General features: G+C 63.8%; 54 protein-coding genes (2 of these 54 cut by a window edge). 34 read left to right on the top strand and 20 right to left on the bottom strand.

Annotation, left to right across the window (positions count from 1 at the left end; genetic code table 11):
• The 11 genes from ACZ92H_RS27475 to ACZ92H_RS27425 all read left to right on the top strand — a co-directional run.
• A protein-coding gene (locus ACZ92H_RS27475; RefSeq protein ID WP_131376747.1) for an ammonium transporter crosses the window boundary here: on the top strand, positions 1 to 774 show its final stretch. The gene continues 780 nt to the left of window position 1, outside the view; the window shows 774 of its 1,554 coding nt (coding positions 781-1,554); its start codon lies off the left edge, out of view; the stop codon is at positions 772 to 774.
• Between the two features lie 214 nt (positions 775 to 988).
• The gene (gene gshA, locus ACZ92H_RS27470) at positions 989 to 2,287 is read left to right on the top strand and encodes a glutamate--cysteine ligase (protein ID WP_092803594.1); all 1,299 of its coding nucleotides are present in this window, start codon (positions 989 to 991) and stop codon (positions 2,285 to 2,287) included.
• Between the two features lie 94 nt (positions 2,288 to 2,381).
• The gene (gene gshB / locus ACZ92H_RS27465) at positions 2,382 to 3,338 is read left to right on the top strand and encodes a glutathione synthase (RefSeq protein ID WP_131376744.1); all 957 of its coding nucleotides are present in this window, start codon (positions 2,382 to 2,384) and stop codon (positions 3,336 to 3,338) included.
• 35 nt (positions 3,339 to 3,373) lie between these two features.
• Positions 3,374 to 3,778: a PTS sugar transporter subunit IIA gene (locus tag ACZ92H_RS27460; RefSeq protein WP_131376741.1), complete on the top strand. Its 405-nt coding sequence runs from the start codon at positions 3,374 to 3,376 to the stop codon at positions 3,776 to 3,778.
• A 93-nt stretch (positions 3,779 to 3,871) separates the two neighbouring features.
• Positions 3,872 to 4,141, top strand: a complete 270-nt coding sequence (locus ACZ92H_RS27455) for an HPr family phosphocarrier protein (protein WP_092803603.1) — start codon at positions 3,872 to 3,874, stop codon at positions 4,139 to 4,141.
• A gap of 44 nt (positions 4,142 to 4,185) precedes the next feature.
• Positions 4,186 to 5,928 (top strand): phosphoenolpyruvate--protein phosphotransferase, encoded by a 1,743-nt coding sequence (gene ptsP, locus ACZ92H_RS27450; protein ID WP_131376738.1) that lies wholly within the window; start codon positions 4,186 to 4,188, stop codon positions 5,926 to 5,928.
• Positions 5,929 to 6,063: 135 nt separating this feature from the next.
• Positions 6,064 to 7,263 carry a homoserine O-succinyltransferase MetX gene (gene metX / locus ACZ92H_RS27445; protein WP_131376735.1) on the top strand — a complete coding sequence of 400 codons (1,200 nt, stop codon included), beginning with the start codon at positions 6,064 to 6,066 and terminating at the stop codon, positions 7,261 to 7,263.
• Positions 7,260 to 7,871, top strand: a complete 612-nt coding sequence (gene metW / locus ACZ92H_RS27440) for a methionine biosynthesis protein MetW (protein ID WP_131376732.1) — start codon at positions 7,260 to 7,262, stop codon at positions 7,869 to 7,871. Before metX ends, metW begins: the two co-directional genes overlap by 4 nt.
• Positions 7,871 to 9,130 carry an AmpG family muropeptide MFS transporter gene (locus ACZ92H_RS27435; protein ID WP_465051740.1) on the top strand — a complete coding sequence of 420 codons (1,260 nt, stop codon included), beginning with the start codon at positions 7,871 to 7,873 and terminating at the stop codon, positions 9,128 to 9,130. Before metW ends, ACZ92H_RS27435 begins: the two co-directional genes overlap by 1 nt.
• A complete protein-coding gene (locus ACZ92H_RS27430) occupies positions 9,111 to 10,013 on the top strand; it encodes a M48 family metallopeptidase (protein WP_465051739.1) in 903 nt (300 codons plus the stop codon). Before ACZ92H_RS27435 ends, ACZ92H_RS27430 begins: the two co-directional genes overlap by 20 nt.
• Position 10,014: 1 nt before the next feature.
• Complete coding sequence (locus ACZ92H_RS27425) at positions 10,015 to 10,920, top strand: pseudouridine synthase (protein WP_465051738.1); 906 nt, start codon at positions 10,015 to 10,017, stop codon at positions 10,918 to 10,920.
• Here the strand turns inward: ACZ92H_RS27425 and ACZ92H_RS27420 are convergent.
• Positions 10,917 to 11,693: an exodeoxyribonuclease III gene (locus tag ACZ92H_RS27420; protein ID WP_131376719.1), complete on the bottom strand. Its 777-nt coding sequence runs from the start codon at positions 11,691 to 11,693 to the stop codon at positions 10,917 to 10,919. The two genes, ACZ92H_RS27425 and ACZ92H_RS27420, sit on opposite strands and share 4 nt — an antisense overlap.
• Positions 11,694 to 11,813: 120 nt before the next feature.
• On the opposite strand from ACZ92H_RS27420, the gene pyrE reads away from it, so the two are divergent.
• Together pyrE and ACZ92H_RS27410 are read left to right on the top strand one after the other, a co-directional pair.
• Positions 11,814 to 12,476, top strand: a complete 663-nt coding sequence (pyrE, locus tag ACZ92H_RS27415; protein ID WP_131376716.1) for an orotate phosphoribosyltransferase — start codon at positions 11,814 to 11,816, stop codon at positions 12,474 to 12,476.
• Positions 12,439 to 12,816: a low molecular weight protein tyrosine phosphatase family protein gene (locus tag ACZ92H_RS27410; protein WP_465051737.1), complete on the top strand. Its 378-nt coding sequence runs from the start codon at positions 12,439 to 12,441 to the stop codon at positions 12,814 to 12,816. The genes pyrE and ACZ92H_RS27410 overlap by 38 nt, the downstream gene beginning before the upstream one ends.
• On the opposite strand, the gene ACZ92H_RS27405 is transcribed toward ACZ92H_RS27410, so the two are convergent.
• Positions 12,752 to 13,012: a GNAT family N-acetyltransferase gene (locus ACZ92H_RS27405; RefSeq protein WP_465051745.1), complete on the bottom strand. Its 261-nt coding sequence runs from the start codon at positions 13,010 to 13,012 to the stop codon at positions 12,752 to 12,754. The genes ACZ92H_RS27410 and ACZ92H_RS27405 overlap by 65 nt on opposite strands.
• Positions 13,012 to 13,755 (bottom strand): sulfite exporter TauE/SafE family protein, encoded by a 744-nt coding sequence (locus ACZ92H_RS27400; RefSeq protein WP_465051736.1) that lies wholly within the window; start codon positions 13,753 to 13,755, stop codon positions 13,012 to 13,014. Before ACZ92H_RS27400 ends, ACZ92H_RS27405 begins: the two co-directional genes overlap by 1 nt.
• 124 nt (positions 13,756 to 13,879) lie before the next feature.
• Here ACZ92H_RS27400 and ACZ92H_RS27395 point away from each other — a divergent pair, with 124 nt between their 5' ends.
• From ACZ92H_RS27395 to ACZ92H_RS27375, 5 genes are all read left to right on the top strand, one after another.
• On the top strand, positions 13,880 to 14,773 hold the full coding sequence (locus ACZ92H_RS27395) for a LysR family transcriptional regulator (RefSeq protein ID WP_131376704.1): 894 nt from the start codon (positions 13,880 to 13,882) through the stop codon (positions 14,771 to 14,773).
• A 21-nt stretch (positions 14,774 to 14,794) separates the two neighbouring features.
• Positions 14,795 to 15,670 (top strand): alpha/beta fold hydrolase, encoded by an 876-nt coding sequence (locus ACZ92H_RS27390; RefSeq protein ID WP_465051735.1) that lies wholly within the window; start codon positions 14,795 to 14,797, stop codon positions 15,668 to 15,670.
• Between the two features lie 94 nt (positions 15,671 to 15,764).
• Entirely contained in the window at positions 15,765 to 15,956 is a 192-nt protein-coding gene (locus ACZ92H_RS27385) for a YqaE/Pmp3 family membrane protein (protein ID WP_086139848.1), read from the top strand.
• Between the two features lie 79 nt (positions 15,957 to 16,035).
• Positions 16,036 to 16,500, top strand: coding sequence for a carboxypeptidase regulatory-like domain-containing protein (locus tag ACZ92H_RS27380; protein WP_465051734.1), 465 nt, complete (start codon positions 16,036 to 16,038; stop codon positions 16,498 to 16,500).
• Positions 16,500 to 16,829: a hypothetical protein gene (locus tag ACZ92H_RS27375; protein ID WP_465051733.1), complete on the top strand. Its 330-nt coding sequence runs from the start codon at positions 16,500 to 16,502 to the stop codon at positions 16,827 to 16,829. The genes ACZ92H_RS27380 and ACZ92H_RS27375 overlap by 1 nt, the downstream gene beginning before the upstream one ends.
• A 6-nt stretch (positions 16,830 to 16,835) precedes the next feature.
• On the opposite strand, the gene ACZ92H_RS27370 is transcribed toward ACZ92H_RS27375, so the two are convergent.
• From ACZ92H_RS27370 to gatC, 6 genes are all read right to left on the bottom strand, one after another.
• Complete coding sequence (locus ACZ92H_RS27370; RefSeq protein ID WP_465051732.1) at positions 16,836 to 17,873, bottom strand: oxidoreductase; 1,038 nt, start codon at positions 17,871 to 17,873, stop codon at positions 16,836 to 16,838.
• A gap of 89 nt (positions 17,874 to 17,962) precedes the next feature.
• Positions 17,963 to 19,210, bottom strand: coding sequence for a M56 family metallopeptidase (locus ACZ92H_RS27365; protein ID WP_465051731.1), 1,248 nt, complete (start codon positions 19,208 to 19,210; stop codon positions 17,963 to 17,965).
• Positions 19,207 to 19,590 (bottom strand): BlaI/MecI/CopY family transcriptional regulator, encoded by a 384-nt coding sequence (locus tag ACZ92H_RS27360; RefSeq protein ID WP_465051730.1) that lies wholly within the window; start codon positions 19,588 to 19,590, stop codon positions 19,207 to 19,209. The genes ACZ92H_RS27365 and ACZ92H_RS27360 overlap by 4 nt, the downstream gene beginning before the upstream one ends.
• Before the next feature lie 192 nt (positions 19,591 to 19,782).
• Entirely contained in the window at positions 19,783 to 21,258 is a 1,476-nt protein-coding gene (gene gatB / locus ACZ92H_RS27355; protein WP_465051744.1) for an Asp-tRNA(Asn)/Glu-tRNA(Gln) amidotransferase subunit GatB, read from the bottom strand.
• A 40-nt stretch (positions 21,259 to 21,298) separates the two neighbouring features.
• Positions 21,299 to 22,783, bottom strand: coding sequence for an Asp-tRNA(Asn)/Glu-tRNA(Gln) amidotransferase subunit GatA (gene gatA, locus ACZ92H_RS27350; RefSeq protein ID WP_131376683.1), 1,485 nt, complete (start codon positions 22,781 to 22,783; stop codon positions 21,299 to 21,301).
• Positions 22,784 to 22,912: 129 nt separating this feature from the next.
• Positions 22,913 to 23,215 (bottom strand): Asp-tRNA(Asn)/Glu-tRNA(Gln) amidotransferase subunit GatC, encoded by a 303-nt coding sequence (gene gatC / locus ACZ92H_RS27345; RefSeq protein WP_131376680.1) that lies wholly within the window; start codon positions 23,213 to 23,215, stop codon positions 22,913 to 22,915.
• A 351-nt stretch (positions 23,216 to 23,566) separates the two neighbouring features.
• Between gatC and ACZ92H_RS27340 the strand changes: the two genes are divergently transcribed.
• From ACZ92H_RS27340 to ACZ92H_RS27315, 6 genes are all read left to right on the top strand, one after another.
• Positions 23,567 to 24,610 carry a rod shape-determining protein gene (locus ACZ92H_RS27340; RefSeq protein WP_010393186.1) on the top strand — a complete coding sequence of 348 codons (1,044 nt, stop codon included), beginning with the start codon at positions 23,567 to 23,569 and terminating at the stop codon, positions 24,608 to 24,610.
• Positions 24,611 to 24,713: 103 nt separating this feature from the next.
• Complete coding sequence (gene mreC / locus ACZ92H_RS27335; protein WP_131376676.1) at positions 24,714 to 25,775, top strand: rod shape-determining protein MreC; 1,062 nt, start codon at positions 24,714 to 24,716, stop codon at positions 25,773 to 25,775.
• Positions 25,772 to 26,284 carry a rod shape-determining protein MreD gene (gene mreD, locus ACZ92H_RS27330; RefSeq protein WP_092803667.1) on the top strand — a complete coding sequence of 171 codons (513 nt, stop codon included), beginning with the start codon at positions 25,772 to 25,774 and terminating at the stop codon, positions 26,282 to 26,284. The genes mreC and mreD overlap by 4 nt, the downstream gene beginning before the upstream one ends.
• 12 nt (positions 26,285 to 26,296) lie before the next feature.
• Positions 26,297 to 28,264 carry a penicillin-binding protein 2 gene (gene mrdA, locus ACZ92H_RS27325; RefSeq protein WP_131376673.1) on the top strand — a complete coding sequence of 656 codons (1,968 nt, stop codon included), beginning with the start codon at positions 26,297 to 26,299 and terminating at the stop codon, positions 28,262 to 28,264.
• A gap of 69 nt (positions 28,265 to 28,333) precedes the next feature.
• Positions 28,334 to 29,449, top strand: a complete 1,116-nt coding sequence (rodA, locus tag ACZ92H_RS27320; protein ID WP_131376671.1) for a rod shape-determining protein RodA — start codon at positions 28,334 to 28,336, stop codon at positions 29,447 to 29,449.
• Positions 29,449 to 30,489 carry a septal ring lytic transglycosylase RlpA family protein gene (locus ACZ92H_RS27315; RefSeq protein WP_465051729.1) on the top strand — a complete coding sequence of 347 codons (1,041 nt, stop codon included), beginning with the start codon at positions 29,449 to 29,451 and terminating at the stop codon, positions 30,487 to 30,489. The genes rodA and ACZ92H_RS27315 overlap by 1 nt, the downstream gene beginning before the upstream one ends.
• A 64-nt stretch (positions 30,490 to 30,553) precedes the next feature.
• Here the strand turns inward: ACZ92H_RS27315 and ACZ92H_RS27310 are convergent, their stop codons facing one another.
• Genes ACZ92H_RS27310 through argS form a run of 7 tightly spaced genes read right to left on the bottom strand, consistent with a single transcriptional unit; the run spans position 30,554 to position 36,766 of the window.
• Positions 30,554 to 31,261 carry an SPOR domain-containing protein gene (locus tag ACZ92H_RS27310; protein ID WP_465051728.1) on the bottom strand — a complete coding sequence of 236 codons (708 nt, stop codon included), beginning with the start codon at positions 31,259 to 31,261 and terminating at the stop codon, positions 30,554 to 30,556.
• The gene (locus ACZ92H_RS27305) at positions 31,255 to 32,031 is read right to left on the bottom strand and encodes a type III pantothenate kinase (RefSeq protein ID WP_465051727.1); all 777 of its coding nucleotides are present in this window, start codon (positions 32,029 to 32,031) and stop codon (positions 31,255 to 31,257) included. Before ACZ92H_RS27305 ends, ACZ92H_RS27310 begins: the two co-directional genes overlap by 7 nt.
• Positions 32,032 to 32,035: 4 nt before the next feature.
• Positions 32,036 to 32,830 carry a biotin--[acetyl-CoA-carboxylase] ligase gene (locus ACZ92H_RS27300; protein ID WP_465051726.1) on the bottom strand — a complete coding sequence of 265 codons (795 nt, stop codon included), beginning with the start codon at positions 32,828 to 32,830 and terminating at the stop codon, positions 32,036 to 32,038.
• A 9-nt stretch (positions 32,831 to 32,839) separates the two neighbouring features.
• Positions 32,840 to 33,601, bottom strand: a complete 762-nt coding sequence (locus tag ACZ92H_RS27295) for an SDR family oxidoreductase (RefSeq protein ID WP_465051725.1) — start codon at positions 33,599 to 33,601, stop codon at positions 32,840 to 32,842.
• A 37-nt stretch (positions 33,602 to 33,638) separates the two neighbouring features.
• Entirely contained in the window at positions 33,639 to 34,310 is a 672-nt protein-coding gene (locus ACZ92H_RS27290; protein ID WP_131376653.1) for a thiol:disulfide interchange protein DsbA/DsbL, read from the bottom strand.
• A gap of 9 nt (positions 34,311 to 34,319) precedes the next feature.
• Positions 34,320 to 35,036, bottom strand: a complete 717-nt coding sequence (locus ACZ92H_RS27285) for an SPOR domain-containing protein (RefSeq protein ID WP_465051724.1) — start codon at positions 35,034 to 35,036, stop codon at positions 34,320 to 34,322.
• A 20-nt stretch (positions 35,037 to 35,056) separates the two neighbouring features.
• Positions 35,057 to 36,766, bottom strand: a complete 1,710-nt coding sequence (gene argS, locus ACZ92H_RS27280; RefSeq protein WP_465051723.1) for an arginine--tRNA ligase — start codon at positions 36,764 to 36,766, stop codon at positions 35,057 to 35,059.
• 389 nt (positions 36,767 to 37,155) lie between these two features.
• Here argS and rsmB point away from each other — a divergent pair, with 389 nt between their 5' ends.
• The 8 genes from rsmB (at position 37,156) to ACZ92H_RS27240 (ending at position 45,389) form a co-directional block, all read left to right on the top strand.
• Positions 37,156 to 38,574 (top strand): 16S rRNA (cytosine(967)-C(5))-methyltransferase RsmB, encoded by a 1,419-nt coding sequence (rsmB, locus tag ACZ92H_RS27275; protein WP_465051722.1) that lies wholly within the window; start codon positions 37,156 to 37,158, stop codon positions 38,572 to 38,574.
• Between the two features lie 97 nt (positions 38,575 to 38,671).
• Entirely contained in the window at positions 38,672 to 39,178 is a 507-nt protein-coding gene (locus ACZ92H_RS27270) for a DUF4390 domain-containing protein (RefSeq protein WP_465051721.1), read from the top strand.
• Complete coding sequence (locus tag ACZ92H_RS27265; protein ID WP_131376638.1) at positions 39,178 to 41,475, top strand: sensor histidine kinase; 2,298 nt, start codon at positions 39,178 to 39,180, stop codon at positions 41,473 to 41,475. The genes ACZ92H_RS27270 and ACZ92H_RS27265 overlap by 1 nt, the downstream gene beginning before the upstream one ends.
• A 97-nt stretch (positions 41,476 to 41,572) precedes the next feature.
• Positions 41,573 to 42,292: a response regulator gene (locus tag ACZ92H_RS27260; protein ID WP_131376635.1), complete on the top strand. Its 720-nt coding sequence runs from the start codon at positions 41,573 to 41,575 to the stop codon at positions 42,290 to 42,292.
• The gene (locus tag ACZ92H_RS27255; protein ID WP_465051720.1) at positions 42,289 to 42,678 is read left to right on the top strand and encodes a P-loop NTPase family protein; all 390 of its coding nucleotides are present in this window, start codon (positions 42,289 to 42,291) and stop codon (positions 42,676 to 42,678) included. Before ACZ92H_RS27260 ends, ACZ92H_RS27255 begins: the two co-directional genes overlap by 4 nt.
• Positions 42,679 to 42,847: 169 nt before the next feature.
• The gene (locus ACZ92H_RS27250) at positions 42,848 to 43,105 is read left to right on the top strand and encodes a BTH_I0359 family protein (RefSeq protein WP_010393222.1); all 258 of its coding nucleotides are present in this window, start codon (positions 42,848 to 42,850) and stop codon (positions 43,103 to 43,105) included.
• A gap of 86 nt (positions 43,106 to 43,191) precedes the next feature.
• Positions 43,192 to 43,971 (top strand): class II glutamine amidotransferase, encoded by a 780-nt coding sequence (locus tag ACZ92H_RS27245; protein WP_131376628.1) that lies wholly within the window; start codon positions 43,192 to 43,194, stop codon positions 43,969 to 43,971.
• A 137-nt stretch (positions 43,972 to 44,108) separates the two neighbouring features.
• On the top strand, positions 44,109 to 45,389 hold the full coding sequence (locus ACZ92H_RS27240; protein WP_131376625.1) for an EAL and HDOD domain-containing protein: 1,281 nt from the start codon (positions 44,109 to 44,111) through the stop codon (positions 45,387 to 45,389).
• 225 nt (positions 45,390 to 45,614) lie between these two features.
• On the opposite strand, the gene ACZ92H_RS27235 is transcribed toward ACZ92H_RS27240, so the two are convergent.
• Positions 45,615 to 45,986 (bottom strand): SPW repeat protein, encoded by a 372-nt coding sequence (locus tag ACZ92H_RS27235; protein WP_131376622.1) that lies wholly within the window; start codon positions 45,984 to 45,986, stop codon positions 45,615 to 45,617.
• Positions 45,987 to 46,102: 116 nt separating this feature from the next.
• Positions 46,103 to 49,897 (bottom strand): methionine synthase, encoded by a 3,795-nt coding sequence (metH, locus tag ACZ92H_RS27230; RefSeq protein WP_465051719.1) that lies wholly within the window; start codon positions 49,895 to 49,897, stop codon positions 46,103 to 46,105.
• A 675-nt stretch (positions 49,898 to 50,572) separates the two neighbouring features.
• Between metH and ACZ92H_RS27225 the strand changes: the two genes are divergently transcribed.
• Positions 50,573 to 53,044, top strand: a complete 2,472-nt coding sequence (locus tag ACZ92H_RS27225; protein WP_465051718.1) for an IPT/TIG domain-containing protein — start codon at positions 50,573 to 50,575, stop codon at positions 53,042 to 53,044.
• Between the two features lie 82 nt (positions 53,045 to 53,126).
• Here ACZ92H_RS27225 and fmt read toward each other — a convergent pair whose 3' ends face one another.
• Together fmt and def are read right to left on the bottom strand one after the other, a co-directional pair.
• A complete protein-coding gene (fmt, locus tag ACZ92H_RS27220; RefSeq protein ID WP_131376616.1) occupies positions 53,127 to 54,083 on the bottom strand; it encodes a methionyl-tRNA formyltransferase in 957 nt (318 codons plus the stop codon).
• A 228-nt stretch (positions 54,084 to 54,311) separates the two neighbouring features.
• A complete protein-coding gene (def, locus tag ACZ92H_RS27215; protein WP_131376614.1) occupies positions 54,312 to 54,854 on the bottom strand; it encodes a peptide deformylase in 543 nt (180 codons plus the stop codon).
• 315 nt (positions 54,855 to 55,169) lie between these two features.
• Between def and dprA the strand changes: the two genes are divergently transcribed.
• On the top strand, positions 55,170 to 55,976 hold the 5' portion of the coding sequence (gene dprA / locus ACZ92H_RS27210; RefSeq protein WP_465051717.1) for a DNA-processing protein DprA. It continues 297 nt past the right edge of the window; 807 of the gene's 1,104 nt are visible here — the first part of the coding sequence; the start codon lies at positions 55,170 to 55,172; its stop codon lies beyond the right edge, outside the window.

Raw genomic sequence — 55,976 nt, 5'->3', positions numbered from 1 at the left:
CTGGACTTCGCCGGCGGCACCGTGGTGCACATCAATGCCGCTATCGCCGGCCTGGTCGGCGCCATCATGATTGGCAAGCGCGTCGGCTACGGCCGTGAATCGATGGCACCGCATTCGCTGACGATGACCATGATCGGCGCTTCCCTGCTGTGGGTGGGCTGGTTCGGTTTCAATGCCGGTTCCTCGATGGAAGCGGGCGACGTTGCCGCCCTGGCGTTCGTCAACACCATGCTGGCCACGGCCGCCGCCACCCTGTCGTGGGTGTTTGGCGAATGGATTACCAAGGGCAAGCCTTCCATGCTGGGCGGTGCCTCCGGTGCCGTGGCCGGCCTGGTGGCGATCACCCCGGCAGCCGGTTTCGTCGGTCCGATGGGTGGCCTGGTCATCGGCTTGCTGGCCGGTATCGTCTGCCTGTGGGGCGTGAATGGCCTGAAACGCCTGATCGGCGCCGACGATTCGCTCGATGTGTTCGGCGTGCACGGCGTGGGCGGCATCCTGGGTGCCTTGCTGACGGGCGTGTTTGCCGCGCCACAACTGGGCGGCCAGGGCATCTTCGACTATGTCACCAACAAGATGTCGGCGGACCCGTACTCCATCGGCCATCAAGTGTGGGTCCAGGCGCAAGCGGTCGGCACCACCATCATCTGGTCGGCCGTGGTGTCCGTCATCGCCTATAAGCTGGTCGACATCGTCATCGGCCTGCGCGTACCGGAAGAAGAAGAGCGCGAAGGCCTGGATATCACCAGCCACGGCGAGCAGGCCTACCACGGCTAAGTGTTAATTTTATGGCATGGCGACGCCTCCGGCGCCCCATGCCAGCGTTGTTTTGCTTGAAAAGGCGCCTCATCGAGGTGCCTTTTTTTCGTTATGGGAATGGAAAAGGTCTTTAAAACAAGGCTTTTGCCCCGATTTGGGGTACTTACACGGTAATATAGTCAGCAGTTCTGTGTGCTTTTTTGAATACTGCACATAATTTAAGGATGTAACTATGGTTCCCCATCTCGTCACGGCCCTGACCGGACCGCTGCTCGACCTCGAAAAAAAGATTCTGGCCGCGACGCCGGCCATTGAGCGCTGGTTTCGCATGGAGTGGCAAGAGCACACGCCGCCCTTCTATTGCTCGGTAGACTTGCGCAATGCGGGCTACAAGCTGGCGCCCGTCGATACCAATCTGTTCCCTGGCGGCTTTCATAACCTGGCCACGGAAATGCTGCCCCTGTCCGTGCAGGCGGCCATGGCCGCCATCGACAAGTATTGTCCGGATGCCCGCAACCTGCTGATCGTGCCGGAACTGCACAACACCACGCCGCAGTATCTGCAGAACGTGGCGCGCCTGATGCAGATCTTCCGCCAGACGGGGCTGCACGTGCGCTTCGGCTCGTGGTCGCCCGAGATCACCCAGCCGACACCGTTGGCTTTGCCGGATGGCAACATGCTCGTCATCGAGCCCCTCGTGCGCCTGAACAATGGCCGCCGCCTGGGCTTGAAGGATTTCGATCCGTGCACGATCCTGCTGAATAACGACTTGTCGGACGGTATCCCCGACATCTTGCAAAACATCCACGAGCAAAGCCTGCTGCCGCCCTTGCACGCGGGCTGGGCCTTGCGCCGCAAGAGCAACCACTACACGGCCTACGATGAAGTGGTGAAGAAATTCGGCAAGATGATCGATGTCGATCCGTGGATGCTCAACCCCTTCCACGCCAAGTGCAGCGATGTCAATTTCCAGGAAGGTGAGGGCGAGGATGCGCTGGCCGCCAGCGTCGACGTGTTGCTGGCCAAGATACGCAAGAAATACAAGGAATACGGCATCAAGGAAAAGCCCTTCGTCATCGTCAAGCCCGATGCGGGCACGTATGGCACGGGCATCATGACGGTGCGCGACGCCAGCGAAGTGCGCGACCTGTCGCGCAAGCAGCGCGACAAGATGTCCATCGTCAAGGACGGCAAAGTGGTCACGGACGTGATCATCCAGGAAGGCGTGCCGACCTTTGAAAGCATCAAGGATGCCGTGGCCGAGCCCGTCGTCTACATGATCGACCGCTATGTAGTGGGCGGCTTCTACCGCGTGCACGCGGAACGGGGCGTGGACCAGAACCTGAACGCGCCCGGCTCGCAGTACGTGCCGCTGGCATTTGCCCAGCAGCATGCCGTGCCTGACTTGAAGGCCAAGCCGGGCACTGCCGCGCCGAACCGCTTCTATGTGTACGGCGTGGTGGCGCGCCTGGCCTTGCTGGCCGCGTCGCTGGAAATGGAGCGCACGGACCCGAATCCCGAGGTGTATTGAGCCATCAACGAGGCTGGCCGGGCGTGGTGGAAACCCCGCCTGGCGATCTCGGCTAGAATCAGGCATTCCCCAGGCACCCCGATTGGACCGACTCATGAAAATTGCATTCCTCGCCGACCCGCTGGCAGGCTTCAAGACTTACAAAGATTCCACCTTCGCCATGATGCGCGAGGCGGCCAAACGCGGCCATGCCGTGTACGCCTTCGAGCAGAAGGACATGGCATTGGAAGAAGGCATCGTCACGGCGCAGGTCAAGCACATCGAGCTGACGGGCGACGAACACGACTGGTACAAGGTCGTCTCCACGGAAGAAGTGCGCCTGTCGACCCTGGACGCCATCATCGAGCGCAAGGACCCGCCATTCGACATGGAGTACGTGTACGGCACGTATCTGCTGGAGCTGGCGGAAAAGCAGGGCGCCTGCGTCTTCAACAAGCCGTCCGCCATCCGCGACAATAATGAAAAGCTGGCCATCGCGCAGTTTTCCGAATTCACGTCGCCGACCCTGGTGACGTCGAACGAAGCGCGCCTGCGCGCCTTCCACGCCAAGCACCAGGACGTCATCTTCAAGCCGCTCGACGGCATGGGCGGCACGGGCATCTTCCGCGTCAAGGCCGATGGCCTGAACCTGGGCGCCATCATCGAGACACTGACGGAGAACGGCGCGCAAACCATCATGGCGCAGCGGTTTATCGCCGACATCGTCAAGGGCGACAAGCGCATCCTCGTCATCGGCGGCAAGCCGGTGCCGTTTTCGCTGGCGCGCATCCCGCAGGCGGGCGAAGTACGGGGCAACCTGGCCGCCGGCGGCACGGGCGTGGCGCAACCCTTGACGGCGCGCGACCTGGAAATCGCTGAAAAGCTGGGTCCGATCCTCGCCGCGCGCGGCCTGATGCTGGTAGGATTGGACGTGATCGGCGACTACCTGACGGAAGTCAACGTCACCAGCCCGACTTGCTTCCAAGAAATCATGCAGCAGACCGGTTTTGACGTGGCCGCCATGTTTATCGACGCCGTCGAGCATGGCGTTGCGCAGACGCAGCAGCGTTAAGCGGCGATCAGCAACCATCACAAGGTGAAATGCATATGGTAGGGATTTTGCTCATGACACACGCACCGCTGGGGCAGGCCTTCATCGCCGCCTGCGCGCATGTGTTTCGCGGGCCAACGGAACGGTTTGAAGCCATTGATGTCGTCGCCGACCAGGACCTGGCCGAAGTGCAAAAGCTCGCATCGGAAGCCATCTGCCGCCTCGACGACGGTTCCGGCGTGCTGGTCATCACGGACGTGAAGGGCGGGACGCCGTCGAACTGCTGCAACAAGCTGGCCGATGCGGGACGCGTGGAAGTCATCGCCGGCATCAGCCTGCCGATGCTGCTGCGCGCCATCACGTACCGCCGCGATTCGCTCGACGTGGTGGTGGAGATGGCGCTGGCCGGCGCGCAGAGCGGCGCCGTGCGCGTGGATAACCGCATTCGCGTGGGAGAGTAGGATAGTGCAGGGCCGCCGCCCGGGAGGCGGCGGGTGTTAATAGGCCAAGATTGTCATCAGCGCAGTGCATTCAGGGATAAAGACTATATAAAAATGATTCAAAAAGAACTCGAAATCATCAACAAGCTGGGACTGCACGCACGCGCTTCCGCCAAATTTACCCAGTTGGCCGCCAAGTTCAAGAGCGACGTCTGGCTGACCCGCAACGCGCGCCGCATCAATGCCAAGTCCATCATGGGCGTCATGATGCTGGCCGCCGGCAAGGGCGCGAAAGTGACCCTGGAAGCAGACGGCGATGATGAGCAGGCATGCGTCGATGCGCTCACCGCCCTGATTAATGACAGGTTTGGCGAAGGCGAGTAATGCCCGCCGAACGCAGCCGCAGCCGCATTCCGACAGGTCAACCCATGGCATCCTTCACGCTCCACGGCATCCCGGTTTCCCGCGGCATCGCCATTGGCCGCGCGCATCTGCTGGCGCCGGCCGCCCTTGACGTCAAACATTACCTGGTCGCCCAGGAACAGATCGAAGCGGAAGTCCAGCGCCTGCAAAGCGCCATCGCCACCGTTCACAAGGAACTGCAAACCCTGTGGAACGAGCTGCCCAAGGATGCGCCCACGGAGCTGGGCGCCTTCATCGACGTGCACGCGCTGATCCTGTCCGACCCGATGATTTCCGAAGCGCCGCTCGACATCATCCGCAAGCGCCACTACAACGCCGAATGGGCGCTGCTCACGCAGATCGATGAATTGTCGGCCCAGTTCGACGAAATCGAAGACCCGTATTTACGCGAGCGCAAGGCCGACATCCAGCAGGTGGCCGAACGCGTGCTGAAAGTCCTGCTGGGCACGGAGCAGCTGCTGCCCAAGGCCGCCGCCGAAGACGAACTGATGGCGCAGATGATTGTCGTCGCGCACGACATCTCGCCGGCCGACATGCTGCAGTTCCGCGACCGCTCCTTCATCGGCTTCATCACCGACGTCGGCGGGCAGAACTCGCACACGGCCATCGTCGCGCGCAGCCTGGACATCCCCGCCGCCGTCGGCATGTCGCAGGCCTCGATGCTGATCGACCAGGATGACTGGCTGATCATCGATGGCGACGCGGGCGTGGTCATCGCCAACCCCAGCGCCCTGGTGCTGGAACAGTACCGCGAGCGCCAGACGGCCATGCAGCGCGCCCGCAAAAAGCTGGGCAAGCTGAAAAAGACGCCGGCCGTCACCAAGTGCGGCACGCCCATCACCTTGCTGGCGAATATCGAACTGCCCGAGGATTGCCCGTTCGCCCTGGAATCGGGCGCCAGCGGCGTGGGCCTTTTCCGCTCCGAATTCCTGTTCATGGGCCGTGCGCACAAGATTCCCACTGAGGACGAGCAGTTCGAGGCCTACCGCAACACGGTGCAATCGATGAAGGGCAGGGTGGTGACGATCCGCACCTTGGACATCGGCGCCGACAAGCCGCTCGACCAGTCCGACCATACGGCTCTCAATCCCGCCCTGGGCTTGCGCGCCATCCGCTACTGCCTGGCCGAACCGCAATTGTTCCTGACGCAGTTGCGCGCCATCCTGCGCGCTTCCGCCTTTGGCAAGGTGCGCATCCTGATTCCCATGCTGGCGCATGCGTTCGAGATCGACCAGTCGCTGGCCATGATCGCGCAAGCCAAGGCCAGCCTGCGCGAGGAGGGCGTCAAGTTCGACGACGAGGTCGAAGTGGGCGCCATGATCGAAATCCCGGCCGCGGCGCTGGCGCTGCCCATGTTCGTCAAGCGCATGGATTTCCTCTCCATCGGCACGAACGACTTGATCCAGTACACCCTGGCCATCGACCGCGTCGATTATGAAGTGGCGCATTTGTACAATCCGCTGCATCCGGCCGTGCTGCAATTGATTTCCATGACGATCGCGGCCGGCCACAAGGCGGGCATCGACGTGGCCGTCTGCGGCGAGATGGCGGGCGACGTGAAGCTCACGCGCCTGCTGCTGGGCATGGGCTTGCGCGAGTTTTCCATGCATCCGGCGCAACTGTTGGCGGTCAAGCAAGAGATCCTCAACAGCGACCTGGGGCTGATCGCGCCACAAATGCGCAAAATTATGCGCTCCATGGAGCCAAATGTGATCGCGGAAGCTGTCCAGCAACTGCAGCTCATGTAAACTGTCACCTTATCGGCATCAGGACACCCCGCGCGCGGCAAGAGGTGTCCTGATGCTAAAGTTGCAGCACCTATCATCGCGGTGCTGCATCGACCATGGCCCGTGGGGCCGCCCCCCTTTTATAAACCGACACACATGTCATCCATTGGAATCGTTTCGCCGCAAACCATGTATTTTGCGGAACCCCTGCAGCTGCAAAGCGGCGCCTCGCTGCAGGACTATATGTTGATGTATGAAACCTACGGCACCCTGAACGCCGACAAATCGAACGCGGTGCTGGTCTGCCACGCCCTGAACGCCTCGCACCACGTGGCCGGCGTCTACGCGGACGAACCGAAGAGCACGGGCTGGTGGGACAATATGGTCGGTCCCGGCAAGCCGCTCGACACCAACAAATTCTTCGTCATCGGCGTCAACAACCTGGGCTCCTGCTTCGGCTCGACAGGCCCGATGCACACCAATCCCGCCACCGGCAAGCCGTACGGCGCCAGCTTCCCCGTCGTCACGGTGGAAGACTGGGTCAGCGCGCAGGCGCGCCTGGCCAACGAGCTGGGCATCGCCCAGTTCGCCGCCGTGATGGGCGGGTCTTTGGGCGGCATGCAGGCGCTGGCGTGGAGCATCATGTTCCCCGAGCGGTTGCGCCACTGCGTGGTGATCGCCTCGACGGCCAAGCTGTCGGCGCAGAACATCGCCTTCAACGACGTGGCGCGCCAGGCCATCCTGTCGGACCCCGACTACCGTGGCGGCGACTTCTATGCCCACGGCGTGGTGCCGAAGAACGGCCTGCGCGTGGCGCGCATGGTGGGCCACATCACGTATCTGTCGAACGACGACATGGCCGAGAAATTCGGCCGCAAGCTGCGCGACGCGGCGCAGACGGGCGACTACAAATTCGGCTTCGGCATCGACTTCGAAATCGAATCGTACCTGCGCTACCAGGGCGACAAGTTTTCCGAATACTTCGACGCCAACACGTATCTGTTGATCACCAAGGCGCTCGATTATTTCGACCCGGCGCGCGCGCATGGCGGCGACCTGGCGAAGGCCTTGTCGGGCACGAAAGCCAAGTTTTTCCTCGCCTCGTTTTCCACCGACTGGCGCTTTTCGCCCGAGCGCAGCCGCGAAATCGTCGAAGCGCTGGTGTGCAACCGCCGCCAGGTCACGTACGCGGAAATCGACGCGCCGCACGGCCACGACGCCTTTTTGCTGGAAGATCCGCGCTACATGAACATGGTGCGCGCCTACTACGGCCAGGTATGGAACGACATCGCCGCGGGTGCGCCCGCCGCAGTACAGCACACCGCAGCCCGCCAGGGCGCCAAGGAGATCGCATGACGTTTGAAGAATTGAGCGCGCTGCGCCCCGACCTGGCTTTCATTGCCCACTGGGTAGCGGACAACGCGCATGTGCTGGACGTGGGCTGCGGCGATGGCGTGATGTTGCAGTACCTGCAAAGCGACAAGGAATGCAGCGGCTATGGCATCGAGATCGCCGACGACAAAGTGCTGGCGAGTACCCAGCGCGGCGTCAACGTGATCCAGCAGGACATGGAAAAAGGCCTGGCGATTTTTGGCGACAACAGCTTCGACACGGTGCTGTGCCTGTCGTCGCTGCAGATGATGAAGCAGGTCGAGCCGCTGTTGCGCGACATCGTGCGCGTGGGTGCCGAAGCCATCGTCTCGTTTCCCAACTTCGCCTACTGGCCGCACCGCGTGGCGCTGCTGAAAGGCCGCATGCCCGTGTCGAAATCGCTGCCCTACCAGTGGTATGACACGCCCAACGTGCGCTGCGCTACCATCAACGACTTCCGCGAACTGGCCGAGGAATGCGGCCTGGAAGTGATCGAATGCGTGGCCCTGGCCGAAGGCAGGATGGTTTCCGTGCTGCCGAACCTGCGCGGCGACCTGGCCGTCTTCCGCCTGCGTAAAAAAGCGGTGCATTGATGAAGACAAGCCCGGCGCCAGGCTGGCGTGCCTATGCCAACGGCCGCATGCTGGCCGTGCTGGTGCTGGGTTTCAGCTCCGGCCTGCCCCTGTTCATCCTGCTGTACCTGCTGCAGGCATGGCTGGCCAAGTCGGGCCTGAACGTCAAGGCGCTGGGGCTGTTCGCGCTGGTGCAGTTCCCGTACATCTGGAAATTCCTGTGGGCGCCGCTGATGGACCGCTACAGCATCCTGGGACTGGGACGGCGGCGCGGCTGGATGGCGCTCACGCAGGCGGCGCTGTTCTTTTCCATCGGCGCCATGGGCATGCTCGATCCGCTCACGCAGATCGGCCTCATCGCGGCGGCGGCCGGCGGCGTGGCTTTTCTGTCCGCCAGCCAGGACATCGTCATCGACGCCTACCGGCGTGAAATCCTCAGCGATAACGAACAGGGACTGGGCGCGGCCGTCATCGTCAACGCCTATAAAGTGGCGGGCATGGTGCCGGGCGCGCTGTCGCTGATCCTGGCCGACCGCATGCCGTGGCAGCCCGTGTTCTGGATCACGGCCGCCTTCATGCTGCCGGGCCTCGTCTGCACCCTGCTGATCCGGGAACCCGCCGTGTATGGTTCGCCGCCGAAGACCATGCGCGAAGCCATCATCTTGCCTTTCCAGGAATTCATCGCGCGCGATGGTTGGCGCAACGCAATGTGGATACTCGCCTTCGTATTACTCTACAAAATCGGCGACAGCATGGCCACGGCGCTGGCGACGAAGTTCTATCTGGACCTGGGTTTTTCCATGACGCAGATCGGCCTGGCCGCCAACACCACGGGGTTCTGGGCCAGCCTGGCCGGCGGCGTGGTGGGCGGCGTGTGGATGCTCAAGCTGGGCATCAACCGGGGTCTGTGGGTTTTTGGCGCGCTGCAGGCCATCGCCATTCTCGGCTTTGCCTGGCTGGCGCAGGTGGGACCGAATACCATGCTGCTCAGCGCCGTGATCGGCTTTGAAGCGTTCGCCAGCCTGGGCCTGGGCGCGGCCGCCTTTGTCGCCTTCCTGTCGCGCAGCACGGACCCGCGCTACACGGCCACGCAATATGCCCTGTTTTCCAGCCTGAGTGCCGTGCCGCGCACCCTGATCAATGCCTCGGTGGGCTTCCTGGTCGCGGAGCTGGGCTGGTTTTCCTTTTTCATCGTGTGCTTCTTCCTGGCCTTCCCGGCCATGATGATGCTGCCTAAAATCGCTCCATGGAGGTCTGCCAATGGCACCAGTATCCCTTAAACATTACGCCGTCCTGGCCAGCCTGTGCGCGGCCACGGCGCTGGCGCCGCTGCCGGCTTTCTCCCAGCAGGCGACGGTCCAGGATGGCATCAAGGTGCGTCCGCTGTCGACCTCGCGCATCTTCGCCGGCGGCGTCGATTTCAATGAACAATCGAAGCAGCAATACACGCAGCTGGTGAACGAAGCGAAGGAAAAAAATGCGCTGGTGCCGGACAGCGACCCGCAGGTGAAGCGCCTGCGCGCCATCGCCCAGCGCATCATCCCGTTTGCCACGCGCTGGAACGAGGCGGCGGCCAGCTGGAACTGGCAGATCAACCTGCTCAATTCCGACCAGGTCAACGCCTTTTGCATGCCGGGCGGGCAGATCGCTTTTTACAGCGGCATCATCACCAAGCTGAACCTGACCGACGATGAAGTGGCCGTCGTCATGGGCCATGAAATCTCGCACGCGCTGCGCGAACACTCGCAGGCGCAGGCGGGCAAGGGCAACCTGGCGGCCGTCGGCTCGAAGCTGGTGGGCGCCGGCCTGTCGGCCTGGCTGGGCGTCGACCCGAACATCACCAGCACCGCCACCAACATGGCGGCGCAGGGCGTGATGCTGAAGTTTTCGCGCGACGACGAGCGCGAGGCGGACCTGATCGGCATGGACCTGGCCGCCCGCGCCGGCTTCGATCCGCGCGCCGGCGTGGTGCTGTGGCAGAAGATGGCCGCCGTGAGCAAGGGCGCGCCGCCGGAATTCCTTTCGACGCACCCGTCGGGCAAGGACCGCATCTCGCAGATGAACAGCCACATGGCGCAAGTGCTGCCGCTGTACGCGCGCAGCAAGGGCGTCAGCGTCGATGCCTTGCCGCCATACCGCAGCAACGCCGTCGCGTCGCGCTAGGATGGCCAAGCGTCACGGCGCAGCCCCATTGCCCATGCGCGACGGCGTGGCGCCCAGCTACCTGTGGCTGCCGGAGGGGCAGTGGCCCGGCATGCTCGCCTTCCTCGTTGCGCGCTATCCGCAGATCAGCGCCGCGCAATGGCGGGACCGCATGGCGCGCGGCGAGGTAGTCAGTGGCGAGGGTGCCGTGCTGGGGCCGGACAGCGCGTACCGGCGCGGCATGCGCATCTTTTACTACCGCGAGCTGGAGCGCGAGACGCCGATCCCCTTCCAGGAAGCCATCCTGTTCCAGGACGAGCACCTGGTGGTGGTCGACAAGCCGCATTTTTTGCCCATGACGCCGGGCGGGCGCTTCGTGCAGGAGACCCTGCTGACGCGCCTGAAGAAAAACCTGGACTGCGCCGAGCTCACGCCGATCCACCGTCTCGACCGCGAGACGGCCGGCGTGGTGATTTTTTCGCGCCAGGTGGCCAGCCGCGGCGCCTACCAGTCGCTGTTCCAGCGCCGCGAAGTGCGCAAGACCTACGAGGCGCTGGCGCCGGCATTGGCGGAGCGCGATTTTCCGTTCACCTATCGCAGCCGCATGGTCGAGGGCGGGCAGTTCTTCCTCATGCGCGAAGAAGCGGGCGAGGCGAATTCGGAAACCGTCATCGACGTGATCGAGCGGCGCGGCGAGTTCAATCTGTACCGCCTGCATCCGCACACCGGCCGCAAGCACCAGCTGCGCGTGCACCTGGCCGCCCTGGGCATCCCCATCGTCAACGATGCGTTTTATCCCGTGGCGCTGCCGTGCAAGGAAGACGACATGTCGCAGCCCTTGCAGCTGCTGGCGCGCGCCATCGATTTCACGGACCCGTTGAGCGGCGCGGCGCGCCGGTTTGAAAGCCGGCGCAGCCTGGGGGCTTAAGCCTTGAGCGTGTAATCGATGATCAAGGGCGCGTGGTCGGAAAAGCGCTCGTCCTTGTAGACGCTGACGGTATGCGCCTGGGCCGCGATGCCTGGCGTGGCGACGTGGTAGTCGATGCGCCAGCCCACGTTCTTGGCGTAGGCTTGCCCGCGGTTGCTCCACCAGGTGTACTGGTCTTCGCGCTTGTCCAGGCCACGGTGCACGTCGACGAAGCCCACTTCGTCGAAGACGCGCGTCAGCCATGCGCGTTCCTCGGGCAGGAAGCCGGAATTCTTCTTGTTGCCCTTCCAGTTCTTCAGGTCGATTTCGTGGTGGGCGATGTTCCAGTCGCCGCAGATGACCACTTCGCGGCCCAGCGCCTTCAGCTCCAGCAGGTGCGGCAGGAACAGTTCCATGAAGCGGAACTTGGCTTCCTGGCGTTCCGGGCCGGACGAACCGGACGGGCAGTACACGGAAATGACGGACAGCTTGCCAAAATCACAGCGCACGTAGCGGCCTTCGGCGTCGAATTCCGGGCTGCCGAAGCCGATATGCACGGCGTCCGGTTCCACCTTGCTGTACACGCCCGTGCCCGAATAGCCCTTTTTCTCGGCGTAGTGGAAATGGCCATGGTAGCCGTGCGGATTGAGGAATTCGGGCGTCATGTCGGGCAGTTGCGCCTTCAATTCCTGCACGCAGATGAAATCGGCCGTTTGCGTGCCCATCCAGTTGAAAAAGCCTTTTTTGGCGGCGGAACGGATGCCGTTCAGGTTGGCGGAGATAATTTTTGGCATAGGTCGAGAGTCAATGGTGAGCGCCAGCGGCGCTGGACGGGGCCGGCGGGCGCGGCATGGCGATTGTCTCGCCGCTGCGCGCGGATTAAAATACAGGCACTTTTAAAAAATGAGGCTAATGTGAATAATTTACGCCAGCAGTTTATCGCGTTTTCAGTATCCAAGGGAGTCTTGCGGTTCGGCGAGTTCACCACCAAGGCCGGGCGCCAGTCGCCGTACTTCTTCAATGCGGGCCTGTTCCATGACGGCGCCACCCTGGCCGAGCTGGCGCAGTTCTATGCGCAGACCCTGCTCGACTCGGGCGTGGAATTCGACATGCTGTTCGGCCCCGCCTACAAGGGCATCACCCTGGCGTCGGCCACCGCTGTGGCGCTGGCCGGCAAGGGCCGCAACACTTCGTTCGCCTTCAACCGCAAGGAAGCCAAGGACCACGGCGAAGGCGGCACCATCGTCGGCGCCAAGCTGCATGGCAAGGTTGTCATCATTGACGATGTGATCTCGGCCGGCACGTCGGTGCGCGAATCGGTGGACATGATCCGCGCCGCCGGCGCCGAGCCATGCGCCGTGCTGATCGCCCTGGACCGCATGGAGCGCTCCGGCCCGGACGGCCAGCTGTCGCCCAGTTCGGCGGTGCAGGAAGTGTCGAAACAGTATGGCATTCCCGTCATCTCGATCGGCAACCTGGACGACCTGTTCGGCTACCTGAACGGCGCCGGCGCCGATCCGGAACTGCAGCAGCACAAGGATGCCGTTTCCGCGTATCGCACGCGCTACGGCATCTGATGTTCACGCGCGCTTGAACGTCCTCTTCGTTTGCAGCCGCAACCAGTGGCGCAGTCCCACGGCGGAGCGGGTATGGCGCCGCCATCCCGCCCTGTCCGTGCGTTCGGGCGGTACCAGTCCGAACGCGCGCCATCCCGTCAATGCGAATGACCTAGCCTGGTGCGCGGTGATTTTCGTGATGGAAGAGAAGCACAAGTCGCGCCTGCGCGCGCAGTTTGGCCGCCTGCTTGAGCACAAGACCATCCACGTGCTCGACATCCCCGACGCGTATCAATTCATGCAGCCGGAGCTGGTCGAGCAGCTCGAACTGTCGGTCGCGTCCATTCTCGGCCTCGATTAACCCAGCGCACCTGCGCATAGCGCCGCAGGATTTCGCGCATCAATGCCCTGGCCACGCCGCGATGGCGAAATGGCGGTTTCACGAACAGCATGTTGAGCGTGGCTTCGCCGCCGCAGGGGCTGAAATCGAGCATGGCCACCTGCTGCCCGTCGATGCAGGCGCACAGGGCGTGCTCGCCGCACCAGTCTATCTGCATCATCCCAGCCATGGCTTGACCGCCGCATGCAGGCCCAGGGCGAACAGCCCGACAAAAAAACACCGCTTGAAGACCTGCTGCGAGATGCGCCCGCGCAGCCATTGGCCGGCCAGCATGCCGGCCAGGGCCGGCAGCAGCGCGTATGCAGACGCGCCGGCCGCGCCGAGGCTGAAGTCGCCGTGCACGGCCAGGCTGGCCGCCAGCGCCACCGTCGAGACGGTAAACGCCAGGCCCAGCGCCTGAATCAGGGCGTCGCGCGCCAGGCCCAGGCCCTGCAGGTACGGCACGGCGGGGATCACGAACACGCCCGTGGCGGCCGTCACCAGGCCCGTCGCCGCGCCCACCACGGGACCGAGCCAGGATTCGTGGCGGGCGGGCACGCGCAGCTGCAGCGAAAACAGGCCGGCCAGCGCATACAGCATCAGCGCCACGCCCAGCGCGACGACGGCCCAGGCGCCGCTGTCCTGCGGCAGCAATGCGCCGCCCGCCAGGGTGCCGGCCAGGACGGCGGCCAGCATGGGCCACAGGCGCCGCAGCAGGGCGCGCAGGCCGGGGCCGGCAGCCAGCTGCCACACATTCGTCACCATCGACGGCACGATCAGCAGGGCCGCCGCCTGCACGGGCGCCATGACGAGGCTGAGCGTGCCCATGGCCACGGTCGGCAGTCCCAGGCCCACTACGCCCTTGACGAAGCCAGCGGCGATGAAGCTGGCGCCGACGGCCAATAAAAACGAGGTTTCCATTTTTTAATCCCACAGTGATTTTGCTGCGATTTTGCGCGCCGCGCACGCTTTCGCCAAGGTGGATTATCCAGAGTCAGCCTCTGTAAAATACGAAGGCTGGTAAGATGGAGCAAAGGAGGGCGCCATGCGCTTTGATCTGGTCGACTTGCAGCTGTTTGTGAATGTGGTGGAGGCGGGCAGCCTGACGGCCGGTGCCGCGCGCAGCCATCTGGCGCTGGCCTCAAGCAGTGCGCGCGTGCGCGGCATGGAGGACATGCTGGGCATGCCGTTGCTGTTGCGTGGAAGGCGCGGCGTGGAGCCCACGCCGGTGGGCCAGACGCTGCTGCATCACGCGCGCCTCGTTTCCCTGCAAATGGAGAAAATGCGCGGGGAGCTGGGCGAATTTGCCCGCGGCTTGAAAGGGCAGCTGCGACTGCTGTGCAATACGGCGGCGCTCAGCGAATTCCTGCCCGAGGCGCTGGGCGCTTTCCTCGACCGCCATCCGAACCTGACCATCGACCTGGAAGAGCGCCTCAGTTACGATATCGTCAAGGCAGTGTCGGAAGGGCTGGCCGACATGGGCATCGTCTCCGATTCGGTGGACATGCGCGGCTTGCAGACGTTCTTGTTCCGTCCCGACCGGCTGGTGGTGATCGCGGCGGCGGATGGCGTGCACCACCGCGCGCTGGGGCAGGATGGCGTCGTCGATTTTGCCAGCGTGCTCGATCACGATTTTATCGGCCTGGCAGACGACAGCGCGATGCAGCAGTACCTGGGCATGCACGCGGCGCGCCTGGGCCGTCCCCTGAAAGTGCGCGTGCGCCTGCGCAGCTTCGATGCCGTGTGCCGCATGGTGGCCAGCGGCGTGGGTGTCAGCGTGGTGCCGCTGGCGGCGGCGAGCCGCTGCCAGCAGACGATGGCGCTGCGCTGCATGGAATTATCCGATCCCTGGTCGGTACGCAATCTCACCATCTGCGTGCGCCAGTTCAGTGAATTACCCCTGTATGCGCGCCAGTTGATCGATCATCTGAAGGCGTGACAGGGCATGACAGGAGCAGCGATGCGTTTTTCAGAAGACAAGATGGCCAGCCTGCGGTGCAGCGACGGGGTCGAACGGCCCATCCATATCTGGCAGCCGGCAGTGCCACAGCCGCCGCGCGCCGTGATTCTGGCGATCCACGGCGGCATGGCGCATGCGGGCGACTACGTCACGCCGGCGCTGTACTTCCGCCAGCACGGCATCGCCACCGTCAGCTTCGACATGGTGGGCCACGATGGCAAGCGCAGGGTCGATATTCCTTCATTCGACGCCTTTCTCGACGACGAGGAGCTGTTCCTGGCCTGGGTCAAGGCCGCGTATCCGGGCGTGCCGATTTTCGTCATGGGGCACTCGATGGGCGGCTTGATCGCCACGCACCTGGGACTGCGGCGTTTCGCGGGCGACCCGGCCATCAAGGGCTTTGTCATCTCGTCGCCGTACTACGTGAATGCGATTCCCGTGCCCAAGCTGATGCAGATGCTGTCCGGCTGGCTGGCGCGGCGATTCCCCACGATGAAAGTCCCGCTGGGGAATCTGACCATGCTGCTCACGCACGACGCGGCCATCACGGCGCGCCATTTCCAGGACGAGCGCGATGGCATCCGCGCCAGCGAGGCGACAGTGCGCTTTGCGCATGCCTTGCTGTCGGCGCAAAAGGAACTGGCGGGCGGCTTGGCCGGCTGGCGCTTCCCCCTGTTCGCCGTGGTGGCGGGCGACGACAAGCTGGCCAATAGCCGCGCCACGGAAAGCATGCTGCGCAGAGTGCCCGAAGGCCTGCTGGAATACCATTTTTATCCGGCCAACTACCACGAGAACTTCAATGAAGTGAACCGCGATGCCATCTTCGCCGCCATCCTGGCGTGGATGGAAAAACTGCTGGCGTCAACTGCGGCTTGAAGCGCCAGATATCGTTATAATCTGTTTAACTATTCACTGCCGCCGCATGCCGGCCCGGTCCCCGCGGCACAGGGGAATACTGAAGGAAATAAAGATGCGCCTGCTGATTGCCCTGATACTCCCATGGCTGACCTTTTTCACGATCGGCCGTCCGATTGCCGGCATCATTTGCCTGATCCTGCAAATCACCGTGATCGGCTGGCTGCCGGCCACGATCTGGGCCGTCTATGCCCTGAGCCAGTACAAGACGGACCAGAAGATCGCCGACGCCATGCGCCGGCGCTGATGGCGCGCCAGGTACTGAATCTAAGCCCGGCCTAAGCTGCACTTCCTATCTTGAGACAACTGAGTTGATGGAGAATGACATGGCACCAAACAGACGCGGTATTGCTGGCGTGATGGCGGCAATGGTCACGGCGGGGCTCCTGCTTGCCGGCGCCGCCCACGCGCAAAGCGACAGCGCACTGCCGCCCGTGCAGAAGAGCGGGATGGTGGAGTACCTGAGCGGCGGCATCGGCCTCGATGAATCGACGGCCATCAAGAGCGCCAGCCGGCATTGGCCATTGAGCCTGGTGTTTTCCGTGCAGGCGCCGGGCAAGGCGGAATTTGCCTCCGACGTGAAGCTGGAGATCCGCGACGCCAAGGGGGAGCTGGTGCTGGAAACGACGGCCAGCGGACCGTTCCTGCTGGCGAAATTGCCGCCGGGTAGCTACAGCCTGCGCGCCACCCTGGCCGGCAAGCCTCTGGCTCGCAAGGTGCAGATCAAGGCGGGCAGTTCGGCGCGCGTGGAACTGGTCTGGCCGGCGGGGACGAATCAGGGCCAGGCCTGATGCCTGGCGACGACAAGGCGCCCGCACTGGGCTTGTCGGCGCGCGGTTTGTCTGCCCATATCCTGCCCACCTCGGCAACGATGATCGGCGTGTGCATGACGGTGCTGTCGATCGGGCACCTGGCGCCGCGCGGCGACGTGCGCGTGGTGATCGACAAGCTGCTGGCCGTCGATGCCCTCATCTTTCTCGTCAGCGCCGTGCTGTCTTTCCTGTCGCTGCGCCCCGGCCAGTCGCGCTTGCGCTACGAATGGTGGGGCGAGCTGGTGTTCATCTGCGGCCTGGCCATGCTGGCGCTGGGCGCCGTGGCGCTGGCCTTCGTCATCAACTGAGCTGAATCAGCTGACCGTCAGCACGCGGCCTTCGGCGGCGCTTTGCAGGGCCAGTTCGATCAGGCGTATCGTCGCCGCCGCGTCCTCTGCCGCCACCGGCGCTGGCGCACCGTGGCCGATGGCGTCGGCCATGCCCTGGTAAAAATCCTGGTAGCGGCCAGGCTGCATCGCCAGGTGCTCGAAGTGGCCATCGGGCTGGGTGCCCAGGTGCAGCGCGCCGCGCACGGGGTCCACGCCCCAGCCGGGCTGGCCCGGCCTGCCGCCCGCCTTCAAGGCGTCTTCCTGCGGATCGAGGCCGAACTTCACGAAGCTGCCCTTGTCACCGTGCACGGCGAAGCGCGCCGTCGGCGCCTTCACCAGGCAGCCCGCCTGCAGCACCACGCGCAGCCTGTCGTAGTACAGCACCAGGTGGACATAATCCGCAGCCTGCGCGCCATCGCGCTGCAGGGCAATGTCGGCAAAGAGTTTTTCCGGCATGCCGAACAGCTGCATGGCCTGATCCAGCATGTGCGGGCCCAGGTCGTACAGCAGGCCGCCACCGGGTGCGGCGGATTCGCGCCAGCGCTGGCGGATCTCGGGGCGGAAGCGGTCGAAGTGCGATTCGAAGCTGGCGATGCGGCCCAGGCTGCCTTGTGCCAGCAATGCCTTGAGCGTCAGGAAATCGCCATCCCAGCGCCGGTTGTGGTACACGCTGAGCACCAGCCGGTTCTTTTTTGCCAGGTCGATCAGGGTCTGCGCTTCGGCGCTGGAAATGGTGAAGGGCTTGTCCACCACCACGTGCTTGCCTGCCTGCAGGGCCGCCAGGGCCAGGCTGTAATGCGCTTCGTTGGGCGCGGCGATGACCACCAGCTCGATCGCCGCGTCGGCGAACAGCTGCGCCGGTTCCGCATATACGGTCGCTTGCGGCCAATCCTTGTGCACGAGTTCAGGCTTGCTGGAGGCCACGGCGGCCAGTTCCAGGGCCGCGATGGTGGAGAGGACGGGAGCGTGGAAGGTGGAGCCGGCGAAGCCGTAGCCGACCAGGCCGGTTTTGATCTTGTTCATGGCGTGTTCACTGAGGCGTGGAGGAATCCATGATCATACCCGCAAGCGGACGGCGGCAGCGCTGCAGCAACGCCGCCGCCGTCCATGCTTTAATTCAGACGCCAGACGTATTGCACCTTGACGCTGGCGCTGACAGGCTTGCCGCCAGCCAGGGCCGGCTTGAACGTGCACTTCGCAATGCCGCTGCGCGCCGCCTCGTCGAGGGCCGCATGGCCGCTGCTTTTGACCACGCTCGACCCCTGGACCTTGCCAGCCGCATCGACATCGAAGGACATGTTGACCGTGCCTTCTTCCTTTGCCTGCAGCGATGCGGCAGGGTAGACGGGTTTGCCGCACACGCCAAAGTCGACGATGGGACGGCGCTCCAGTACCGGTGCGCTGGCCGCGGCGACGGCCTGGCCGTAGATGCCGAAGCAGGCGCCGGCCAGGGCCAGCAGCGGCACGGCAGCCTTCCAGTTCAGGGTTTGTGGTGCGGGGCGCAGCAATCGTTTGATACGTGACATAAGATCTCCTCCGTTGGCCGCCTGGGCCAGGTGGTGGGTTGAGAACTGGAGACGTTCCAGTTCCGAGAGTGCAAGAGCCAGACGCCGCGGTTCGCCCAGTTGTCTTGCTGCGAAATCATCTGCAATGTGTTCTCGTTCGAGGCGCACGCCGCGCGAAATCCACCAGACGGCAGGGTGGAAGAACAGCAGCGCCTCGATGGCGTTTTGCAGCAGGTTGAACAGGTAATCGTGGCGCCGGATGTGCGCCAGTTCATGCGCCAGCAGCGCTGCCAGCAGGTCGGCCGGCATGCCCGTGATCAGCGAGGCAGGCACCAGCACCACGGGGCGCCAGATGCCGGCCGTGACAGGGCTGGCGATACCGTCGAGCACGCGCAGCCGCACGGCCCGCGTCACGCCCGCCGCTTGTGCCATCTGCGCCAAGCGCGTTTGCCATGCCGGATGCGTGGCGCCGGTACGGCGGGCGCTGCGTTCTATCCACAGCATGCCCAGCGCCATGCGCAAGGCCAGTACGGCGGCGCACAGCGCCCAGACGCTGACGACGACGCTCAGCGCAGTGTGCAGGTCGGGCAAGCCTCCGGGGGCCAGCAGCGTCGTGGAGAGCAAGGGGCCGGCAAACGCCGGGCTGGCCGCATCGCCGCTGGCCAGGCGCAGAAGCAGTCCCGCCAGCGGCCAGCACAGGCAGGCCAGCAGGGCGCCGCAGCCGACCGCATAACGTGCTTCCGGACGGGCATTGCGCAAGGCGGCCCGCGCCAGCGCCGTGGCGCAGCCGATCAGGATGCCCTGCCACAGGAAGTGCAGCAGGGTCCAGCCCAGTGCTTGCACGAAGTCGTTCATGGCTGTTCGTCCCTGAGCATTTTTTCAATTTCTTCGCGCTCGGCGCGCGACACGCCCGTGCGCAGGGCCGCCAGCACCAGCGCCTTGGCCGAGCCGGCAAAGGCTTTCTGCATCAGTTCCCTGAGCAGATTGGTCTGCAGGCTGTCCTGCGCCTGGGCCGGCGCATACACGTGCGAGCGCTGGCTTGCATCGCGGATCAGCAAACCCTTGCCGTGCATGATCTGCATCAGGCGCAGCACGGTGCCGTAGGTGATGGCCGGCTTGGTCAGCGCCATCGCCTCGTGCACCTGCTTGGCCGTGGCGGCGCCCAGCGGCCACAGTGTTTGCAGCAGATCGAGTTCGGCTGCCGTCGGTTTCGGGATGTCGGGATTCTTCGCCATGTCGCTTTTCCTCTTGCTGGAATTTCAATATGGCTAGATTAATCGTTATAGACAGAAATGTATACTTTAATTTTCAGGATGGCAGAAAGGTGCCTGTCAGAGTCGACAGGAAGCCTAGACAAGGCTGTTTACATGTATCCGTCAAGACGAAAAAAAAGACGCCGTGGCGTCTTTTTTTTGGGACGAGGGGAGTTATCCCGCCAGTTTTGCCTTCAGCAATTCCGTCAGCTGGGCCGGGTTGGCCTTGCCCTTGGAGGCTTTCATGGCCTGGCCGATCAGCGCGTTGATGGCCGCTTCCTTGCCGGCGCGGTACTGTTCCACCGACTTGGCGTTGGCCGCCAACACTTCATCGACGATGGCTTCCAGTGCGCCCGTGTCCGAGATCTGCTTCAGACCCTTGGCGTCGATGACGGCGTCGACCAGGTGCTCGTCGCTGGACTTGGCTTCCCACATGCCGGCGAAGACTTCTTTCGCCGCCTTGTTCGAGATCGTGCCATCGGCGATGCGCTTGAGCATGGCGGCCAGCTGCGCGGCGGAGACGGGGGCGTCGTCCAGGTCCACGCCTTCGCGGTTCAGGGTCGACGAGACGTCGCCCATCAGCCAGTTGGCGGCGGCCTTGGCGTTTTCCTTGCCGGCCTTCTCCACCACGGCGACGAAATAGGTCGCCATGGCTTTCGACTGCGTCAGCACCAGCGCATCGTATTCCGGCAGCGCGTATTCGCTGATGAAGCGCGCGCGCATGGCGGCCGGCAGTTCCGGCATCGAGGCCTTGACCGTATCGATCCACGCTTGCGAGATGACCAGCGGCGGCAGGTCCGGGTCCGGGAAGTAGCGGTAGTCCTGCGCGTCTTCCTTGCTGCGCATTTCGCGCGTTTCCTTGCGGTCCGGGTCGTACAGGCGCGTGGCTTGCACGACCTTGCCGCCGTCTTCGATCAGTTCGATCTGGCGGCGCACTTCCACGTGCACGGCTTCCTCGATGAAGCGGAAGGAGTTCAGGTTCTTGATCTCGCAGCGGGTGCCGAATTCCTTCTGGCCGACGGGGCGCACGGAGACGTTGACGTCGCAGCGGAAGGAGCCTTCCTGCATGTTGCCGTCGCACACGCCCAGCCACATGACCAGCGAGTGCAGGGCCTTGGCGTAGGCCACGGCTTCGGCGGCGCTGCGGATTTCCGGCTCCGAGACGATTTCCAGCAGCGGCGTGCCGGCGCGGTTCAAGTCGATGCCGCTCATGCCCGCATAGTCTTCGTGCAGCGATTTGCCCGCGTCCTCTTCCAGGTGCGCGCGTGTCAGGTTGACCGTCTTGGTGACGAATTCGCCATCCTTTTCGTAGCCGAAGGTCAGGGCGCCGCCGATGACGACGGGGTCCTCGAACTGGCTGATCTGGTAGCCCTTGGGCGAATCCGGATAAAAGTAGTTCTTGCGCGCGAAGACCGAGTGCGGCGCCACGGTGGCGCCGACGGCCAGGCCGAAGCGGATCGCGCGGTCGACGGCCTGCTTGTTCATCACGGGCAGCACGCCCGGCAGGGCCAGGTCGACGGGGCTGGCCTGGGTGTTGGCTTCGGCGCCGTACTTGATCGGCGAACCGCTGAAGATTTTGGATTCGGTCGTGAGCTGCACGTGGTTCTCAAGACCGATGACGACTTCCCATTGCATAGTGTTCTCGCTTATTTTTTGGTGGCACCGCTCGCTGCGGCGCGGGTGTTCTTATTTAGATACCGGCCGGGCTGCGCGTATGCCAGTCCGTCACTTGCTGGAATTGGTGGGCCACGTTCAGCAGCCTGGCTTCGCCAAAGTAATTGCCGATGATTTGCAGGCCGACGGGGCGCTTGCCGTTTTTCTCGCCTTCGCCGAAACCGCACGGGATCGACATGCCGGGCAGGCCGGCCAGGCTGGTCGACAAGGTATAGATGTCGGCCAGGTAGTTCGCCACCGGGTCGTCCGTCTTGTCGCCCAGGTCCCAGGCGACGGTCGGCGCGACAGGGCCCATGATGACGTCGCAGACGGCGTTCGGGCCATTCAGCACGGCGTCGAAGTCCTGCGCGATCAGGCGGCGGATCTTTTGCGCCTTCAGGTAGTAGGCGTCGTAATAGCCGTGGCACAGCACGTAGGTGCCGACCATGATGCGGCGCTGCACTTCCGGGCCGAAGCCTTCGGCGCGCGACTTCTTGTACATGTCCTGCAAGTCCTTGTACTCGCTAGCGCGGTGGCCGTAGCGCACGCCGTCGTAGCGCGACAGGTTCGACGACGCTTCCGCCGGCGCGATCATGTAGTAGGCGGGAATCGACAGGGCGGTGTTCGGCAGCGAGATGTCGACCAGGGTGGCGCCCAGCTTTTCATACTGCGCCAGCGCGCCGCGCACGGCCGCCTCCACGTCCTTGGCCAGGCCTGCACCGAAATACTCGCGCGGCACGCCGATGCGCAAGCCAGTGAGGGGTTCATCCAGGCTGCGCGAAAAGTCCTCCGCCACGCCGCCCTGTTCCGGCGACAGGCTGGTCGAGTCGCGTTCGTCGAAGCCGGCCATGGCGGTCAGCAGCAGGGCGCAGTCTTCGGCCGAACGGGCCATCGGGCCGCCCTGGTCCAGCGACGAGGCAAAGGCGATCATGCCGAAGCGCGAGACGCGTCCATAGGTCGGCTTGATGCCGGTGATGCCGCAAAAGGCGGCGGGCTGGCGGATCGAGCCGCCCGTGTCGGTGCCGGTGGCCGCCGGCGCCAGACCGGCGGCCACGGCGGCGGCCGAGCCGCCCGAGGAGCCGCCCGGCACGGCCGTCTTGTCCCAGGGATTCTGCACGGCGCCGAAGGCCGAGTTTTCGTTGCCGGAACCCATGGCGAATTCATCGCAGTTGACCTTGCCCAGCGTGACCATGCCGGCCGCCTGGAATTTTTCCACCACCGTGGCGTCAAACGGACTGGCGTAGTTGGCCAGCATCTTCGAGCCGGCCGTCGTGCGCCAGCCCTTGGTGACGAACAGGTCCTTGTGCGCGATCGGCACGCCCGTCAATGGCGTGGCCGTGCCGGCGGCGATGCGGGCATCGGCCTCGGCAGCTTGCGCCAGGGTCAGGGCACGGTCGACGTGCAGAAAGGCGTTCGAGGTGTCCGCTTCGATGCGGTCGAGGAAATGCGTCGCCAGTGCAACGGCGGAAATTTCCTTGTTCTGCAAAAGCGTGGACAGCTGTTTGATGGATTTTGTATGCATGGCGTTTCTATTTTTATCTATTCGGCAGGGTTGTTTTTCGTGCACTGCGCCGTTCTAGCGCCTGACAGAAGCGTAGCGAGCATCGGAAGCTGCACATCGCGACGCGCAGCAGCTGATGTCAGGTGCCAGTTATTCGATCACTTTTGGCACGAGATAGAGTCCATCCTGGACTTTCGGCGCCACGGCCTGGTAGTCGTCACGGCGGTTCGGCTCGGTGGCGGCGTCCTCGCGCAGGCGCAGGGCGATATTGTCCATATGGGCAGCCAGCGGGTGGCTCAGGGGAGCCACGCCATCGGTATTGACGGCTTGCATTTGCTCGGCCAGGGCGAAAATCTTGTTCAATTGCTCCAGCGCATAGACGGCCTGGTCGTCGGCCATTTCAAGTTGCGCCAGATGGGCGATGCGTTTTACGTCGGATAGTGTCAGGGACATGGCGAATGGCGCGGAGTGCCGCGCATTAGTATTAAGTTGGCGTTTTGATAAAACGCGGGTATTTACTGCTCTTTTGCTCACAAAAACCGAGGAATGCCGCGTAACTCGCGGCTGCAAGAGTCGCACTTTTCCATGGTTTTTGAGCAAATCGCATTCAAATTATAAGGTAGAATGGCGGGTTAATGCGTTGCCGGCGCTGATGGACTGCTGCCGCAGCATAGAAAAGATTGCGCAAGCGCCAAGCGAAACCCGGAAAAATCGCCGTCATGGATTTTCAGGGTGCCTGAAAGCGCCCGCTTTGAAACTCCCCATAAACAGCTTTTGCGCAGCTCGATGCGCTACAGGACACTCATGTTTGGTTTTTTACGCAGGTATATCTCCACCGATCTGGCCATTGACTTGGGCACGGCCAACACCCTTATTTATGTACGCGGCCTCGGTATCGTCCTGGACGAGCCCTCCGTCGTCGCCATCCGCCAGGAAGGCGGTCCGAATGGCAAGAAGACCATTCAGGCAGTCGGCAAGGAAGCCAAGCAGATGCTGGGCAAGGTGCCGGGCAATATTGAAGCGATTCGTCCGATGAAAGATGGCGTGATCGCCGACTTCACCGTGACCGAGCAGATGCTCAAGCAATTCATCCGCATGGTGCACGACTCGAAATTCTTCCGTCCGTCGCCGCGCATCATCATTTGCGTGCCTTGCGGTTCGACCCAGGTCGAGCGCCGCGCGATCCGCGAATCGGCCCTGGGCGCCGGCGCCTCGCAGGTGTACCTGATCGAAGAACCGATGGCCGCGGCCATCGGCGCGGGCCTGCCCGTGTCGGAAGCGACCGGCTCGATGGTGGTCGACATCGGCGGCGGCACCACGGAAGTGGGCATCATCTCGCTGGGCGGCATGGTCTACAAGGGTTCCGTGCGCGTCGGCGGCGACAAGTTCGATGAAGCCATCGTCAACTACATCCGCCGCAATTACGGCATGCTGATCGGCGAACAGACGGCCGAAGCCATCAAGAAGGCCATCGGTTCGGCGTTCCCGGGCTCGGAAGTGAAAGAAATGGAAGTCAAGGGCCGCAACCTGTCCGAAGGCATCCCGCGCTCGTTCACCATTTCCAGCAACGAGATCCTCGAAGCGCTGACCGACCCGCTGAACAACATCGTCTCGGCCGTGAAAAACGCGCTGGAACAGACGCCGCCGGAACTGGGCGCCGACATCGCCGAAAAAGGCATGATGCTGACGGGCGGCGGCGCGCTGCTGCGCGACCTGGACCGCCTGCTGATGGAGGAAACCGGACTGCCGGTGCTGGTGGCCGAGGACCCGCTCACCTGCGTGGTGCGCGGTTCCGGGATGGCACTGGAACGTATGGACAAGCTCGGCTCGATCTTCTCCTACGAATAATCTGACAGAAGGGCCGGAAACCACTCCGGCCTTTTTTTGGTTTTGGCACCGGCGTTTGACCGGGGCCTGTACGTTGGCGCACTGCGCCTGATTATTGGATGTCATGGAATACAGTCCTCCGCCACTTTTCAAACAAGGCGCCTCCGCCCGCGTCAAGATGATGGTGTTCGCCGGCATTTCTATCGCCCTGCTGCTGGTCGATTCGCGCATGCACGCGCTGACGGCCGTGCGCCAGGCAGTCGGCACCGTGCTGTATCCGGTGCAGATGGCGGCCCTGGTGCCGCGCGACGTGGCGCAAGGCGTCGGCAATTACTTCTCTTCCCTGTCCGCGCTGGAAAAACAGGTGCGCGACCTGAAACAGGAACAGATCGCCTCGGCGCAGATCCTGCAGCAGGCGCAGCTCAACATCGTTGAAAACAACCATTTGCGTAAATTGATGGAAGCGCGCGAGCGCGTGCCCGTCAAGACCATGATGGCCGAAGTGCTGTACGACACGCGCGATTCGGCTACGCGCAAGATCGTGCTCGACCGCGGCATCCAGAACGGCGTCGAACTGGGCCGGCCCGTGATCGACAACCTCGGCGTGGTGGGACAGGTCACGCGCGTGTTCCCGTTCACCTCCGAAGTGACCCTGCTGACGGATGAAGAGCAGGCCATTCCCGTGCAGCTGCTGCGCAATGGCGTGCGCAGCGTGGCCATCGGCCGCGGCAAGTCCGGCACCATGGAGCTGCGTTTCACGGCGCCCAGCGCCGACATCCAGATCGGCGACATCGTCATTACCTCGGGCCTGGACGGCCTGTATCCCGCCGGCCTGGCCGTGGCGCGCGTGACCCTGGTCGAACGCAATGCGCACGGCCCGTTCGGCCGCGTCGTGTGCCAGCCGCTGGCCGGCATTGAACGCAATACCCAACTGCTTATCTTGATGACGTCGCCCGACATACCGCCACGCCCGCCCGCCGAAGATATCAAGACGGGCCGCAAGATCGCCGGCAAGATGGCGCCGATCAAGGATCCCGCCAAGGACCCGGCCACGGCGCCAGCGCCGGCCGCTCACGCGCCAGCACCGGCGGCGAAAGCGCCGGCCGCCACCGCGCCTGCGGCCACGCCCGCCGCGAAACCCGCAGCGGCGCCGGCCGCCGTGCCGCCGAAGGAGGCGACACGATGAACCGCCCGCATTACATCCTGCTGCCCGTCAGCCCCCTTTTCATCGGTTTTTCCCTGCTGTGCGCCTTTTTGCTCAATTTGCTGCCCTGGGGGCATTTCGTCGGCGTGCCCGATTTCGTCGCGCTGGTGCTGGTCTTCTGGGGCATACACCAGCCGCGCAAGGTGGGCATCGGCGTGGCGTTTTTCATGGGCCTGATGATGGACGTGCACGACTCGACCCTGCTGGGCGAGAACGCCCTGGCCTACACCTTGCTGTCGTACTTCGCCATCATGATGCATCGCCGCGTGCTATGGTTCCCCGTCATGACGCAGGCGCTGCACGTGCTGCCCCTGCTGCTGCTGACGCAGGCGCTGCAACTGCTGACGCGCCTGATTGTCTCGGGCCGCTTCCCCGGCTGGCTCAACTTCATCGAGAGTTTCGTCGCGGTTGCCCTGTGGCCCATCGTCACCTGGATCCTGCTGGCGCCGCAGCGCCGCGCCGTGGACCGCGACCACAACCGCCCGATCTGACGAGCGCCCGCGATGACTGAACTTCAGAATACCGAGCGCGAACTGCATTTTTTCCGCATGCGCCTGACCGTGCTGGGCGGACTCGTCTTCATCTGCTTTTCGCTGCTGTTGGCGCGCTTCATCTGGCTGCAGGTAATCAAGCACGAGGACTACGCCACCAAGGCCGAGGACAACCGCATCGCCGTCGTGCCCATCGTGCCCACGCGCGGCCTGATCCTCGACCGCAATGGCGTGGTCCTGGCGCGCAATTACTCGGCCTACACGCTGGAAATCACGCCGTCGAAGCTCAGTGCCAGCCTCGATTCCGTGATCGACGAGCTGTCGACCCTGATCCAGGTCGACATCAAGGACCGCCGCCGCTTCAAGAAGCTGCTGGAAGAGTCGAAGAATTTCGTCAGCGTGCCGCTGCGCACGCGCCTGACGGACGAGGAAGTGGCGCGCTTCACGGCGCAGCGCTTCCGCTTCCCCGGCGTGGAGGTGCAGGCGCGCCTGTTCCGCCAGTATCCGATGGGCGAAGTGGCGTCGCACGTGGTGGGCTTCATCGGCCGCATCAACCGCAACGAAGCCAAGGCGCTGGAAGAGGGCGAGGACGCGGCCAACTACAACGGCACCGACCATATCGGCAAGGAAGGCCTGGAAAAAAGCTACGAGAAGCAGCTGCACGGCACCACCGGCTATGAAGAGGTGGAAGTATCGGCCGGCGGGCGGGCCATGCGCACCCTGTCGCGCACGGCGGCCACGCCCGGCAATAACCTGATCCTGTCGATCGACATCGAATTGCAGAAGGTGGTCGAGGAAGCGTTCGGCGAATGGCGCGGCGCGGCCGTGGCGATCGACCCGGCCACGGGCGACATCCTGGCCTACGTTTCCAAGCCCGGCTACGACCCCAACCTGTTCGTCGACGGCATCGATCAGCAAAGCTGGAACGAACTCAATACCTCGCTGGACCGGCCGATGGTCAACCGTCCCCTGTCCGGCACCTACGCGCCCGGCTCGACCTTCAAACCCTTCATGGCGCTGGCCGCGCTGGAACTGGGCAAGCGCACGCCGAGCCAGTCGATTTCCGATCCCGGCTTCTTCATCCTCGGCGGCCACACCTTCCGCGACGATAAAGTGGGCGGCCACGGCACGGTCGACATGCACAAGTCCATCGTCGTCTCGTGCAACACCTATTACTACCAGCTGGGGCGCGACATGGGCATCGACGCCATCCACGACTTCATGAAGCCGTTCGGTTTCGGCCAGCTGACGGGCATCGACCTGAATAACGAGAAGACGGGCGTGCTGCCGTCGACGGAATGGAAGCGCAACCGCTTCAAGACGCCGCAGCAGAAGAAATGGGTGGGCGGCGACACGATTTCCGTGAGTAACGGCTCCGGCTACAACTCGTACACGCCGCTGCAGATCGCCCACGCGACGGCCAACCTGGCCAATAACGGCGTGGTGATGAAGCCGCATCTGGTGAAGATCATCGAAGACGCCAATACGCGCGCGCGCACCCTGACGGTGCCGAAGGAAAGCTACCGCATCCCGCTCAAGCAGGAAAACATCGACACCATCAAGCGCGCCATGGTGGGCGTGACCAGCGAGCAGGGCGGCACGGCCGCGCGCATCTTCGCCGGCGTGCAGTACACGGTGGGCGGCAAGACGGGCACGGCGCAGGTGGTGGGCATCAAGAAAAACGAGAAGTACAATGCCAAGCTGCTGGCCGAGCGCCTGCGCGACAACGCCCTGTTCACGGCGTTCGCTCCGGCCGACAAGCCGCGCATCGCGATTGCCATCGTGGTGGAAAACGCCGGCTTCGGCGCTGGCGTCGCCGCGCCGATCGCGCGCAAGGCGCTCGACTACTACCTGCTGGGCAAGCGCCCGAGCGACAAGGAAAAGGACACCACCAAGGTGCCCAAGGAAGATGTCGACGAAGTGCGCACCCTGGAAGAAATCACGGACGAGCAGGTTGCCCCGGCGCCTGCCAGACAATAATGAACCGTTTCTTATTACACAGGCGCTCGCCATGGCGGCGCGCCGGACTCCAAGGCAATAAGGAAGCACATGCCCATTAACGAGAGGCGCTCGCTGTGGCGGCGCGCCAAGCCCTATCTGGCCGTCTTTGACGTGCCGCTTATGCTCATCATCCTGATGCTGCTCAGTACCAGCTTGCTGACCCTGTATTCGGCCAGCATCGGCATCCCCGGCAAGATCGAAGACCATCTGCGCAACATGCTGCTGTGCTTTTTCGTCATGTGGCTGGCCGCCAATGTCACGCCGCAGATGATGATGCGCATCGCCGTGCCGGCGTACACCGTCTCGGTGCTGCTGCTGGTGGCCGTGGCGCTGTTCGGCACCATCAAGCTGGGCGCGCGGCGCTGGCTGCATATCGGCGTGATCGATATCCAGCCTTCGGAATTTTTGAAGATCGCCACGCCGCTGATGCTGGCCTGGTTCTTCCAGCACAATGCGGGTGCCCTGCGCTGGAAATCGTTCGCCGTGGCCGCCGTGCTGCTGCTGGCGCCCGTCTACCTGATCGCGCGACAGCCCGACCTGGGCACGGCGCTGCTGGTGGTGGCAGCCGGCTTCACCGTCATCTTCCTTGCCGGCCTGTCGTGGAAAGTAATGCTTGGCCTGTTTCTGGCCGTCGGCTGCTATCTGCCGATCGCCTGGTCGCACCTGCACGATTACCAGCGCGACCGCGTGATGATGCTGATCGACCCGACCAAGGACCCGCTGGGCAAGGGTTTCCACATCATCCAGTCCATCATCGCCATCGGTTCCGGCGGCATGACGGGCAAGGGCTGGACGCACGGCACGCAAGCCCACCTCGAGTTTGTTCCGGAGCGCACCACCGACTTCATCTTCGCCGTGTATTCGGAGGAGTTCGGCCTGGTGGGCAACTTGATCCTGATGCTGATGTATTTGCTGCTGGTGGGACGGGGGCTGATGATCGCCGCCAATGCCCCCAGCTTTTTCACTCGCCTGCTGGCAGGAGCGATCACTATGATTTTCTTTACTTACGCCTTTGTTAACATGGGCATGGTCAGCGGCATCCTGCCGGTGGTCGGCGTGCCCTTGCCTTTCCTCAGCTACGGCGGCACGGCGCTGCTGACACTGGGCGTCGCCTCCGGCATCCTGATGAGCATTCAGCGCCACCGCAAACTGGTGCAGACCTGATGCGGGCGCCTGTTGACACCTTCGCCATGCGCGGCCTGGGCCTGGCAGTCCTGCTGACCCTGGCGGCCTGCGGCACCACGCCGCCGAAGTCCGGCTCGGGCAACGTGCCGCTGCCGTCCGGCGGCAAGGTCAAGGTCCCCGTGCGCCAGGACCCCACCTTGCCCGCCTTGCCGGCCGCCGGTTCCGGCCGCGGCGGCTATTACAAGGATGACGGCCCGGGCGACAATCCGCCGCCGAACCTGCGCGACGTGCCCGATGCCGAAGTGCGCAACGAGCCGTACTCCACGCGCTCGAACCGTCCCTACGTCGTCTTCGGCAAGACCTACACGCCGATCACCGACAACGAGCCGTTTACGCAGCGCGGCACGGGTACCTGGTATGGCAAGAAATTCCATGGCCAGCGCACTTCGTCGGGCGAGATCTACGACATGTACAAGATGACGGCGGCGCATCCGACCTTGCCGATCCCCTCGTATGCGCGCGTGACGAGCATCGACAGCGGCGAGCAGGTGATCGTGCGCATCAACGACCGCGGGCCGTTCCACGCCACGCGCGTGATCGATGTGTCGTACACGGCGGCGCTGAAACTGGGCTTCCTGGGCAAGGGCAGCCACCAGGTCGTGGTCGAGCGCCTGCTGCCGGCCGACATCGACGCCATCCTGGCGGCCCGTGCGGCGCCGAAGCCGGTGCCGTCGGTGGTGGCCATCTCCATCGATACGCCGGTGGAAACTGGCGAGGTGGTGCAGCCGGTCGTGTCGTCGCAAATGGTCGCCGTCGACGCGACGGTCGCGGCACCTGCGCCGGCGGCGCTGGAAAGCGGCTTCTATCTGCAGCTGGGCGCGTACTCGCGCGCCGACAATGCGGAAACGGGCCGCGCGCGCCTGGCGCCGTACACGGCCCTGGGCACACTGGGCGTAGTGCAGGCAGGCAATCTGTTCCGCCTGTACGGCGGCCCGTTTTCCAGCCGCGCGGATGCGGCGCGGGCGGCGGCCAGCCTGCCCGAGTCGACCGGCATCAAGCCCATCGTCATCCAGCGCTAGGCGGGCCTGAAAAAAGGCCATGGCGCTGTTGCCGTGACCTTTTTGTCAGAGGCGCCCTGGGGGATTATTTGCAGCTGCGCAGATCCTGGTCGGGGAACTGCGCCTTGATCTTTTCCAGGCGCCCGCGCGTGGCCGCATCGAGGTTGCGGAACTGGTAGGCCAGCTGCTTGCTGGCGCTGTAGCGGGGGGCGATGCGGGCGCTGTGCACGCCCTGCTTGTTCAGCGATGCCAGCTGCGTCTGTGCGCCGCTTTCCGACTTGAACACGCCCAGGGAGATGCCCCAGCGCAGCGGGCTGCTTTCATTCATGATGAAGTAATTCGTCACGCCCAGCTGCTTCAATTCGCCGGCCTTGCGGTCGGCGCCTTCCTTGCTGCCCTGCGGCGGGATGTACACCATGTAGCTCGAGATGTCCTGGCCTGCCACGTTGCGGCGCGACTGGCGGTCGCCCAGGTCCAGCGCGGCCACTTGCGCTTCGAAGCGGCGGCCATCGGCCAGCAGGAAATTGCCCACTTCCGTGCATGCGTACGATGGTGGCGGCGCCGGTGCGGCCGCAACCGCCGGTACTGGCGCCGCCGTTGCTTCGGTGGCGGCTGGCGCCGTGGGCGCCGTGGCCTGTTCCTGGGTCAGCAAGGTGAGCTTGTTTGCTTGCAGCTGGTTTTTCAGGCGCGCCGGTTCGCGCGTCTCGCTGCGAAAACTGCCCAGATAACCCTGGCCGATGGCAAACACCAGCAGGTTCACGCCGGCCAGCAGCCAGAAGACGAATTTCAGCATCGGTGTTCTCCTTGCATTCCGGGTTCTGCTTGCGCGCGCGCGGCCGCCTGCAGGCCGAGCATGACGATATTGTCCACCAGGTGCAGCGGCACGGACAAGGCCAGGGCCGGGGCGATGCGTGGCGCCGCGCCACCCGACAGCAGGCAGGCGCTGGCGCCGTGCATGCGCACGGCCCGTTCGATGGCGCCCGCCTGCGCCGCCAGGCAGCCCGACAGGATGGCATCGTCCGTGTTGTCGGCGAAACCGGCCGGCAGGGGGCTGCTGCTGGCGATCTGCGGCAATTGCGCCGTATTGCGCGCCAGCGAACTGGCCATCAGTCCCAGTCCCGGCAAGATCATCCCGCCGAGGAAGACGCCATCGGCCGTGAGGGCGTCGATGGTGGTGGCGGTGCCGCAATTGGCGACGATGACGGCTTGCCCCGGCGCCAGCGCATGCGCGCCGATGGCGGCGGCAAAGCGGTCGCAGCCCAGTTGCGACGGATCGCGGTAGTGATTCCTCACGCCGGCCAGATGCGGCAGCGACGCAAAGGCGGCGATGTCCTGCGGCGCCACGCCGGCGGGCAGCTGCGCGCGCAGGCGCGCGCCGATGGCCGCTCCCGCCACGTTCGACAGCAGCACGGCCGAAATGGCCAGGCCGCTCCACGCCGCCTGCAAGGTATCGAGCTGCGCATGCGCCACGGCGCCGCTGGCCAGCCAGGCGCCGGCCGCGCCGGCCGGTGCCGCCAGGGCCCATTTGATGCGCGTGTTGCCGGCGTCGATCAGCAGGAGCATGCGCTTACTCCTGGGCCAGGCGCAGGGAGACGTCGCCGGACATGATGTGCTGCAGGCCATCGTCGCCGCGCAGCAGCAGCCGGCCCAGTTCATCCACGCCCGCCGCCACGCCCTGCTGCTGCAGCTGGCCGTTGTCGAGAATTTTCACGTGCCGGCCCTGCCAGGCGTGGAGCACATTCCAGCGCTCCGTGAAGGGCGCAAAGCCCGTATCGTCGAATTCGGCCAGCACGCCGGCCAGGCGGCTCAGGAGCGCCGCCACCAGGGTGTTGCGCTCCATCTGCGCCAGCCAGGGCACGGCCGAGACACTGCGTCCGATCTGCTGTTCCAGCGCGTCGGGCATCAGCAGGTTGATGCCGCAGCCGATCACGGCCCACACGCTGCCGTCCGCTGCCTGCTGCGTCTCGACGAGGATGCCGGCCAGCTTGTGGCCATCCTTGAGCAGGTCGTTCGGCCATTTCAGCTGCACCGGCACGCCCAGCGCCGTCATGGTCTCGGCCAGCGCCACGCCGACGGCCAGCGGCAAGCCGACCAGCCGGTGCAGCGGTCCCTTGAAGCGCCAGGCCAGCGAGAACATCAGGCTGGCATCGGGCTGCGACACCCAGGGACGTCCGGCGCGCCCGCGCCCGGCCGTCTGCTGGCCGGCGATGCGCAGGGTCGGTCCGGCCAGGCTGGCGCAGCGCGCCAGCAGGTCGGCGTTGGTCGAGCCGGTTTCGTCGACCACTTCGATGGCCACGTGGGCCGCGCCCGTGGCGCAATGGGCGGCGATGGCCGCGCGGTTCAAGTCTGAGTGCTTCGTCATGGTGATGGTTCAGTTGCGCGCCTTGTGCGGCGCATTGGCGAAGGCCCGGTCGTACACGGCATTGGGCAGCGCGCGCAGCAGCTTGGCGACGATGCCCATCTGCCACGGGATCACGCGGTAGCTGTCGCCGTCGGCGATGGCGCGCGCGGCGCGTGCGGCGAATTTCTCGGCCGGCATCAGGAAGGGCATGCGGTAGGCGTTATGCCGCGTCATCGGCGTGTCGATGTAGCCGGGCGTGATGGTGACGACCCGGATGCCGGCCGGCTTGAGTTCCAGGCGCAGCGATTCGCAGTAGCTGATCACGGCCGCCTTCGAGGCGCTGTAGGCTTCGGCGCCGGGCAGGCCTCGGATGCCGGCCACGCTGCCGATACCCACCAGGCGTCCGCTGCCTTGCCGCTGCATGGTGGCGATGAAAGGCGCGAAGGTGGCGACGGTGGCCGTGACGTTGATGGCCATCAAGCGGGCGAAGGCGTCGAGGTCTTCCGCGTGCTCGGTCAGGGTGCCATACGAGACGCCGGCGCTGGCGATGACGACGTCGATGCCGCCGGCATGCGCGATGAAGTCGCCGGCCGCGTGTTTCAGGGCGGCGTGGTCGCACACGTCGACGGCGTAGGCGCGGTGGCGCTCAGGATGGGGCAGGGAGGCGATCAGTGCTTGCAGGGTGTCGCCGCGGCGGGCCAGCAAGCCCAGTTGGGCGCCCTGGCGCGCGTACTGCAGCGCCAGGGCGGCGCCCAATCCGCTCGACGCGCCCGTGATGAAAACGCGATGCATCAGGCGATGCCCGGGCGCGCCAGGGAAGTGGCCATGCTTATTTCTTTTCCGCTTTGGCTTTCGCGACCAGCACGTCCATCACGGTGAGCGCCTGGGCGTTCAGCTGCTCTTCGTTCTTGGCCGACTTGCTGCCCTGGTCCGCTTGCGATGGCGACGTGATGTAGCGGCCGTCGATGGCGATCATGGGCCAGAACGTGACGTTATACGCCTGCATCATCGAATCGGCATGGCGCATGCGGGCCGAGATGCCCATGGAACGGTAGGTGTCGATGAACTTCTGGCGGTCCACGCCCTGCTTGGCGACGAAGTCGAATACGGCGTCATCGGTATTGAGGCGGTTGCGCTCCACGTGCATGGCGTTGAACACCTTGGCATGCAGCTTGTCGAGCAGGCCCATGGCTTGCAGGGTGAAGAACAGACGCTGTTGCGGCGCCACGCTGTCGTCGCGCGAGACGTGCACGCGCTTGAAGACGATATTGTCGCCCTGTTTCTTGACCCAGGCCGCCAGCTGCGGCTCGAGCACGTTGCAATGGGGACAGTAATACGCGAAAAACTCCGTTACTTCGATCTTCTTGCCCGGCTCCGTGGCCTGCGGCGTGGCCAGGGTTTCGTATTCGACGCCGTTCTTTGGCTCGGCCGGCGAAGCCGACGCGCCCATGGCGATGCCGCACAGGGCGGCGGCAAACAAGACTTTTTTCAGAAAACGCATGCTGGTTCCTTATTTCTGGTTGCGGACGACGGCGACATCGATGCCGTTCTCGGACAGTTTGGTGCGCGCGCGGTTCATGGCGTCGAGCTGGTTGAACGGCCCGATGCGCACGCGGTGCAGCACGCCGGCATCGGTGCTGCGGTCGCTGATGGCCGCTTCAAAGCCGAGCAGCGCCAGTTTGCCGCGCGTGCTTTCGGCGTCTGCCATGTCATGGAAGGCGCCAGCCTGCAGATAATAAATCCATTTGTCGCCGGCTGCATCGGCCTTGGCGTCGGCTTTCGTGTCGGCCTTGGCTTGCGGCGCCGGTGCGGCGGCCGGCGTTTTCGGCGCCGGCTTGTCTTTCAAGGTGCCGATCAGTTCCTGCAGCGCGTCCGGTGGCGGCGCTTTCGGCTGCTGCGCCGGTGCCGGCGCAGGCGCCGCCGGCTGCGCCGGCGCGGTGATTTCACGCGGTTCCTTGGAGAAGTCGCGCGCCGCTTCCTTGGCCGCTTCCTTGTTGCCGTACATCGGCTTGTTCGGGTCGGCGATCTGGCCGGCCGTCGGTTCGGCCGATTTGCCGGCGCGGCCCGACTTGTCGGTAAATGGCGAGGAGCCCTTGGTGATCACCAGGGCGACCACCACGGCGATGCCCAGGCCGATGACCAGGCCGATGATGATGCCGACCAGGGTATTGCCCTGCTGGCGCCGGGCAGGGGAAAAACGGGAAGCGCAAGGAGAGGCGTGATTCATGTGCGGTTAGACCTTCGCGATTACATTTTGCTTGGCGCGGATACGCCAATCAGTGCCAGGCCATTGCGCAGCACCTGGCGCGCGGCAACCACCAGTGCCAGACGGGCCAGCTTGACGGCTTCATCCTCGACCAGCACTTTTTCAGCGAAGTAGAAGCTGTGCAGGTTGGCCGCCAGGTCGCGCAGGTAGAAGGCCACCTGGTGCGGTCCCAGTTCGGCTTGCGCGCGCGCCAGCGTTTCCGGATAGGCGGCCAGCGTCGCCAGCAGGGTCGCTTCGGTCGGCGCCGTCAGGGGCGACAGGTCGACGTCGGCGACCGTGCTTTCATCGCCGCCCCAGTTTTCCAGGATGCGGCAGATGCGCGCATGCGCGTACTGCACGTAATACACGGGGTTTTCATCCGTCGTTTTCAGGGCCACGTCGACGTCGAAGACGAATTCCGTGTCGGCCTTGCGCGAGATCAGGAAGAAGCGTACGGCGTCGCGGCCCTTGGCGATGTCGCCGCCGCCCGACCATTCGATCAGGTCGCGCACCGTCACGTAGGAGCCGGCGCGTTTCGAGATTTTCACTTCCTCGCCATCCTTCATGACGGTGACCATCTTGTGCAGCACGTAGTCAGGGTAGCCTTGCGGGATGCCCATGTCGACGGCTTGCAGGCCGGCGCGCACGCGGGCGATGGTGCCGTGGTGGTCGCTGCCCTGGATATTGATGGCTTGCACGAAGCCGCGCTGCCATTTCACCAGGTGATACGCCACGTCCGGCACGAAGTACGTATAGGTGCCGTCCGTCTTGCGCATGACGCGGTCCTTGTCGTCGCCGAAGTCGGTGGTGCGCAGCCACAGCGCGCCATCCTGCTCATACGTGTGGCCAGCCTTGATCAGGGTTTCCACTGCGCTGTTGACCTTGCCGTCCGCGTACAGCGACGATTCCAGGTAGTAGTTGTCGAACTTCACGCCGAACGCCTGCAAATCGATGTCCTGTTCGTTGCGCAGGTAGGTGACGGCAAACGGACGGATCGAATCGATGTCGTCGACGTTGCCGTTCGCCGTGGCGGGCAAGCCATCGCTGGCCGACACGGTTTTGCCGGCCTTGAAGTCGTTGGCGATGTCGGCGATGTAGTCGCCGTTGTAGGCCGACTCCGGCCATTCGGCGTCGCCCGGCTTGAAGCCGCGCGCGCGCGCCTGCACGGAATTGGCCAGCGTCTGGATCTGCACGCCCGCGTCGTTGTAGTAGAACTCGCGCGTCACTTGATAGCCTTGCGCGTCGAACAGCGACGACAGGGCGTCGCCCAGGGCCGCCTGGCGGCCGTGGCCCACGTGCAGGGGGCCGGTCGGGTTGGCCGAGACGAATTCCAGGATGACCTGTTTGCCGGCGCCGGCCGTGCTGCGGCCAAAGCGCTCGGCTTCGGCCAGGATGGTCTTCACGACCGCCTGTTTCGCGGCGTTCGACACGCGCACGTTGATGAAACCGGGACCGGCGATTTCCACCGCTTCGACCAGGCCCTTGCCGGCCGGATTGGCCAGCACGGCCGTGACGATGGTCTGCGCCAGTTCGCGCGGATTCTGTTTCAGCTGCTTGGCCAATTGCATGGCGATGTTGCAGGCGACGTCGCCATGCGATGCGTCGCGTGGTCGCTCGAGCACCACGGAAGGCGCAAGCGAGGTGCCGGCCAGGACGGGTGCGAGGGCGGCCTGGAACAGGGCGATGATTTCTTGTTTCTGTTGGGCGAGCATGAGCAGGATGGCGGCGGAACCGCGTTAAGAATGAATAGAATGAATCAAAAAGCAAAACGGACGGCCATGACATCGCCGCCCAGACTGCGTTAATTATACTGGTTTGCTGCCGGGAACAATACGCTTGCAGGCAGTGTCCCCGTGCCGGGGTGTTTCACGATATTATCAGGATGGCATGCTGATGTTGGTGCATGAAAACATCAGCATGGTGCTTTCTGCTTGTATATATGCAGTTTTTTGCTGCGATTTACCTGTATCGCTGCAATCGCCTGGGCCAGAGGGCGCCACAAACGCTACAATCGACCCTTTATTGATGACGCGCGGCCCCGGTTCCTTGAGTGCCACCTTGCCACCTTGCCGCCAGCCGCGCGCAGCCACACCGGATAACTATGAACAAGCGCCCCACGCTGAAATTGAAAACCAAGCCGGCGCCAGGCCCGGCCGTTGCGCCGAAATTGCGTCCCAGCTACCATCCCGACCTGAAACCGGTCTTGCAGCCAGGCTTCCAACCCGATTTGCGTGCCGATTCGCTGGCCTTTTGCCTGCTGGGCGCGGCCAATGCCGTAGCGCAAGTGCGCACCGGCACGGCCCTGCCGCAGGCGCTGGCCAAGGTATTTGCGCAATCGAACGCCAGCCCGCAGGCGCGCGGCGCCATCCAGGATATTTCCTACCGCACCATGCGCCAACTGGGCCGCAGTGAAACCCTGGTCGGCCTGATGACGTCGAAGGCGCCCGAACCGCCGATGCTGGCCGCGCTGCTGTGCTGCGCGCTGTCGCTGATGTCCGCCGAACCGGGCGAGCAGCCGTACGAAGAATTCACGGTGGTCGACCAGGCTGTCACGGTGGCCACCTCGCACCCTGACCTGGCGCACGCCAAGGGCATGGTCAACGCCGTGCTGCGTCGTTTCCTGCGCGAACGCAAGTCGCTGCTGGAAGCGGCCCTGCAGCAGCCGCTGGCGCAATGGAACTACCCGCAATGGTGGATCGATTCGCTGCGCCTGGCCTACCCCCGCGACTGGCAAGCCATTTTGACGGCCGGCAATGCGGTACCGCCGTTGACCTTGCGCGTGAACCGCCGCAAGAGCACGGTGGAAGCGTACCTGGCCGTACTGGAAGAAGCGGGCATCGGCGCGCGCCAGGTGGGGCCGTACGCCGTGCGCCTGGACAAGCCCATCGGCGTGGCGCTGATCCCCGGCTTCGAGCAGGGCGTCGTTTCCGTACAAGATGCTGGCGCGCAATTGGCCGCGCCGCTGCTGGACTTGCAGGATGGCATGCGCGTGCTCGATGCCTGCGCCGCGCCGGGCGGCAAGACTTGCCACATCCTGGAACTGGCCGACGTGCACGTCACGGCCATCGACGCCGATGCCAAGCGCCTGCCGCGCATCGCGGAAAACCTCGAGCGCCTGGGCCTGGAAGCGAGCCTGAAGGCGCAGGATGCGCAATCGGCCGCGTGGTGGGATGGCCAGCAGTATGACCGCATCCTGGCCGACGTGCCGTGCACGGCCTCGGGCATCGTGCGCCGCCATCCGGATATCCGCTGGCTGCGCCGCAAGGGCGACGCGTTCCAACTTGCAACACTTTCGTCCAAAATTCTGGACAACCTGTGGCAGATGCTGCGCCCCGATGGTAAATTGCTGTTCGTGACTTGTTCGTTGTGGCCGCAAGAGTCCGAAGCACAGGCGGCAGCATTTGCGGTGCGCAATAATGCGACCCGTTTGACAGCGCCTGGCCAGCTGTTGCCGACTGGCAGCGCGGAGCAGGACCATGACGGTTTGTTCTATGCGCTATTCCAAAAAAATGCGGCTTGAACGATTCGTTGATACTTTTCCTACGGACACTATCGGCACACTTGTGACAACACGACTCTTCCGACTCCTGGCCCTGCTGTTGCTGCTGGCGTGTAGCATGCCACGCGCGCATGCCACCGATATGGTCGAGATCACCCGCGCCTACATCGAGTCGAGCGAAGAGGGCTACAAGCTGGCCGCCACCTATTCCTTCGAGCTCAATCACGACCTCGATGATGCCGTGCAGCACGGTGTGCCGCTGTTTTTTACGACGGAAATCGAACTGACCCGGCCCCGCTGGTACTGGTTCGATGAAAAGGCCATCGTGGCGCGCCAGACCAGCCGCCTGTCGTACAACGTGCTGACGCGCCAGTATCACGTGTCGGGCGGCGGCTTGCAGCAAAGCTTCGCCACGCTCGACGACGCGCTGTTCCTGATCCGCCGGCCCAGCCGCTGGCTGGTGGCGCGGCGCGGCGAACTGAAAGTAGGGCAGACGTACAACGTAACTTTGCGTATGGGCATGGACCGCGATTACCTGCCCAAGCCGATACAGGTCAATGCCTTCAATAACAGCGACTGGCGCCTGGCTTCGAATAAAAAAACCTTCTTGTATACGGCGGAGTAGTGAGTCAAGCATTGCGCTATCTGCTGGTGGTGGGCGGCGGCATTGTCAGTATCCTGCTGTTCCTGCTGGCGTCGGCTTCCGACAATTCCGGCTTCTTCGACCGTTACTATTCCTGGCTGCTGGGGCTCAACGCCGCCGTGGCTGTCTCACTGCTGGCGCTGGTCGGCATCTCCCTGGGGCGCCTGTACGCGCGCTACAAGAGCGGCAAATTCGGCTCCAAGCTGATGACGCGCCTGGTGATGCTGTTCGCCGCCGTCGGCATCCTGCCGGGCCTGGTGATTTTCCTCGTTTCCGTGCAATTCGTTTCCCACTCGATCGAGTCGTGGTTCAACGTCAAGATTGAAGCGGCGCTGGAGTCGGGCCTGGAACTGGGCCGTGCCGGCCTCGATGCGGCCCTGGTCGAACTCGATCACCGCGGCCACAAGGCCGTCGAGGAGCTGGGCGCCGATCCCGTGGCCGGTCCCGCAGTGCTGACCAGCCTGTTGCGCGAGGAGGGCATGCAGAATGTCATGGTCGTCAGCGGCGACGGCATCCTGCTGGCCAGTGCCGGTCCGCACAGTGCGGCCGACTTGCCGACGCCGGCCATGCTGGCGCAGGCAGCCTTGCCGGCCGGCTACGCTTCCGCGGAAGGCGGGCAGGAATTGCATGACGACAGCATGGAGTCGGGCGGTGGCGGCAGCCGCGCCGGGCCGCCCGCCGTCATCGACGCGGCCGCCAGCCTGCGGCTGCGCGTGCTGGTTGCCGTGCCGGGACCGTCCGTGTCGCCCCGCTACCTGCAATTGCTGCAATCGGTGCCGCCCAAGCTGGCGACGAATGGCGAAATGCTGCGCGCCGCCTACAGCGAATACAAGGAACGTTTCGTTGCGCGTGTGGGACTGCGCAAGATGTACATGGAAATCCTCACGTTGACCTTGCTGCTGGCCATCTTTGGCGCCATCGGCAGCGCCTTCCTGATCGCCGGGAACCTGGCCCAGCCCCTGCTGCTGCTGGCCGAAGGCACGCGCGCCGTGGCCGAGGGCGACCTGTCGCCGCGCCCCATCGTCGCCACCAAGGATGAACTGGGAACCTTGACGCAATCGTTCAACATCATGACGCGCCAGCTGCTCGACGCGCGCACGGCCGTGGAAAGCAACCGCGCCGCGCTGCAAAACGCCAAGGCCCACCTGGAATCGGTGCTGGCCAACATGTCGGCCGGCGTGATGGTGCTCGATGGCGATTTCAAGCTGGTCACCTGCAACGAATCGGTCGAGCGCATCCTGCAGCATTCGGGCGCCAGCATGGTGGGCCAGCCATTGGCAAATATTGCTGGCATGGAAGAGTTTGGCGGCGCCATCATCAGCGCCTTCACGGCGCAGAGCGCGCAATCGGCATCGGGCCGCAACCAGCAGCGCCTGCACTGGCAGCGGCAGATCGAGATTCCGCGCCGCCTGGGCGGCAGTGCCGACGAACACGACATCACCCTGCTGGCGCGCGGCTCGCGTTTGCCGCTGGAGTCCGGCAGCGGCTATATCGTCGTTTTCGATGATATTTCCGACGTGATTTCCGCGCAGCGCTCGATCGCCTGGGGCGAGGTGGCGCGCCGCCTGGCGCATGAAATCAAGAATCCGCTCACGCCCATCCAGCTGTCGGCCGAACGCCTGCAGATGAAGCTCGAAGGCAAGCTGGAGCAGCCTGACGCCGACCTGCTCAGCCGCGCCACCACCACCATCGTCAAGCAGGTCGACGCCATGAAGCGCATGGTCGACGACTTCCGCGACTATGCACGCACGCCGCCGGCCGTGCTGGTGCCGCTGCGCTTGAACGAGCTGATCGAAGAAATCCTGAACCTGTATTTACGGGGCGACGATGGCGATATCATCCATCCGCTGCTGGCACCGAACCTGCCCATGGTGATGGGCGATCCGACGCAATTGCGCCAGGTGATCCATAACTTGTTGCAGAATGCACAGGACGCCATGGCGGACTTGCCACCGGACTCGCCGCATCCGCGGATTGACGTGAGGACGGAAGCAATTCATTATCGCAGTGCGGACGGCGGCGTGAACATCGCCGTGCGGCTGGCCATCACCGACAATGGCCCCGGTTTCGCGCCGAAGATCCTGGCGCGGGCCTTCGAACCCTACGTCACGTCGAAGGCGCGCGGCACGGGCCTGGGCCTGGCGATGGTGAAGAAAATCATCGATGAACACGGTGGACGCATCGATATCGAGAATCGGGTCGACGGCAATGGCGCTTCGGTGGTCATTTTGCTGTTAAAGTTAGCTCCCGACGCTCCTGCCCAGGAATTCCTGGCTTGAGGGTCTGGTTTAGTATTTAAAACACTAATAAAATCATAGTTGTCCGCGCGTGCATCTCGTGCGCGACGGCCGGCGAAATGAGGAAGGCAAGACACGAATGGCAAACATACTCGTAGTGGATGATGAAATGGGTATCCGTGAGTTGCTCTCGGAAATATTGGGCGACGAAGGACATGCTATCCAGCTGGCCGAAAATGCGCAGCAGGCGCGCGAAGCGCGTGCCGCCGGTGCGCCGGATCTGGTATTGCTGGATATCTGGATGCCCGACACCGACGGCGTTACCTTGCTCAAGGAGTGGCAGCGCGATGGCTTGCTGACCATGCCGGTGATCATGATGTCGGGCCATGCCACCATCGATACGGCCGTCGAAGCGACGCGCATCGGTGCGCTGAACTTCCTGGAAAAGCCGATTGCCCTGCAAAAACTGCTGAAAGCAGTCCAGCAAGGCTTGACGCGGGCACAGGAAACCGTGCGCGCGCCGAGCGTGCCGCCGCGTCCCGTGGCGCCTGTCGTGGCCGAGGAGAGCAGCCATCCCGTGCCCAGCTTTGGTGGCAGCGCACCGCAGCAGATGATGGTGCGTCCCGGCATCGCCGTACCGGCCGTGGCCGAAGGGCATGGCTACAACCTGTCGTTCGACTTGCCCCTGCGCGAGGCGCGCGATGCGTTCGAGCGCATGTATTTCGAACACCACCTGGGCCGTGAAGGCGGCAGCATGACGCGCGTGGCGGAAAAAACGGGCCTGGAACGCACCCATTTGTACCGCAAGCTGAAACAGCTGGGCGTCGAGCCGGGCAAGCTGGCCAAGAAAAGCCTGTGACGCCAGCCTTGCGGCACGCGACGCCACTGACCCTGGTCAGCGGCGGACGTGCCGCCGACCGCGAGGCTGCCATCGCGCAAGCCTTGCGGCCGCAGCAAGCCACCACCGTCATTCTGGAAGGATTGGCTGACGGCAACTCCATCCTGGCCGACCTGGCCGAAGCATCCCCGCCATCATTGCAATTGCTGCGCATCGCGCCCGGTTGCCTGTGCTGCAGCGGCAATCTCGTATTGCGTGTAACATTGAATCGTCTGTTGCGCCATCCGCCCGCGCACTTGTTCATCAGCCTGGCCGATGCCACGCATATCGAGCAACTGCGCACCTGGCTGACCGCCAGTCCCTACGATGTCCTGTTGACCCTGGCGCCGGATCTGCTGCTTATCTGAAGCTGCTTGCCTGACGCTGGTTTCCTGACCGTCACACCGCAGTCGCAATTTGCATCTCGTTACAACTCTGTAGCCCGCCGGGTGGCATGGCGCTTGAAATGGCGCCGTATCAGCCCCACCTCTGTTCTGATACCGCAGGAGCTTCTCCTGCTTGAGCGAAGGATGCAAAATGAACCTGATCTATAACAGCGAGCAATATAGCGTCGTGGAATTCGGCGCCGACGTCGACCTGGAAGCCCTGCGCTTTGGCGGCTATGAAATCGTCGACAAGGGCGGCAAGCGCGAAACGTTCATCGCCGGCGTCCTGGCGCAGCATTTCCGCCGCGACGTCACGGAACTGATCGCCAGCGAACCCAGCATGGAAGAGATCGATGAATTCCTGGGCAGCTACGATTCCCTCATGAGCCAGCCCGTCCTGCTGCACTGATGCTATTTGCCTGATGGCGATCGCCACCATACCAATTGGCAAGCTGGCATGGTATGGTGGCTGGGTTACCCTGCTGCAAACAGATCATGTGCCAACTTCTCGGAATGAATTGCAATGTCCCCACGGACATTGTCTTTAGTTTTACCGGCTTCGCCATGCGCGGCGGCCATACGGATACCCACCACGACGGTTGGGGCATCGCCTTTTTCGAGGGCGCCGGCGTGCGCCATTTCGTCGACCATCAGGCAGCCATCGCCTCGCCCGTGGCCGAGCTGATCAAACGCTACCCCATCAAATCGCGCAACGTCATCGCGCACATCCGCAAGGCGACCCAGGGCCAGGTGGCGCTGGAAAACTGCCACCCGTTCGTGCGCGAGCTGTGGGGCCGCTACTGGGTCTTTGCCCACAATGGCGACCTGAAGGAATTCCACCCCGTGCTGACGGGCAGTTACCGTCCCGTCGGCTGCACCGACAGCGAGCTGGCGTTCTGCTATCTGCTGCAGGAATTGCACGCGCGCTTCGGCGACGCCCCGCCGGCCTTGCCGGCCCTGCATGCGGCGCTGGCGCAGCTGTTGCCGGGCATCGCCGCCCATGGCACCTTCAACATGATGCTGTCCAGCGGCGAGGCGCTGTTTGCCCACTGCTCCACCAGCTTGCACTATCTGGTGCGACAACATCCGTTTCCAACTGCTAAACTCTCCGATGAAGACCTCAGCGTCGACTTTTCCCAGGTCACCACGCCGCAGGACCGGGTGGCCGTGATCGTCACCCAGCCGCTGACCACCAACGAGCAATGGACCGCGTTCGTGCCGGGAGAATTGAAGCTATTTGTCGACGGGATGGTGCAAGAAAGCCCCGTGGCCTAATTTGTTGACGACAATACGCCGTATTACTGCCAAAATACCCACAGCGCGGGCGGAATTCAGCTAAAGTATTGTCAATAGTGAACCTTGATGCGGGCGCGGCGCGGCCGGCGTCACTCGACGTGATTGATGAAGAGTTAATGATCGATATTTCCAGCAACGACATCACCCCGAAACCCTTGCGCGTGCGCGAGTTTTATCTGGGGCGACAGCCTATCCTCGACCGCAACCAGGCCCTGTTCGGCTACGAGTTGCTTTTCCGCAACGCACCGGTCGGGCCCGCCAACATTACCAGTGATTTGTCCGCCACGGCGTCCGTCATTGCCCATGCTTCGCAGCTGGGCATGGAAAAGGTCATCGGTGACGCGCTTGGTTTCGTCAACGTCGATGCCGATGTGATCATGAGCGACATCTTCGTCTTCCTGCCGCGCGAAAAAGTCGTGCTGGAAGTGGTCGAATCGATGAAGGTCACGCCGGAAGTGCGCACGCGCATCAGCGAGCTGGTGGGCCATGGCTTTACCTTTGCGCTGGAAAACGTGGTGGCCGATACGGCGCAAGTCCAGGAACTGTTGCCTCTGGTGCAATATGTGAAGATGGACATGAGCACGGTCGACCCGAAAGTGCTGGCGGCGCTGGCGCCCCGTTTCAAGCAGGAAAACAAGAAACTCGTGGCGGAAAAGGTTGAAACGCGCGAAGAATTCAAGTCGGGCCTGGACCTGGGCTTCGATTATTTCCAGGGCTATTATTTCGCCAAGCCCGCCATCATGACGGGCAAGAAACTGTCGCCATCGCAGCTGGCCGTCATGGAGCTGATGACCCTGGTGACGTCCGATGCGGACAACATGGATATCGAGCGCGCCATCAAGCGCGACGTGTCGCTGGCCCTGAACCTGCTGCGCCTGGTGAATACGCCGGCCGTGGGCGCGCGCCAGCGCATCGATTCGCTGAGCCAGGCCGTGACCGTGCTGGGCCGCCGCCAGCTGCAGCGCTGGCTGCAAATCATGCTGTACGCGGAACCAAGCAAGCGCGGTCATAGCATGACGCCGCTGCTGATGCTGGCCACCACGCGCGGCCGGCTGCTGGAATTGCTGGCGCATAAACTGCGTCCGAATCACGCGCATTCGGCCGATATCGCCTTTACGGTCGGCATCATGTCCCTGATGGACACCTTGTTTGCCGTGCCGATGTCGGAAATCCTCAAGCAGATCGAAGTGATCGACGAAGTGGCCGAAGCGCTGCTGTCGCGCGAAGGGTTCTATGGCGACCTGCTGCGCCTGGCCGAATGCATCGAACGCATCGAAGACATGGAAGGCGAGATCGTACCGACCTTGCGCGACCTGGCCATGTCGCCGGACGACCTGGTGGAGCTGGAAATGGCCGCCTACGAATGGAGCGACAACGTCGTCAGGTACGCCTTGTAATGGCGCCTGACCTGAGCTGCTGCGCGCCGGTATAGACGGCCTGCGATGTGCACCGGCTCGGCGCCCCCGTACTGATTACGGTTGCGCTTATTCGCCACGTCTACCTTCCGCTCGCTACGTTCATGCCGGGCGCTGTGGCGGTGCGTATCTGCTGGCCGCTACCTGCGTGTTGTTCGTCTCCCAGAGCCCTGCACGGCATCGCCGTGGCAGGGCTTTTTTACGCCGCTACGCGGCGGCGCCGGGCCAGTGCTTGTGCAGCTCGGGGTCGGTGCGCAGTTCCCACAGGGCCAGCACGACGACGGCGATGCCGACGATGAGCTCGTTCCACATGACGACGCGCTGTTCGGCCAGGCGCAGTATCCACGGCGAGGCGGCGACCCAGACGCCCACCAGCAGGTTGACGACGACGGCCCAGAAATAGGTCTTGTACAGGTCGAATGCGGCCAGGATGGCGATCACCAGGCCCGAGACGAAGGCGTTGATCATCTGCGGCGAGCCTTGCGGGTAGGAAAACACCCAAGGCGAGACGACCAGCCACAGACCCAGCAACAGGATCACCTGATCCTGCCAGCGTTTGAGTTTGAAATTGCTTGCCATATTACCTCCTTGCCAGTTGAAACGGGCCGGAGCGGGCATGCAGCATGCCGGCCGGCATACTGCGTTAGTGCGCTGCGGCGCGCGAAAGTTCCGCGCACCGCCCGCTTGTCATGGCATCAGGAGAGGTTCGGCGCCAGCCAGCGCTCCACATCCTCGATGCTGGCGCCACGGCGCCTGGCCATGTCTTCCACCTGGTCCATGCCGATCTTGCCAACGACGAAGTATTTTGACTCCGGGTGGGCAAAATAAAAGCCGGAGACGGCCGCGCCGGGGAACATGGCATACGATTCCGTCAGCTGCATGCCGATTTCCTCGGCCTGCATGACTTCGAACATCTCTTTCTTCACCGTATGCTCGGGGCAGGCCGGGTAGCCGGGCGCGGGGCGGATGCCGACGTATTTCTCCGCGATCATGTCGTCATTGCTCAGGTGCTCGTCCGGCACATAGCCCCACAGGTCCTTGCGCACGCGCTCATGCAGGTACTCGGCAAACGCCTCGGCCAGGCGGTCGGCCAGGGATTTCAACATGATGGACGAGTAATCGTCGTGCGCATCCTCGAAGCGCTTCTCGTATTTCTCGATGCCCAGGCCCGACGTGACGGCAAACATGCCGATGTAATCCTTCACGCCGGAATCCTTGGGCGCGATGAAGTCGGCCAGGCACTGGTTCGGGCGCTGCACGCCATCGACCACGGGTTTCACGCCCTGCTGGCGCATGCCGTAATACGTGAACGCCACGCGACTGCGCGTATCGTCCGTGTACACCTCGATATCGTCGTCATTGACGCTGTTGGCTGGCAGCAAGGATACGACGCCATTGGCCGTCAGCCAGCGTCCGTCGATGAGTTTTTTCAGCAGGGCCTGGCCTTCCGCGTACACCTTGCTGGCCGCGTCGCCCACCACCTCATCCGTCAGGATGGCGGGGAAGGGGCCGGCCAGGTCCCAGGTCTGGAAGAACGGGCCCCAGTCGATGTAGTTGGCCAAGGTGGCCAGGTCGACGTTCTTGAACACGCGGCGGCCGATGAATTTCGGTTTCACGGGCGTGCACGGGCCGTCGAACGGCACGAGCATCTTGTTGGCGCGCGCCTGCGCCAGCGGCAAAATCGGCAGCGCCTTCTTGTTGGCGTGCTGCTCGCGGATGCGCGCGTAGTCGAGCTCGATGTCTTCCACGTATTTGTCGCGCTGTTCCGGCGTCAGCAAGGATTGCGCCACGGATACAGAGCGCGAGGCGTCCGGCACGTAGATGACGGGGCCTTCGTAGTTGTGGGCGATTTTCACGGCCGTGTGGGCGCGGCTGGTGGTGGCGCCGCCGATCAGCAGGGGAATCTTCAGCATGCGGAAGTGCTCGTCGCGCTGCATTTCCTTGGCGACATATGCCATTTCTTCCAGCGACGGCGTGATCAGGCCCGACAGGCCGATGATGTCGGCGTTCTCCACCTTGGCGCGGGCCAGGATTTCCGAACACGGCACCATCACGCCCATGTTCACCACTTCGAAGTTATTGCATTGCAGAACGACGGTGACGATGTTCTTGCCGATGTCGTGCACGTCGCCCTTGACGGTGGCCATGATGATCTTGCCTTTCGGCTTGGCGACGATGCCCGTGCGCTGCTCTTCCAGCAGCTTTTCTTCCTCGATGAACGGAATCAGGTGGGCCACGGCCTGCTTCATGACGCGCGCCGATTTCACCACTTGCGGCAGGAACATCTTGCCTTGGCCAAACAGGTCGCCGACGACGTCCATGCCGGCCATCAGCGGCCCCTCGATCACGTGGATGGGGCGCCCGCCATTGTGCAGCAGTTCCTGGCGCGCTTCTTCCGTGTCTTCCACGATGAATTGCGTGATGCCGTGCACCAGCGCGTGCGACAGGCGCTCCTGCACCGTGCCTTCGCGCCAGGCCAGGGTTTGCGCCTCGGCCTTGCCGCCCGCCTTCAGGGTGCCGGCAAATTCGATCATGCGCTCGGTCGAGTCTTCGCGGCGGTTCAGCACCACATCTTCCACGCGCTCGCGCAGTTCCGGGTCCAGGTTGTCGTACACGCCCACCATGCCCGCATTGACGATGCCCATGGTCATGCCGGCCTTGATGGCGTGGTACAGGAAGACGGTATGGATGGCTTCGCGGGCGGGATCGTTGCCGCGGAAACTGAAGGACACGTTCGATACGCCGCCCGAGATCTTCGCGTACGGCAGGTTTTCCTTGATCCAGCGCGTGGCGTTGATGAAGTCGACGGCGTAGTTGTTGTGTTCTTCGATGCCGGTGGCGACGGCAAAGATGTTCGGATCGAAAATGATGTCTTCCGGCGGGAAGTCCAGCGCGTCGATCAGCAAGTGATAGGCGCGCGCGCAAATCTCGATCTTGCGCTCGAAGGTATCCGCTTGCCCTTTTTCATCAAAGGCCATGACGATCACGGCCGCGCCATAGCGGCGGCACAGCTTGGCCTGGCGCAGGAATTCCTCTTCGCCTTCCTTCATGGAAATCGAGTTGACGATGGCCTTGCCCTGCACGCATTTCAAGCCCGCTTCGATGACCGACCATTTCGATGAATCGACCATGATGGGCACGCGGGAAATATCGGGTTCGGAGGCAATCAGGTTCAGGAAGCGCGTCATGGCCGCCAGCGAATCGAGCATCGCCTCGTCCATATTGATGTCGATCACCTGGGCGCCATTTTCCACTTGCTGGCGGGCCACGGACAGGGCTTCGTCGTATTGTTCGTTGAGAATCATGCGCGCGAACGCCTTCGAGCCCGTGACGTTGGTGCGCTCGCCCACGTTGACGAACAGCGATTCGTCGTTGATGACGAACGGTTCCAGGCCGGCCAGGCGCAAGTCGTGCGACGGCGGCGGCACGGTGCGCGGCGTATTTTTTGACAGCAATTCGCCGATGGCGGCGATGTGTTCCGGCGTGGTGCCGCAGCAGCCGCCCGCCATGTTCAAAAAGCCCGCGTCGGCGAATTCGCGCAACAGGGCGGACGTGTCGGCTGGCAACTCGTCGAAGCCCGTGTCGCTCATGGGGTTGGGCAAGCCCGCATTCGGGTAGATGCAGACGAAGGTATCGGCGATCTTCGCCAGTTCTTCCGCGTACGGGCGCATCAGGGCGGCGCCCAGCGCGCAGTTCAGGCCGATGGTCAGCGGTTTTGCGTGGCGCACGGAATTCCAGAAGGCGGGCACGGTCTGGCCCGACAGGATGCGCCCCGACGCGTCCGTGACGGTGCCGGAAATCATCAGGGGCAGACGCACGACGCCAGGGTTTTGCTCGTAGTACAGGTCGATGGCGAACAGGGCCGCCTTGCAGTTCAAGGTATCGAAAATGGTTTCCACCAGCAGCACGTCGGCGCCGCCTTCCACCAGGCCCTGCGTCTGCTGCAGGTAGGCCGCCACCAGCTGGTCGAAGGTGACGTTGCGGGCGGCCGGATCGTTCACGTCCGGCGAGATCGATGCCGTCTTCGGCGTGGGACCCAGGGCGCCGGCGACGAAGCGCGGCTTGTCCGGTGTGGAATATTTGTCGCAGGCGGCGCGCGCCAGTTTGGCGGCCTGCACGTTCATTTCATAGGCCAGGTGGGCCATGTGGTAATCGTCCTGCGCGATCGTCGTGGCGCCGAAGGTATTCGTTTCGATCAGGTCGGCGCCGGCCGCCAGGTAGCGCTCGTGGATTTCCTGGATGATGTGCGGCTGCGTCAAGGTCAGCAGTTCGTTGTTGCCCTTGACGAACAGCTCGCGCGCACCGCTGTCGGCCGGCGCGGCGAAATCGATGAAGCGGCCAGCGGGGCCGCCCCGGTAGGCTACTTCGTCGAGCTTGTATTGCTGAATGATCGTGCCCATCGCGCCGTCGAGGATCATGATTCGCTGCGTCAGGATGGCGCGCAAGGTGGCTTCGGTCGGGGACATGGCGGGGATCACGGTATCGTTCATTTCATGCTTTCAATAGGCAAACGGGCGGCGGCGTGGCGGCAAGACTTTGCGAGGCGGTTGCGGGCCAGCAGGATCAGCTGACGGAGAGTGCCGGCCGGGTAGGGCAGGCAGAAGGTGGCAATCGCCTGATTTCACCGGGTCTAAAATTATACGGCATCAGGCTGCTTTGGTTTTGAGCAAAAGCGGCCGTTCGTCCCGTTGCTGCCGTTCCTGCAACACATCGCCTCCCACGGCGCCCGCTTGATGGCCGCTGCTAGAAATTACATTCCTGAAAATCTTACTGAAAACGTTAATTTTTCCAGCAAAGTTGGTGAGAATGCATGTCCTCTAGATTGTGGACAAATTTCCACATTATTTACGCTTCCATGCCTATTTTTTTCATGAATCGAATGGCAATAGCAACGGTTGGAAACAAACTTGATTTTGAACAATACAGAGTGAAGCGATGTAGGTTTCAAAAATGCTTTAAATAAAGATTGCAAAGCAGATACCTTAATTATTATCAAAACCAATTGAATCAAAAGCATTAATAGTTGTCTTTAGGAATCAAACTCACGGATAATATCGGTTCTTTGAAATGAAATTCTCTCCAAAAGTCACCAATATGTCACATTTCCCTCGTGTCTCCCCCGGCTTTGCGCTGTTCGAACATGGTTGCCGGCCATGAAAAACCATTTGCTTGTTGCATTGTTTCTCGTGCTGGGCCTGTCCGCCTGCGGTGGCGGCGGCGGTGGGGGCGGTGGCGATACCGTGGTGGCAACCACCTCGGGTAGTCCTGTCGTGTTGCCTGCAGTCACGGCTGTTTCGGCAACGAATATCGCCGTTGGCGGCAGCGTGGTGGTCACTGGTAGCAATCTGAGCCGTGTCACGGCATTCCAGGTGGGCGGCGTGACGCTGGCCACCAGCGCCGCCAGCGATACCGGCATCACCCTGGCGATGCCGGGCGTGCCCGTGTCGGGCGCCTTGAGCCTGGTCAGCGCCAGCGGCACGGCGGCCACCAGCTACAACCTGAATGTGTACGTGCCGCTGAGCGTCACCGGCATCGCGCCGGCAACGGGCGGCGTCGGTTCCAGCGTCACCATCGCGGGCAATGGCATGGGCGCCGTCACGGCGGTGCAGTTCGGCAGCGGCGCGGCGGCAACGCCAGAAAGCCAGAGCGCGACCAGCGTCACGGTCGTGGTGCCGGCGGGCGCCGCGACGGGGCCACTGAAGGTGCGCGGTCCATACAACGATGTGAGCAGCGCCGATACCTATACGCTGCTGGCCAGCGTGGCCGTCACGTCGATCAGCACGGCCATCAGCGGCCAGACGATGTCGATCACGGTGCAGGGCAGCAATCTCGACCAGGTCAGTGCCGCTTCGGTGGGCAATATGCCGGCGACCATCGTCAGCGCCAGCGCCAGCCAGCTGCTGCTGTCGGCGCCAGCCACGGCGACGGGCAATGTGCTGCTGTCGGCCGCGTCGCGCGTTGCCGTCAATGCGGGCACGGTGTCGGCCTTTACCCTGGGCAGCATCGATTTCGCGCAGGTGCTGAACCTGAACGCCAGCGACACGGCCTTGCGCCTGACGCGTGGCAAGTCGGCCGCCGTGCGCGTATCCGTGCTGGGCACGCAAGCGGGGCGCAGCAGCCCCGTCGTGACCTTGAGCGCCACGTCCGCCAATGGCAGCAACCTGGGCACTGTCGCCATGAGCGGACCGGCGGTCTTGCCGACAGAGAAGAGCGATTACAGTTTCAGTGGCAACTTCAGCGGCGTCTTGCCGGCTGGCTGGATCTTGCCTGGCGTGCGCGTGCGCGTCACGGCCGTGGGCAGTGACGGTACGCAGGTCAGCCAGGAAGCGGCGCCCGTCGTCGCCAGCGCGGCAAAAATCCGCCTGGTGCTGGTGCCGCTGAGCACGGATGATGGCGTGGCGCAATTGCCTGATGCCGAAGTGATCCGTGCCGCCCTGACCCGCGTGTATCCATATGCGGCGGAAAATATCAGCATCAGCACGCGCGCCGCACTGAGCGTGCCGGGCAGCAGCACGGCCGACAGCTGGTGGAATTCTACCCTGGCAACCCTGAACGACAAGCGTGCCCAGGAAGATAGCGGCGCCTATTATTATGGTTTCGTGCCGCTCATGTCTTCCACGCGCGCCGCCGGCCTGGCGTACATCAATCCGCGCACCAGCGGCGGCGATTTCACGGCGGCCATCGGCCTGGACGCCAGCTACAAGAATATCGCCTCGATCGATCCCTTCGGCAACAGCTGGCCTGAATGGCTGACCACGCTTGTGCACGAGCTGGGCCACAACCATTCGCTGCAGCACGTTGCCTGCGGCGGGCCTGCCGGCGCCGCCACCGACTACCCATATGCGAACGGCAACCTGGGACCGCAACCCCTGTATAACAGCAGCTATGCGGGCAGCATCGGCCAGCTGAGCAAGGCAGCATATGGCGCCGGTACGCCGATGAAGGATGTGATGAGCTATTGCAGCGGCGCCTGGTTTTCCGACTACAGTTATGCACGGGTGCAGCAATTCCTGGAAAAACGCAGCACGCAGCAGACGGGCAGCAATGTGCTGGCCGCCAGCATGTCCGTGGCCGAGAACGGCTACCTGACCATTTCCGGCCGCATCACGCCGGCAGGCGTGGGACTGCGTCCTGCCGTCGCCTCGTCGACGCGCATCGGCGAAGCGGCCAGCGGCAGCGGCCACGCGTATATCCTGCGCGTGCTGACGGCGTCAGGACAGACTATCGACTTGCCCTTCGATGCCGTCTCGCTGGCCGACCATGGCGGCAGCGCCATGAGCCATTTCCGCGTCAGCTTCGCCAACCCGGGCGACATCAGCGACGTGCAGGTGTTGGCAAATGGCAAGGCGTTGGCCAAGCTGGAGCGCCCGGCGCGCCGCAGCAAGGCCGCCGCCAACGATGCCACGTTTGACGCGACGCAGAGCGGCGGCAAGCTGGTGCTGGCCTGGAATGCCCAGGCGGAACCGTACGCCGCCGTGCTGCACGTGGCTGCCGATGGCCGCAAGACGGTGGTCGCCAGTGACTTGACGGGCGGCAATGCCAGCGTCGACATCAGCGCCTTGCCGGCCGGCGGGCGTTTCGAGGTCAGCCTGTCGTCGTCCGTCGGCGGACGGCTGATGAAGGTCATGCGTCGCTAAGCGGCGCAGCCGGATGCAAAAAGGGCTTGCCGCGGCAAGCCCTTTTTTATGGCACTCGATAGTGCCTTTTTTTTAGGCGAAATTAAACGAAACGCTTGCCTTCCAGCGGGAAACCCTTGATGAAGTCCAGCGCGGGCAGGCGCTTGCCGCCCGGCTTTTGCAGTTCCGTCAGGCGCAGGGAGCCGTTGCCGCAGGCGACGATGATGCCGTGCTGGGCGTCGGCGGCCAGCACCTGGCCCGGCGCTTCCTTGCTGTCCGCTTCGAGCACGTCCGCGGCCCAGATCTTGATGGTCACGCCATCGACCTGGCCGCAGGCGCCGGGAAACGGATTGAAGGCGCGGATTTTCAGGCCCAGTTCCAGCGCCGGCTGGCTGAAGTCGAGCGCCGCCTCGTCCTTGGCGATTTTGGCCGCATAGGTGACGCCCGCTTCCGGCTGCGGCACCGCTTCGAGCGGCTGCTGCTGCATCTTGCGCAGGGTCTCGACGATCATCTTGCCGCCCAGTTTTGCCAGCTTGTCGTGCAGGCTGGCCGTGGAGTCGCCCGCTTCGATGGGCAGGCGCTCGACGGCCAGCATGGGACCCGTGTCGAGGCCTTCTTCCATCTGCATGATGGTCACGCCCGTCTCATCGTCGCCGGCCTCGATGGCGCGGTGGATGGGCGCCGCGCCGCGCCAGCGCGGCAGCAGGGAAGCGTGGATATTGATGCAGGGTTTGATGTCGAGTGTGCTGCGCGGCAAGATCAAGCCGTAGGCGGCCACCACCATCACGTCGTAGTCCGTGGCCAGCAGGCGCTCGTGGGCCGCCTGCGCTTCGGCGGCGCGCTGCGGGTCCTTGCTGTCCATGCGCAGCGACAGCGGCTGCAGCACTTCGATGCCATGCTGCTGCGCGTACTGCTTGACGGCCGAAGCGTGCAGCTGCATGCCGCGGCCGGCAGGGCGGTCGGGCTGGGTCAGCACCAGGGGAATCTCGAATCCCGCTTCGTGCAAATCCTTCAGGGCCGTGGCGGCGAACTCAGGCGTGCCTGCGAAGATCACTTTCATATTGTTCCTTGACGTGAGGTGCGCAGGCCCGCGCCAAAGGCGCCAGGCTGGCGTGGTGTGACGGTCAGTCTATCAGCAGTATTGCAAAAACTCCTTCACCGTACAAAACCGTGCCGAGCGGAAGCCAATTGTGGCCGAGAGGCGGCACCGTGCCTTGCACGGGGCTGCCCAGGCAGTGGGCATCGCAGGCCGCAAGTGGCGACGCGCAGCAAGTTTGGTCAGGTGTTTTTAGAAGCGGCGATTCTGTGCGCGCAAGCTCGCTTCGCGTTCGAGGCCGCGGATTTCCTTGATCATCTTGGTCTTGATGCGGTTGCGCTTGAGCGGCGACAGGTATTCGACGAAAACCTTGCCCAGCAAATGATCCATCTCATGCTGGATGCACACGGCCAGCAAGCCGTCGGCTTCCAGTTCAAACTGTTTGCCATGGCGGTCCAGGGCGCGCACCTTGATGCGGGCCGGGCGCTCGACGCCGTCGTAGACGCCCGGCACGGACAGGCAGCCTTCGTCGTAAACCTGCTTTTCTTCGCTGGCCCAGGTGATTTCCGGGTTGATGAAGACTTGCAGCTGGTTTTTTTCTTCCGTGATGTCGATCACCATCATCTGGATGTGCTCGTCGACTTGCGACGCGGCCAGGCCGACGCCAGGGGCGTCGTACATGGTTTCGGCCATGTCGTCGATCAGCGTTTGCAGGCGCTCGTCAAAGACGGCGACGGGCTTGGCCACCGTGTGCAGGCGTGGATCGGGGTAGCGCAGGATATTTAATATGGACATACGAATTCGACTGGTTAAGGTGGGCGCCGGTGCGCCGGATTATTCATGCCTGCGCCATGCGGACGATGGCACGGCGGTGTGGGCTGTCTGTTATTGCGTTGAGTACGCGATGGTGCGTGTGGTGCAACGGCGCGGCAGATGCGTTTGCCAGGGCGTCGATTTGTCTGCTCCAAAGGGAAATTTTATCACAGACGCCCATGGCGCTGTGGATGGCGGGCCGTTTTGTCCGCCACTGCACGCTTTCTTGCGCGCGTCGGCATCGCGTGCGCGCCATGCCGCTAGCATGGGAGTGATATGGCACGCAGCGGGGTTGTCATGCATGCAATTACAACAGCGACAGACATGGCCGCGGAACTGGCGGGCTGGCTGCGCCTGCAGCATCTGCCCGGCGTGGGGCCGGCGGCGGCGCGCGCCCTGCTGGCCAGCTTCGGCTTGCCGCCGCAGATCTTTGCCGCGCCGTTCGAGGCCTTGCGCGAGGTGGTGCCGGCCGGCGTGGCGCGCGCCATCGCGCAGCCGCCCAGGGCGCTGGCCAACAGCCAGCTGGCACTGACCCTGCAGTGGCTGCAGCGCCCCGGCAATGCCGTGCTGACCCTGGCCGACCCCGCCTATCCGCCCTTGCTGCTGGAAATTGCCGATCCGCCCCTGTTGCTGTATGTGCGCGGCCGCGCCGAACTGCTGTCGCGCCCGGGCGTGGCCATCATCGGCAGCCGCAATGCCAGCGCGCAAGGCATGCAGAACGCGGCCGCCTTCGCGCAAGCGCTCAGCGCGGCGGGCCTGACCATCATTTCCGGGCTGGCGCTGGGCATCGACACGCATGCCCACGAAGGCGGCTTGCGCGGCGTGGGCGGCACGGTGGCCGTGATCGGCACGGGCGCCGATCTTGTCTACCCACGACGTAACCTTGATCTGGCGCAAAGAATCGCCGAATACGGCTGCATCGTCAGCGAGTATGCGCTGGGCCTGCCCGCCATGCCCGGTAATTTCCCCAGGCGCAACCGCCTGATCAGCGGCCTGGCGCGCGGCGTGCTGGTGATCGAGGCGGCCGCGCAGTCGGGCTCCCTGATCACGGCGCGCCTGGCCGGCGAGCAGGGGCGCGACGTGTATGCCTTGCCCGGCTCCATC

Source organism: Janthinobacterium foliorum (assembly GCF_978021625.1).
This window is presented reverse-complemented; position numbering and strand designations above follow the sequence as displayed.

Bases quoted from the DNA above. Each gene is read 5' to 3' on its own strand.
- ACZ92H_RS27250 (WP_010393222.1), top strand. From the start codon at position 42,848: ATGAACCTGATCTATAACAGCGAGCAATATAGCGTCGTGGAATTCGGC.
- ACZ92H_RS27340 (WP_010393186.1), top strand. From the start codon at position 23,567: ATGTTTGGTTTTTTACGCAGGTATATCTCCACCGATCTGGCCATTGAC.
- ACZ92H_RS27245 (WP_131376628.1), top strand. From the start codon at position 43,192: ATGTGCCAACTTCTCGGAATGAATTGCAATGTCCCCACGGACATTGTC.
- ACZ92H_RS27310 (WP_465051728.1), bottom strand. From the start codon at position 31,261: ATGCTGAAATTCGTCTTCTGGCTGCTGGCCGGCGTGAACCTGCTGGTG.
- metX (WP_131376735.1), top strand. From the start codon at position 6,064: ATGTCATCCATTGGAATCGTTTCGCCGCAAACCATGTATTTTGCGGAA.
- mrdA (WP_131376673.1), top strand. From the start codon at position 26,297: ATGACTGAACTTCAGAATACCGAGCGCGAACTGCATTTTTTCCGCATG.
- rsmB (WP_465051722.1), top strand. From the start codon at position 37,156: ATGAACAAGCGCCCCACGCTGAAATTGAAAACCAAGCCGGCGCCAGGC.
- rodA (WP_131376671.1), top strand. From the start codon at position 28,334: ATGCCCATTAACGAGAGGCGCTCGCTGTGGCGGCGCGCCAAGCCCTAT.
- ACZ92H_RS27260 (WP_131376635.1), top strand. From the start codon at position 41,573: ATGGCAAACATACTCGTAGTGGATGATGAAATGGGTATCCGTGAGTTG.
- ACZ92H_RS27365 (WP_465051731.1), bottom strand. From the start codon at position 19,210: ATGAACGACTTCGTGCAAGCACTGGGCTGGACCCTGCTGCACTTCCTG.
- ACZ92H_RS27435 (WP_465051740.1), top strand. From the start codon at position 7,871: ATGAAGACAAGCCCGGCGCCAGGCTGGCGTGCCTATGCCAACGGCCGC.
- gatC (WP_131376680.1), bottom strand. From the start codon at position 23,215: ATGTCCCTGACACTATCCGACGTAAAACGCATCGCCCATCTGGCGCAA.
- ACZ92H_RS27420 (WP_131376719.1), bottom strand. From the start codon at position 11,693: ATGCCAAAAATTATCTCCGCCAACCTGAACGGCATCCGTTCCGCCGCC.
- def (WP_131376614.1), bottom strand. From the start codon at position 54,854: ATGTCCATATTAAATATCCTGCGCTACCCCGATCCACGCCTGCACACG.
- ACZ92H_RS27410 (WP_465051737.1), top strand. From the start codon at position 12,439: ATGCCGTTTCCGCGTATCGCACGCGCTACGGCATCTGATGTTCACGCG.
- mreC (WP_131376676.1), top strand. From the start codon at position 24,714: ATGGAATACAGTCCTCCGCCACTTTTCAAACAAGGCGCCTCCGCCCGC.
- ACZ92H_RS27460 (WP_131376741.1), top strand. From the start codon at position 3,374: ATGGTAGGGATTTTGCTCATGACACACGCACCGCTGGGGCAGGCCTTC.
- ACZ92H_RS27375 (WP_465051733.1), top strand. From the start codon at position 16,500: ATGCCTGGCGACGACAAGGCGCCCGCACTGGGCTTGTCGGCGCGCGGT.
- metH (WP_465051719.1), bottom strand. From the start codon at position 49,897: ATGAACGATACCGTGATCCCCGCCATGTCCCCGACCGAAGCCACCTTG.
- ACZ92H_RS27390 (WP_465051735.1), top strand. From the start codon at position 14,795: ATGCGTTTTTCAGAAGACAAGATGGCCAGCCTGCGGTGCAGCGACGGG.
- ACZ92H_RS27360 (WP_465051730.1), bottom strand. From the start codon at position 19,590: ATGGCGAAGAATCCCGACATCCCGAAACCGACGGCAGCCGAACTCGAT.
- ptsP (WP_131376738.1), top strand. From the start codon at position 4,186: ATGGCATCCTTCACGCTCCACGGCATCCCGGTTTCCCGCGGCATCGCC.
- ACZ92H_RS27235 (WP_131376622.1), bottom strand. From the start codon at position 45,986: ATGGCAAGCAATTTCAAACTCAAACGCTGGCAGGATCAGGTGATCCTG.
- ACZ92H_RS27385 (WP_086139848.1), top strand. From the start codon at position 15,765: ATGCGCCTGCTGATTGCCCTGATACTCCCATGGCTGACCTTTTTCACG.
- fmt (WP_131376616.1), bottom strand. From the start codon at position 54,083: ATGAAAGTGATCTTCGCAGGCACGCCTGAGTTCGCCGCCACGGCCCTG.
- gatA (WP_131376683.1), bottom strand. From the start codon at position 22,783: ATGCATACAAAATCCATCAAACAGCTGTCCACGCTTTTGCAGAACAAG.
- ACZ92H_RS27285 (WP_465051724.1), bottom strand. From the start codon at position 35,036: ATGAATCACGCCTCTCCTTGCGCTTCCCGTTTTTCCCCTGCCCGGCGC.
- ACZ92H_RS27240 (WP_131376625.1), top strand. From the start codon at position 44,109: ATGATCGATATTTCCAGCAACGACATCACCCCGAAACCCTTGCGCGTG.
- metW (WP_131376732.1), top strand. From the start codon at position 7,260: ATGACGTTTGAAGAATTGAGCGCGCTGCGCCCCGACCTGGCTTTCATT.
- ACZ92H_RS27455 (WP_092803603.1), top strand. From the start codon at position 3,872: ATGATTCAAAAAGAACTCGAAATCATCAACAAGCTGGGACTGCACGCA.
- ACZ92H_RS27290 (WP_131376653.1), bottom strand. From the start codon at position 34,310: ATGCGTTTTCTGAAAAAAGTCTTGTTTGCCGCCGCCCTGTGCGGCATC.
- mreD (WP_092803667.1), top strand. From the start codon at position 25,772: ATGAACCGCCCGCATTACATCCTGCTGCCCGTCAGCCCCCTTTTCATC.
- ACZ92H_RS27395 (WP_131376704.1), top strand. From the start codon at position 13,880: ATGCGCTTTGATCTGGTCGACTTGCAGCTGTTTGTGAATGTGGTGGAG.
- ACZ92H_RS27295 (WP_465051725.1), bottom strand. From the start codon at position 33,601: ATGCATCGCGTTTTCATCACGGGCGCGTCGAGCGGATTGGGCGCCGCC.
- argS (WP_465051723.1), bottom strand. From the start codon at position 36,766: ATGCTCGCCCAACAGAAACAAGAAATCATCGCCCTGTTCCAGGCCGCC.
- ACZ92H_RS27315 (WP_465051729.1), top strand. From the start codon at position 29,449: ATGCGGGCGCCTGTTGACACCTTCGCCATGCGCGGCCTGGGCCTGGCA.
- ACZ92H_RS27305 (WP_465051727.1), bottom strand. From the start codon at position 32,031: ATGCTCCTGCTGATCGACGCCGGCAACACGCGCATCAAATGGGCCCTG.
- ACZ92H_RS27430 (WP_465051739.1), top strand. From the start codon at position 9,111: ATGGCACCAGTATCCCTTAAACATTACGCCGTCCTGGCCAGCCTGTGC.
- gshA (WP_092803594.1), top strand. From the start codon at position 989: ATGGTTCCCCATCTCGTCACGGCCCTGACCGGACCGCTGCTCGACCTC.
- ACZ92H_RS27380 (WP_465051734.1), top strand. From the start codon at position 16,036: ATGGCACCAAACAGACGCGGTATTGCTGGCGTGATGGCGGCAATGGTC.
- ACZ92H_RS27400 (WP_465051736.1), bottom strand. From the start codon at position 13,755: ATGGAAACCTCGTTTTTATTGGCCGTCGGCGCCAGCTTCATCGCCGCT.
- ACZ92H_RS27300 (WP_465051726.1), bottom strand. From the start codon at position 32,830: ATGACGAAGCACTCAGACTTGAACCGCGCGGCCATCGCCGCCCATTGC.
- gshB (WP_131376744.1), top strand. From the start codon at position 2,382: ATGAAAATTGCATTCCTCGCCGACCCGCTGGCAGGCTTCAAGACTTAC.
- ACZ92H_RS27405 (WP_465051745.1), bottom strand. From the start codon at position 13,012: ATGCAGATAGACTGGTGCGGCGAGCACGCCCTGTGCGCCTGCATCGAC.
- ACZ92H_RS27270 (WP_465051721.1), top strand. From the start codon at position 38,672: ATGCCACGCGCGCATGCCACCGATATGGTCGAGATCACCCGCGCCTAC.
- ACZ92H_RS27425 (WP_465051738.1), top strand. From the start codon at position 10,015: ATGGCCAAGCGTCACGGCGCAGCCCCATTGCCCATGCGCGACGGCGTG.
- ACZ92H_RS27370 (WP_465051732.1), bottom strand. From the start codon at position 17,873: ATGAACAAGATCAAAACCGGCCTGGTCGGCTACGGCTTCGCCGGCTCC.